Origin of the sequence: Maritimibacter alexandrii, from assembly GCF_005871115.1 — a bacterium.
Taxonomy (GTDB): domain Bacteria; phylum Pseudomonadota; class Alphaproteobacteria; order Rhodobacterales; family Rhodobacteraceae; genus Maritimibacter; species Maritimibacter alkaliphilus.
Map to the genome: position 1 here is coordinate 551,037 of NZ_SWKQ01000011.1, position 53,865 is coordinate 604,901.

At 64.8% G+C, this 53,865-nt stretch carries 61 protein-coding genes (1 of these 61 cut by a window edge); 13 read left to right on the top strand and 48 right to left on the bottom strand.

Annotated features, from left to right (window positions below):
* Positions 1 to 74: 74 nt before the first annotated feature.
* The 17 genes from FCT00_RS10820 to FCT00_RS10900 form a co-directional block, all read right to left on the bottom strand.
* On the bottom strand, positions 75 to 1,226 hold the full coding sequence (locus tag FCT00_RS10820; protein WP_138423032.1) for a M23 family metallopeptidase: 1,152 nt from the start codon (positions 1,224 to 1,226) through the stop codon (positions 75 to 77).
* Positions 1,227 to 1,278: 52 nt separating this feature from the next.
* Complete coding sequence (locus tag FCT00_RS10825; protein ID WP_008328326.1) at positions 1,279 to 1,932, bottom strand: protein-L-isoaspartate(D-aspartate) O-methyltransferase; 654 nt, start codon at positions 1,930 to 1,932, stop codon at positions 1,279 to 1,281.
* Entirely contained in the window at positions 1,929 to 2,714 is a 786-nt protein-coding gene (gene surE / locus FCT00_RS10830) for a 5'/3'-nucleotidase SurE (protein WP_138423033.1), read from the bottom strand. The genes FCT00_RS10825 and surE overlap by 4 nt, the downstream gene beginning before the upstream one ends.
* 71 nt (positions 2,715 to 2,785) lie before the next feature.
* Positions 2,786 to 3,436 carry an SDR family NAD(P)-dependent oxidoreductase gene (locus FCT00_RS10835; RefSeq protein ID WP_138423034.1) on the bottom strand — a complete coding sequence of 217 codons (651 nt, stop codon included), beginning with the start codon at positions 3,434 to 3,436 and terminating at the stop codon, positions 2,786 to 2,788.
* A 71-nt stretch (positions 3,437 to 3,507) separates the two neighbouring features.
* Positions 3,508 to 4,275: a hypothetical protein gene (locus FCT00_RS10840; RefSeq protein ID WP_138423035.1), complete on the bottom strand. Its 768-nt coding sequence runs from the start codon at positions 4,273 to 4,275 to the stop codon at positions 3,508 to 3,510.
* 18 nt (positions 4,276 to 4,293) lie between these two features.
* Entirely contained in the window at positions 4,294 to 4,659 is a 366-nt protein-coding gene (locus FCT00_RS10845; RefSeq protein WP_138423036.1) for an iron chaperone, read from the bottom strand.
* 38 nt (positions 4,660 to 4,697) lie between these two features.
* A complete protein-coding gene (locus FCT00_RS10850; RefSeq protein ID WP_138423037.1) occupies positions 4,698 to 4,985 on the bottom strand; it encodes a pilus assembly protein PilP in 288 nt (95 codons plus the stop codon).
* A gap of 190 nt (positions 4,986 to 5,175) precedes the next feature.
* Positions 5,176 to 6,657: an amidophosphoribosyltransferase gene (gene purF, locus FCT00_RS10855; RefSeq protein WP_138423299.1), complete on the bottom strand. Its 1,482-nt coding sequence runs from the start codon at positions 6,655 to 6,657 to the stop codon at positions 5,176 to 5,178.
* Between the two features lie 130 nt (positions 6,658 to 6,787).
* Entirely contained in the window at positions 6,788 to 7,369 is a 582-nt protein-coding gene (locus FCT00_RS10860) for a CvpA family protein (RefSeq protein ID WP_008328333.1), read from the bottom strand.
* 25 nt (positions 7,370 to 7,394) lie between these two features.
* The gene (gene radA, locus FCT00_RS10865) at positions 7,395 to 8,762 is read right to left on the bottom strand and encodes a DNA repair protein RadA (RefSeq protein WP_138423038.1); all 1,368 of its coding nucleotides are present in this window, start codon (positions 8,760 to 8,762) and stop codon (positions 7,395 to 7,397) included.
* A gap of 130 nt (positions 8,763 to 8,892) precedes the next feature.
* Entirely contained in the window at positions 8,893 to 9,330 is a 438-nt protein-coding gene (locus FCT00_RS10870) for a paraquat-inducible protein A (protein ID WP_008328335.1), read from the bottom strand.
* A 17-nt stretch (positions 9,331 to 9,347) separates the two neighbouring features.
* The gene (locus tag FCT00_RS10875) at positions 9,348 to 10,154 is read right to left on the bottom strand and encodes a DNA repair protein (protein ID WP_235888987.1); all 807 of its coding nucleotides are present in this window, start codon (positions 10,152 to 10,154) and stop codon (positions 9,348 to 9,350) included.
* Between the two features lie 160 nt (positions 10,155 to 10,314).
* On the bottom strand, positions 10,315 to 11,124 hold the full coding sequence (locus FCT00_RS10880; RefSeq protein WP_235888989.1) for a DNA repair protein: 810 nt from the start codon (positions 11,122 to 11,124) through the stop codon (positions 10,315 to 10,317).
* A gap of 116 nt (positions 11,125 to 11,240) precedes the next feature.
* A complete protein-coding gene (locus FCT00_RS10885; RefSeq protein WP_138423039.1) occupies positions 11,241 to 11,957 on the bottom strand; it encodes an ABC transporter ATP-binding protein in 717 nt (238 codons plus the stop codon).
* Positions 11,954 to 12,739 (bottom strand): MlaE family ABC transporter permease, encoded by a 786-nt coding sequence (locus FCT00_RS10890; RefSeq protein ID WP_235888991.1) that lies wholly within the window; start codon positions 12,737 to 12,739, stop codon positions 11,954 to 11,956. Before FCT00_RS10890 ends, FCT00_RS10885 begins: the two co-directional genes overlap by 4 nt.
* Positions 12,736 to 13,785 carry an alanine racemase gene (gene alr / locus FCT00_RS10895; RefSeq protein ID WP_138423040.1) on the bottom strand — a complete coding sequence of 350 codons (1,050 nt, stop codon included), beginning with the start codon at positions 13,783 to 13,785 and terminating at the stop codon, positions 12,736 to 12,738. Before alr ends, FCT00_RS10890 begins: the two co-directional genes overlap by 4 nt.
* 47 nt (positions 13,786 to 13,832) lie before the next feature.
* Positions 13,833 to 15,053 carry a bifunctional alpha/beta hydrolase/OsmC family protein gene (locus FCT00_RS10900; protein ID WP_138423041.1) on the bottom strand — a complete coding sequence of 407 codons (1,221 nt, stop codon included), beginning with the start codon at positions 15,051 to 15,053 and terminating at the stop codon, positions 13,833 to 13,835.
* A gap of 126 nt (positions 15,054 to 15,179) precedes the next feature.
* Between FCT00_RS10900 and FCT00_RS10905 the strand changes: the two genes are divergently transcribed.
* Complete coding sequence (locus tag FCT00_RS10905; RefSeq protein WP_138423042.1) at positions 15,180 to 16,079, top strand: endonuclease/exonuclease/phosphatase family protein; 900 nt, start codon at positions 15,180 to 15,182, stop codon at positions 16,077 to 16,079.
* Between the two features lie 287 nt (positions 16,080 to 16,366).
* Here the strand turns inward: FCT00_RS10905 and FCT00_RS21445 are convergent, their stop codons facing one another.
* The 3 genes from FCT00_RS21445 to FCT00_RS10915 all read right to left on the bottom strand — a co-directional run bounded on the left by FCT00_RS21445 (position 16,367) and on the right by FCT00_RS10915 (position 18,539).
* Entirely contained in the window at positions 16,367 to 16,534 is a 168-nt protein-coding gene (locus FCT00_RS21445; protein ID WP_171042962.1) for a hypothetical protein, read from the bottom strand.
* A gap of 199 nt (positions 16,535 to 16,733) precedes the next feature.
* Positions 16,734 to 18,140 carry a type I glutamate--ammonia ligase gene (glnA, locus tag FCT00_RS10910; protein ID WP_008328344.1) on the bottom strand — a complete coding sequence of 469 codons (1,407 nt, stop codon included), beginning with the start codon at positions 18,138 to 18,140 and terminating at the stop codon, positions 16,734 to 16,736.
* Positions 18,141 to 18,200: 60 nt separating this feature from the next.
* Entirely contained in the window at positions 18,201 to 18,539 is a 339-nt protein-coding gene (locus tag FCT00_RS10915; protein ID WP_008328352.1) for a P-II family nitrogen regulator, read from the bottom strand.
* Positions 18,540 to 18,712: 173 nt separating this feature from the next.
* On the opposite strand from FCT00_RS10915, the gene FCT00_RS10920 reads away from it, so the two are divergent.
* Complete coding sequence (locus tag FCT00_RS10920) at positions 18,713 to 20,353, top strand: NAD(P)H-hydrate dehydratase (protein WP_138423043.1); 1,641 nt, start codon at positions 18,713 to 18,715, stop codon at positions 20,351 to 20,353.
* A 123-nt stretch (positions 20,354 to 20,476) separates the two neighbouring features.
* On the opposite strand, the gene FCT00_RS10925 is transcribed toward FCT00_RS10920, so the two are convergent.
* The 5 genes from FCT00_RS10925 to FCT00_RS10945 form a co-directional block, all read right to left on the bottom strand.
* Positions 20,477 to 20,683: a YgaP family membrane protein gene (locus FCT00_RS10925; RefSeq protein ID WP_008328355.1), complete on the bottom strand. Its 207-nt coding sequence runs from the start codon at positions 20,681 to 20,683 to the stop codon at positions 20,477 to 20,479.
* 72 nt (positions 20,684 to 20,755) lie between these two features.
* Positions 20,756 to 21,415: a Crp/Fnr family transcriptional regulator gene (locus FCT00_RS10930; RefSeq protein WP_138423044.1), complete on the bottom strand. Its 660-nt coding sequence runs from the start codon at positions 21,413 to 21,415 to the stop codon at positions 20,756 to 20,758.
* A 1-nt stretch (position 21,416) separates the two neighbouring features.
* Entirely contained in the window at positions 21,417 to 22,289 is an 873-nt protein-coding gene (gene mmsB, locus FCT00_RS10935) for a 3-hydroxyisobutyrate dehydrogenase (RefSeq protein ID WP_138423045.1), read from the bottom strand.
* A gap of 11 nt (positions 22,290 to 22,300) precedes the next feature.
* On the bottom strand, positions 22,301 to 23,329 hold the full coding sequence (locus tag FCT00_RS10940; RefSeq protein ID WP_138423046.1) for an enoyl-CoA hydratase/isomerase family protein: 1,029 nt from the start codon (positions 23,327 to 23,329) through the stop codon (positions 22,301 to 22,303).
* Position 23,330: 1 nt separating this feature from the next.
* Positions 23,331 to 24,476 carry an acyl-CoA dehydrogenase family protein gene (locus tag FCT00_RS10945; protein WP_138423047.1) on the bottom strand — a complete coding sequence of 382 codons (1,146 nt, stop codon included), beginning with the start codon at positions 24,474 to 24,476 and terminating at the stop codon, positions 23,331 to 23,333.
* 195 nt (positions 24,477 to 24,671) lie between these two features.
* Here FCT00_RS10945 and FCT00_RS10950 point away from each other — a divergent pair, with 195 nt between their 5' ends.
* Complete coding sequence (locus tag FCT00_RS10950; protein ID WP_138423048.1) at positions 24,672 to 24,890, top strand: hypothetical protein; 219 nt, start codon at positions 24,672 to 24,674, stop codon at positions 24,888 to 24,890.
* A 674-nt stretch (positions 24,891 to 25,564) separates the two neighbouring features.
* Here the strand turns inward: FCT00_RS10950 and FCT00_RS10955 are convergent.
* The 7 genes from FCT00_RS10955 to FCT00_RS10985 form a co-directional block, all read right to left on the bottom strand.
* Positions 25,565 to 26,485 carry an IS1595 family transposase gene (locus FCT00_RS10955; RefSeq protein ID WP_138423049.1) on the bottom strand — a complete coding sequence of 307 codons (921 nt, stop codon included), beginning with the start codon at positions 26,483 to 26,485 and terminating at the stop codon, positions 25,565 to 25,567.
* 181 nt (positions 26,486 to 26,666) lie between these two features.
* Positions 26,667 to 27,800 (bottom strand): carboxylate-amine ligase, encoded by a 1,134-nt coding sequence (locus FCT00_RS10960; protein ID WP_138423050.1) that lies wholly within the window; start codon positions 27,798 to 27,800, stop codon positions 26,667 to 26,669.
* A 62-nt stretch (positions 27,801 to 27,862) separates the two neighbouring features.
* Positions 27,863 to 28,282: a hypothetical protein gene (locus FCT00_RS10965; RefSeq protein WP_008328364.1), complete on the bottom strand. Its 420-nt coding sequence runs from the start codon at positions 28,280 to 28,282 to the stop codon at positions 27,863 to 27,865.
* A gap of 98 nt (positions 28,283 to 28,380) precedes the next feature.
* Entirely contained in the window at positions 28,381 to 28,800 is a 420-nt protein-coding gene (locus FCT00_RS10970; RefSeq protein WP_040884314.1) for a hypothetical protein, read from the bottom strand.
* Between the two features lie 110 nt (positions 28,801 to 28,910).
* The gene (locus FCT00_RS10975; RefSeq protein WP_008328368.1) at positions 28,911 to 29,510 is read right to left on the bottom strand and encodes a L,D-transpeptidase; all 600 of its coding nucleotides are present in this window, start codon (positions 29,508 to 29,510) and stop codon (positions 28,911 to 28,913) included.
* A 111-nt stretch (positions 29,511 to 29,621) separates the two neighbouring features.
* A complete protein-coding gene (locus FCT00_RS10980) occupies positions 29,622 to 30,041 on the bottom strand; it encodes a hypothetical protein (RefSeq protein WP_138423051.1) in 420 nt (139 codons plus the stop codon).
* 108 nt (positions 30,042 to 30,149) lie between these two features.
* Positions 30,150 to 31,649 carry a CoA-acylating methylmalonate-semialdehyde dehydrogenase gene (locus tag FCT00_RS10985; protein WP_008328372.1) on the bottom strand — a complete coding sequence of 500 codons (1,500 nt, stop codon included), beginning with the start codon at positions 31,647 to 31,649 and terminating at the stop codon, positions 30,150 to 30,152.
* Positions 31,650 to 31,748: 99 nt separating this feature from the next.
* On the opposite strand from FCT00_RS10985, the gene FCT00_RS10990 reads away from it, so the two are divergent.
* From FCT00_RS10990 to coaD, 3 genes are all read left to right on the top strand, one after another.
* Positions 31,749 to 32,645 (top strand): LysR family transcriptional regulator, encoded by an 897-nt coding sequence (locus tag FCT00_RS10990; RefSeq protein ID WP_008328373.1) that lies wholly within the window; start codon positions 31,749 to 31,751, stop codon positions 32,643 to 32,645.
* 68 nt (positions 32,646 to 32,713) lie between these two features.
* Complete coding sequence (locus FCT00_RS10995; RefSeq protein ID WP_008328374.1) at positions 32,714 to 33,148, top strand: CBS domain-containing protein; 435 nt, start codon at positions 32,714 to 32,716, stop codon at positions 33,146 to 33,148.
* A gap of 151 nt (positions 33,149 to 33,299) precedes the next feature.
* Positions 33,300 to 33,797, top strand: coding sequence for a pantetheine-phosphate adenylyltransferase (gene coaD / locus FCT00_RS11000; protein ID WP_008328376.1), 498 nt, complete (start codon positions 33,300 to 33,302; stop codon positions 33,795 to 33,797).
* Here coaD and FCT00_RS21450 read toward each other — a convergent pair whose 3' ends face one another.
* The 7 genes from FCT00_RS21450 to gap (FCT00_RS11025) form a co-directional block, all read right to left on the bottom strand.
* The gene (locus FCT00_RS21450) at positions 33,798 to 33,959 is read right to left on the bottom strand and encodes a DUF1127 domain-containing protein (RefSeq protein ID WP_171042963.1); all 162 of its coding nucleotides are present in this window, start codon (positions 33,957 to 33,959) and stop codon (positions 33,798 to 33,800) included. It lies immediately after the preceding gene.
* 105 nt (positions 33,960 to 34,064) lie between these two features.
* The gene (locus tag FCT00_RS11005) at positions 34,065 to 35,024 is read right to left on the bottom strand and encodes an alpha/beta fold hydrolase (RefSeq protein WP_138423052.1); all 960 of its coding nucleotides are present in this window, start codon (positions 35,022 to 35,024) and stop codon (positions 34,065 to 34,067) included.
* Between the two features lie 78 nt (positions 35,025 to 35,102).
* The gene (locus tag FCT00_RS11010) at positions 35,103 to 35,729 is read right to left on the bottom strand and encodes a MarC family protein (protein WP_138423053.1); all 627 of its coding nucleotides are present in this window, start codon (positions 35,727 to 35,729) and stop codon (positions 35,103 to 35,105) included.
* Between the two features lie 84 nt (positions 35,730 to 35,813).
* Positions 35,814 to 36,812, bottom strand: coding sequence for a type I glyceraldehyde-3-phosphate dehydrogenase (gene gap / locus FCT00_RS11015; protein ID WP_138423054.1), 999 nt, complete (start codon positions 36,810 to 36,812; stop codon positions 35,814 to 35,816).
* Positions 36,813 to 36,952: 140 nt separating this feature from the next.
* A complete protein-coding gene (locus FCT00_RS11020) occupies positions 36,953 to 37,096 on the bottom strand; it encodes a hypothetical protein (protein ID WP_008328382.1) in 144 nt (47 codons plus the stop codon).
* A 53-nt stretch (positions 37,097 to 37,149) separates the two neighbouring features.
* Complete coding sequence (locus FCT00_RS21455; RefSeq protein ID WP_154653302.1) at positions 37,150 to 37,326, bottom strand: hypothetical protein; 177 nt, start codon at positions 37,324 to 37,326, stop codon at positions 37,150 to 37,152.
* Between the two features lie 189 nt (positions 37,327 to 37,515).
* Positions 37,516 to 38,511: a type I glyceraldehyde-3-phosphate dehydrogenase gene (gene gap / locus FCT00_RS11025; protein WP_008328383.1), complete on the bottom strand. Its 996-nt coding sequence runs from the start codon at positions 38,509 to 38,511 to the stop codon at positions 37,516 to 37,518.
* Positions 38,512 to 38,793: 282 nt separating this feature from the next.
* On the opposite strand from gap (FCT00_RS11025), the gene FCT00_RS11030 reads away from it, so the two are divergent.
* Positions 38,794 to 39,771: a DUF808 domain-containing protein gene (locus FCT00_RS11030; protein WP_138423055.1), complete on the top strand. Its 978-nt coding sequence runs from the start codon at positions 38,794 to 38,796 to the stop codon at positions 39,769 to 39,771.
* 9 nt (positions 39,772 to 39,780) lie between these two features.
* Here the strand turns inward: FCT00_RS11030 and FCT00_RS11035 are convergent, their stop codons facing one another.
* Complete coding sequence (locus FCT00_RS11035; RefSeq protein WP_138423056.1) at positions 39,781 to 40,329, bottom strand: hypothetical protein; 549 nt, start codon at positions 40,327 to 40,329, stop codon at positions 39,781 to 39,783.
* Between the two features lie 140 nt (positions 40,330 to 40,469).
* On the opposite strand from FCT00_RS11035, the gene FCT00_RS11040 reads away from it, so the two are divergent.
* Together FCT00_RS11040 and FCT00_RS11045 are read left to right on the top strand one after the other, a co-directional pair.
* A complete protein-coding gene (locus tag FCT00_RS11040; protein WP_138423057.1) occupies positions 40,470 to 40,811 on the top strand; it encodes a hypothetical protein in 342 nt (113 codons plus the stop codon).
* Positions 40,812 to 40,868: 57 nt separating this feature from the next.
* A complete protein-coding gene (locus FCT00_RS11045; protein ID WP_171042964.1) occupies positions 40,869 to 41,552 on the top strand; it encodes a L,D-transpeptidase in 684 nt (227 codons plus the stop codon).
* 59 nt (positions 41,553 to 41,611) lie between these two features.
* Here FCT00_RS11045 and tkt read toward each other — a convergent pair whose 3' ends face one another.
* Positions 41,612 to 43,633 carry a transketolase gene (tkt, locus tag FCT00_RS11050; RefSeq protein ID WP_138423058.1) on the bottom strand — a complete coding sequence of 674 codons (2,022 nt, stop codon included), beginning with the start codon at positions 43,631 to 43,633 and terminating at the stop codon, positions 41,612 to 41,614.
* Positions 43,634 to 43,857: 224 nt separating this feature from the next.
* Here tkt and FCT00_RS11055 point away from each other — a divergent pair, with 224 nt between their 5' ends.
* Together FCT00_RS11055 and FCT00_RS11060 are read left to right on the top strand one after the other, a co-directional pair.
* Positions 43,858 to 44,352, top strand: coding sequence for a hypothetical protein (locus tag FCT00_RS11055; protein ID WP_008328394.1), 495 nt, complete (start codon positions 43,858 to 43,860; stop codon positions 44,350 to 44,352).
* 1 nt (position 44,353) lies between these two features.
* Positions 44,354 to 44,719, top strand: coding sequence for a cell division protein ZapA (locus tag FCT00_RS11060; protein ID WP_008328396.1), 366 nt, complete (start codon positions 44,354 to 44,356; stop codon positions 44,717 to 44,719).
* A 288-nt stretch (positions 44,720 to 45,007) separates the two neighbouring features.
* On the opposite strand, the gene grxD is transcribed toward FCT00_RS11060, so the two are convergent.
* The 3 genes from grxD to FCT00_RS11075 form a co-directional block, all read right to left on the bottom strand.
* Positions 45,008 to 45,367, bottom strand: a complete 360-nt coding sequence (gene grxD, locus FCT00_RS11065; RefSeq protein ID WP_138423059.1) for a Grx4 family monothiol glutaredoxin — start codon at positions 45,365 to 45,367, stop codon at positions 45,008 to 45,010.
* Positions 45,368 to 45,390: 23 nt separating this feature from the next.
* On the bottom strand, positions 45,391 to 45,633 hold the full coding sequence (locus FCT00_RS11070) for a BolA/IbaG family iron-sulfur metabolism protein (RefSeq protein ID WP_008328399.1): 243 nt from the start codon (positions 45,631 to 45,633) through the stop codon (positions 45,391 to 45,393).
* Positions 45,634 to 45,730: 97 nt separating this feature from the next.
* Entirely contained in the window at positions 45,731 to 46,240 is a 510-nt protein-coding gene (locus FCT00_RS11075; protein ID WP_138423060.1) for a hypothetical protein, read from the bottom strand.
* A gap of 78 nt (positions 46,241 to 46,318) precedes the next feature.
* On the opposite strand from FCT00_RS11075, the gene FCT00_RS11080 reads away from it, so the two are divergent.
* Positions 46,319 to 47,074 (top strand): MerR family transcriptional regulator, encoded by a 756-nt coding sequence (locus FCT00_RS11080; protein WP_212748005.1) that lies wholly within the window; start codon positions 46,319 to 46,321, stop codon positions 47,072 to 47,074.
* On the opposite strand, the gene FCT00_RS11085 is transcribed toward FCT00_RS11080, so the two are convergent.
* From FCT00_RS11085 to FCT00_RS11100, 4 genes are all read right to left on the bottom strand, one after another.
* Positions 47,052 to 47,549, bottom strand: a complete 498-nt coding sequence (locus FCT00_RS11085) for a hypothetical protein (RefSeq protein WP_138423061.1) — start codon at positions 47,547 to 47,549, stop codon at positions 47,052 to 47,054. The two genes, FCT00_RS11080 and FCT00_RS11085, sit on opposite strands and share 23 nt — an antisense overlap.
* A 23-nt stretch (positions 47,550 to 47,572) precedes the next feature.
* Positions 47,573 to 49,738, bottom strand: a complete 2,166-nt coding sequence (purL, locus tag FCT00_RS11090; RefSeq protein WP_138423062.1) for a phosphoribosylformylglycinamidine synthase subunit PurL — start codon at positions 49,736 to 49,738, stop codon at positions 47,573 to 47,575.
* 243 nt (positions 49,739 to 49,981) lie between these two features.
* Entirely contained in the window at positions 49,982 to 51,079 is a 1,098-nt protein-coding gene (locus FCT00_RS11095) for a hypothetical protein (protein WP_138423063.1), read from the bottom strand.
* 31 nt (positions 51,080 to 51,110) lie between these two features.
* Complete coding sequence (locus tag FCT00_RS11100; RefSeq protein WP_008328406.1) at positions 51,111 to 52,016, bottom strand: LysR family transcriptional regulator; 906 nt, start codon at positions 52,014 to 52,016, stop codon at positions 51,111 to 51,113.
* A 159-nt stretch (positions 52,017 to 52,175) separates the two neighbouring features.
* On the opposite strand from FCT00_RS11100, the gene FCT00_RS11105 reads away from it, so the two are divergent.
* Positions 52,176 to 53,865 carry the start of an indolepyruvate ferredoxin oxidoreductase family protein gene (locus FCT00_RS11105; protein WP_138423064.1) on the top strand. Its footprint extends 1,733 nt past the window's final position, so the window shows 1,690 of its 3,423 coding nt (coding positions 1-1,690); its start codon is at positions 52,176 to 52,178; the stop codon falls past the right edge of the window.

A 53,865-nucleotide genomic window follows, 5' to 3' on the forward strand; every position in this document is an offset into this window, starting at 1 on the left:
CCCCCCCCCCCCCCCCCCCCCCCCCCCCCCCCCCCCCCCCCCCCTGGGTCGCCCGGCTTTGCCGGGCGAAACCGTTAATTCAGATATTGCATCGGATCGACGGACGACGTGCCCTGACGCACCTGGAAGTGGAGCGCGGGGCTGTCCGAAGCGCGGATCTGCGCGATGGTCTGCCCCCGGCTCACGGTCGCGCCCTTTGCGACCGAGATATTGTCGATCCCGGCATAGACCGTCAGCAGGTTACCCTCGTGCCGGATGACGAGGATCGGCACCTGATCGGTGTCACGGGTGATCGCCGCGACCGTCCCGCCCTGCGCGGCCTTCACCGGGCTGCCGGCGGCGGCGGCGATGTCGATCCCGTCCGACTTGCCCTTGACGTAGGCGCCCGTGATCCGGCCATCCGCAGGCATCGACATGGCCGCGCCCGAGGTGCGCTGCGCCCCGAGGTTGGGCGAGGCCGGGGTGTCGGCCGGCCCTTGCGATGCGGTGCGGTTCGATCCTTCCGGCAGGGGGTTGCTGGAGGACGGCGGCAAGGGTGTGGGCGTGCCCACACCGGGGGCCGAATTGGTGTTGGGCGCGGCGGTCTCGGCGGATTTGGGTGGGATCATCAGGTATTGGCCCTGACGCACAGACAGGTCGCCGCCCAGACCGTTCCATTCGGCCAGCGACCGCACCGACACGCCATAGAGGCGCGCGATGGAATAGGCGGTTTCGCCGCTCGCCACCTGATGCCGCAGGGGTTCCGCGCCCTGCTGGCTCGTGGCGCCCGCGTTGTTCGACGGCTGGTTCGGCCCGATCCGGTCGAGCGCCTGACCCGCCACGGCGGTCACGTCCACGCTGCCCGCATCGACGCGCCGGGGCAGGGCGACGACTTCGCCCGCGCGCAGGGTCGCGCCCGCGTTCAGGCCGTTGTAACGGGCGAGTTCGGCCTCGGGCAGACCGACACGGCTGGCGAGCGCCGAGAGCGTGTCGCCCTGCCGGGCCACGGCCACCTGATAGGTCGGGTATGAGATGATGCCGCGTGCGTCGGGCGTCGGGCGGGCTGCCGCGCGGGCCTCGCGCGCCGCATCCGCCGTGGTGAAGTTGTTGCCGCCGATGCCCCGCAGGTCGAAATCGAGGTTCAGGGGCCGCCCCATGCCGTCGGAGCAGGCCGCGACCGCCAGAAGGCTCCCGCCAAGCAATAGCCCCCGCACCGCGCGCGTCATCGTCGTGTTCGCCAAATCCATACTGCCGACCTCGTCTCTTTCACCCCTGTTCCCGGGGTTTGCCCTGGCCGCTCTAGTCTTGTCCCAGACCTTCCACAAGCGGCACGAAACGCACCGGCAGGATTTCTTCGTAGTCGAACCCGTCATCGCTCCGCGTCACTTTGATGAGGCTTTGCACATGGTCCGACTGGCCCACCGGTAGGACCATGATACCGCCAACGGCCAGTTGAGCCAAGAGCGGCCCGGGCGGATCCTCGGCGGCGGCGGTCACGATGATGCGTTCGAAGGGGGCCTGTTCGGGCAGGCCGAAGCTACCGTCGCCGGTGATCGCGGTGATCGTGTGCAGGCCCAGCTCGTCGAACACCTCGCGCGCGGCTTTGACAAGGCCCCGGTGGCGGTCGACGGTATAGACCCGGCGGGCGAGCTTGGCGAGGATCGCGGCCTGATAGCCGGAGCCTGTGCCGACCTCGAGCACCTTGTCGCGGGGCTGCACGTTCAGCGCCTGGGTCATGATCCCCACGACGGACGGCTGGCTGATCGTCTGGCCGCTGGCGATGGGCAGCGGCATGTCCTCATAAGCCCGGTCGGCAAAGACGCCGCGCACGAAAAGGCCCCGGTCGATGGCCTCCATCGCCTGCAAAACACGGGTATTCGTGACGCCCTTCGAACGCAGGTGAAACAGGAACTGCATCTTCCGCGCGGCGATGGGGTCGTTCGGGTCGCTCATGCCAGCGCGCGCTCCAACTCGGACAGGGCGTCATGCGCGGTCAGATCGGCGCGCATGGGCGTGACGGAAATATAGCCGTCGAGGTTCAGCGCGGCATCGGTGCCGGGGGCCGTCGGCTTGTGCTGCGGCCCGCCCTTGATCCAGATGAACCGGCGGCCCGAGGGCGAGGTGGTCGGCTCGGTGCCGAAAAACGTATCCTCGCGCCAGCCCTGTGCGCCGGCTCGCATCCCCCGAACGGCAGAGGCGGGAACGGGCGGAAAATTCACGTTGTAGAACAGCCGGTAGTCGGCGGTTTCCTGCCAAGGGGCGCGCTCGATCAGGGTGCGGACCGTGTCGGCGCCGTGTGCGGCGGCCGCTTCGAACAGGTTGTCGCGCGCGTAGTTCTCCGGCCCGATGAATTGCGAAAGCGCAATCGCGGGGAGGCCTTGAAGCGCGGCTTCCATCGCGCCGCCGATGGTGCCGGAATACAGCGCGTTCTCGGCGGCGTTGTTGCCCCGGTTCACGCCCGAAAGCACCAGATCCGGCGGCTCGGGCAGGATGTCCCCAATGCCTGCGAGCACGCAATCGGCCGGGCTTCCTTCGGCCGCGAACCGGCGCGGGCCAAGCTCGGCCACCATCATCGGGCGCGAGTAGCTGATGCAGTGGCCGACGCCGGATTGCTCGAAGGCAGGGGCGACCACCCAGACCTCGCCATCGGGGCCTGCGACCTCTGCGGCGATCGCCTCCAGCACCTTCAGCCCCGGTGCGTTGATGCCGTCGTCGTTGGTGACCAGAATGCGCATGTTTACCCCACAGCTTTCCCTTTCAATACGGGAGCCTGTGGGGGCTCACAAGCGGCCCGGACGGCCTGTGATCAGCCGAGGAGTTCGGGCAACAGCCGTTTCGCCTCATACCACGGGCTGACCAGCGTTTCGCGGTTCTCGCCGGGGTGGAAACGGGCGCGCATGGCGGTGGCGAGCGGCCGGGGCGTCACGATGCGCACCTTGGGTCCGATCTTGGCGGTCTCGGCCTGCCAGCTTTTCGCCAGCGCCATCTGCCCGGCCTTTGTCGCGCCGTAGGCGCCGAAGAACGCCTCGCCCGCGTGATCGTCGTGAAAGAACGCGGCGGTCCCGTCAGAGCCCAGAAGGGGGGCCACGTAGGCGATCAGGCGCGCCACGGCGTCGAGGTTGACGGCGACGGATTTGGCCCAGTCCTTTTCCGCCAGCGCGACGTGATCGGTGGGCATGAGTTGCTGCGCCTCGATCGCGGTATGCGCCCAGACGTCGACCTTGCCCCAGCGGTCGTGGATCGCGCGGCAAAGCTGTGCCATGGCGTCGGCGTTGGTGATGTCCATCGGGGCGAGCGTCGCCTCGCCGCCGACCGCCTTGATCCGGTCGTCGACCTCTTCCAACGCGCCGGTGGTGCGGGCCACGGCCACGATGTGATGCGTCGGGGCCAGTTCGACGGCCAGCGCCGCGCCAAGGCCGCGCGAGGCGCCGGTGATGAGGGCGATCTTGTCGGGCATGTTTCACTCCGCTTCGGGTCGGTCGCGGTATCTCAGACGTTGCGCGGCCTGTCCAGAGGCGCGGGGCCGGGTCAGAGCGGCGTGAAAACGAACGTCGTCATCGGTCCTGCCGGGCTGGGCATCTGGATCACGAGGATGTCGTGCGTGCTGTTAAGCGCATAGGGGTATTCGCCGGGGATGAAGCCGAACGGCGGACCGGCGGTGACGGTCGTGCTGGAGGCCGCGCCCGCGCAGGTCATCGTGGGTTTCTCCGCCGCCTCGCGGTCTGTGGACATCCTGAGGCGCAGGTTCACGCCAAGGATCGTGCCGATGTCGTCGACCACGTCGAGGTTCACGTCGCCGTCCTCGGTCATGGTCTCGGCTTCGGTCGGCGCGTATGTGTCAAGGTCCACGTCATAGGCGACCGACAGAAGGCCGGGGACACGACCGGCGAATTGTGCCTCGCCGGGGCAGCCATGCGGCAGCGAGAGGTCGGGCGGCGGGGCGATTTCGTGCTCCACGCCGTCCAGTTCCAGCAGCACGCTTTCGGTCATGGTGCCGTCGGGCAGGCGGGCGGGGGCGTAGTCCATCGCGAAGCTGCCATCGCTGCCGATGGTCAGTTGCGCATCGACGACCGGAACGACCAGCGTTCGCGCCCCGTCGGTCATGCCGACCCGGATCAGGCGCCACTGGCCGGGCAGCGCGTTGTCGATGGGGGTGATCGCGTCCGACTGGAGCACCTGCGAACCCCAGGGTGTCGGGGTCATCGAAATATCGACCTCTTGCGCGGCGGTCAGAGCGGGTGCGGCGAACGCGGCACAGAAAATGAGCGGGCGCAAATGCGATACCTGAAAAATCATGGCGCACCGTGCCACGGTTCAGCCGATTTCGTCCAGCCTGCGCCGGATGATCTCATCCAGAACCCAGTCGGGGGGCGGCGTGTCGGGGCGAAAGGTGATGCCGGATTTCGAATGCGCGATGCCCTCGGCGCGCAGGCGGTCAGCGATCTTCGGCACGACGGACCCGCAATGGGGATACAGGCCGATGTGTTTCGCGAACCCCGCCATCCCGGCGGCCATCTTGGTGCCCTTGGGGGCCTTCACGCGCCAGCCGGGCATGGCGTAGCTTATGACGCGCTCGGCATCGGCTGGCAGCCGCGCTTCGATCCGCTTCGCCAAATCGTCCAGCGCCGCGCGAAACTCGTCGGGCTGTTGGGCGAGGTAGGGCGCGAAAGGGTCCGTCATGGCCGGATCATGCGGCGGGGCACATGATCCGTCCAGCGTCATCCGACTGGGATCGGCGGAATGAAGATCGAATTGCCGTTCGACCGTGTGACCACGACGCCCGCCTCGGAAATCTCGTAGATGCGGCCGATCTGGCTCTGGTCGCCGGTCTTGACCCGCAGGATGTTGCCCCGCGTCATCCGAAACAGCGCAGTCATGTCGTCGGGCTTGCCCATGATCCCGACCAGCTGCACCTGATCGAGCCTGATTTCGTCACGCTTCGTCGCATTCTGCGAGACGATCGGACTTGTCCCGTTCCCCACCGGGAACGCGCCTGATTCTGCCATTTTGTCACCTCTGGTTTCGCGAGGGAGTGGGCCTCGCTCAAAACTAGCGGCTGGCGGTAAACAACAGGTTCATTTCCGGGGAAAGGGGGGTGGCCCGGCATGGGCCGGGAAGCGCCGAACGATATGCTGCAATGCGGCAAAAACACGCCGATCGCCTTGTTTTGCGAGCCTCGGCGGGCCTGTAGCGGCGTTATTCCGCCGCTGTCTTGAGCTCGAAACCCTTGGCGAGCATGTCGCGCGGGGCCACCGGGTATTCACCCGAGAAGCAGGCGTCGCAATAGGCGGGAGACTTGGGGTCGCGACCCGCGGCCACGCCCACGGCGCGATACAGCCCGTCGAGCGAGATGAACCTGAGGCTGTCCACCCCAAGGTGTTCGCACATCTCGTCTTCGCTCATGTTCGCGGCGAGCAGCTTGTCGCGCTCCGGCGTGTCGACACCGTAGAAGCAGGGCCATGCGGTCGGCGGGGAGGCGATGCGGAAATGCACCTCCTTCGCGCCCGCGTCGAGGATCATGTCCTTGATCTTGCGCGACGTCGTGCCGCGCACCACCGAGTCGTCCACGAGGATCACGCGTTTGCCCTCGATCAGCGCCCGGTTCACGTTCAGCTTCAGCCGCACGCCCATGTTGCGGATTTGCTCGGTCGGTTCGATGAAGGTCCGGCCCATGTATTGATTGCGGGTGATGCCCAGCCCGAACTCGATCCCGCTTTCGGCGGCGAAACCGATGGCCGCGGGCGTGCCCGAGTCCGGCACGGGACAGACGAGGTCGGCATCGACCGGGTTCTCACGCGCAAGCTCAACACCGATCTGGCGGCGGGTCTCATAGACCGAGCGGCCCCCGATGATCGAATCGGGACGCGAGAAATAGACGTGTTCGAAAATGCAGAAGCGCGACTTCTGCGGGCGGAACGGCTGGCGGCTTTCGACGCCCTTGTCGGTGATGACCACCATCTCGCCCGGCTCGATTTCGCGCACGAACTTGGCGCCGATGATGTCGAGCGCACAGGTCTCCGACGACAGCACCCAGCCGTCGCCCAATTGGCCGAGCACCAGAGGCCGCACGCCCAGCGGGTCACGCACGCCGATGAGCTTGGTGCGCGTCATGGCAACGACCGAGAACGCGCCTTCGACCCGGCGCAGCGCGTCTTCTAGCCGTTCGGCGGCCTGCTTCTGCAAGGACCGTGCCATCAGGTGAATGATGCATTCGGAATCGCTCGACGACTGGAAGATCGAACCGCGCTCGATCAGTTCGCGCCTCAGTTCTTCGGCGTTCGTGATGTTGCCGTTGTGCGCGATAGCCGCGCCGCCCATGGAAAACTCGCCGAAGAACGGCTGCACGTCGCGGATCGCCGCACCCTTGGACCCGGCGGTGGAATAGCGCACGTGCCCGATCGATAGCGGCCCCGGCAGCGTTTCCATCAGCGATTGTTTGGTGAAGTTGTCGCGCACGTAGCCGAAGCGGCGGGCCGAGTTGAACCCGTGTTCGGGGTGATAGGCGACGATACCGCCCGCTTCTTGCCCGCGATGTTGCAGGGCATGCAGCCCGAGGGCCACGAAGTTGGCCGCATCCGAGAGGCCGATGACGCCGAAAACGCCGCATTCCTCTTTCAGCTTGTCCTCGTCGCCGGAGGCGCGGATGGCGTCAAAGTCGAAGGGGTGCGCGGGCGGCATGGCGGGCTGGCGAGCAGCAGACATGAGCAGCTTGTCCGAATCCGGTGGCAGGATGGCCCCTGCATAGAGCAGGGGCTGGCCCGTGTCACGGGTCGCTGCGCGGTTTGTAACGATATTATGTAAGCGAGGCTTACTCGGTCGGCGTGGTCGAGGGCGTGCCCGAGGTGCAGGTGGACACCAGTTCTTCGTACCGGGCCACGATCCAGCCCGGCGCATCGTCCGGGATCTGCTCGTCGAGGTTGTCGGTCGTGCGCGCGAACACCTTGGCGGTGCGCGAATTGTCGACCGCGGCCACCGTGTCGGCGGTCACCACGTTGTCGTAGACGATCAGCGCGATCGCGACGAGGAGGATGCCGCGCAGAACCCCGAAGACGAAGCCAAGGGCCTGATCCGCGCCGCCCAGGGCCGACCGCTGGATGACGCTGGAAAACAACGGTGTGAACAGTGACACGACCACCAGCGCAAGCGCCAGAACGGCGGCGAAGGACGCGATTACGGACAGTTCGCAACTGTCGGCGATGAAGTCGCGCAGAACCGGGATTTCCTTGATGAGCGGCACGAAACGTGGCGCGAAGAGATAGGCGATGACGGCGGCGGCGACCCAGCCGACGATGGCCATGCCCTCGCGCACGAAGCCGCGGGAATAGGCGAGGATGGCCGAGACGAGAATGACCAGCGCGACGACACCGTCGACAATCGTGAACCCGTCCATCTATCCGTCCCTCTACAAGTGGCGCTCATCCGGCGCCGAACATATCCCCGACAAACCCGGCAAGGTCCGCGTAAGACTTGAGCGCCAGCCCCGGTTTTTCACCGGCCTTGGATCGTGCGGGCGCGATGGCCGTTGTGAAACCAAGTTTTTGCGCCTCTTTCAACCTGTTTTCGGTCTGGCCGACGGGGCGTAAGGCCCCGGACAGCGAGATTTCACCGAAAACGACGGTATCGCGCGGGATCGCCACATCCTCGCGCGCCGACAGCAGTGCGCAGGCGACGGCCAGATCGGCCGCGGGTTCGGACACGCGCATCCCGCCGGCCACGTTCAGATAGACGTCGAGCCCGGCGAAGGGGATGCCGCAGCGCGCCTCGAGCACGGCGAGGATCATGGCGAGTCGGCCGCCGTCCCAGCCCAGCACGCTCCGACGCGGCTGGCTGAGGGGCGAGGGCGCGACGAGGCACTGGAACTCGACCAGAACCGGCCGCGTGCCTTCGATGCCCGCGAACACGGTCGCGCCCGGCGCCGGGTCTTCACGATCCGACAGGAACAGGGCCGACGGGTTGGCGACCTCGGACAAGCCTCCCCCGGTCATTTCGAACACGCCGATCTCGTCCGCCGGGCCGAAGCGGTTCTTGACGGCGCGCAGGATGCGGAACTGATGCCCGCGCTCGCCCTCGAAATACAGCACGGTGTCCACCATGTGCTCCACCACGCGCGGTCCGGCGATCTGGCCTTCCTTGGTGACGTGGCCCACTAGGATGACCGCCATGCCGCGCCGCTTGGCGAAGGTGACCAGCTCATGCGCGGCGGCGCGCACCTGACTTACGCTGCCCGGCGCGCTGTCGACATTGTCGGCCCACATGGTCTGGATCGAATCGATGATCGCCAGACCGGGACGCTCCTCCTCCAGCGTGGTCAGGATGTCGCGCAGATTGGTCTCGGCGGCGAGCTTCACGGGCGCATCGGCCAGCCCAAGCCGCTGGGCGCGCATCCGCACCTGCGCGCTGGCTTCCTCGCCCGACACGTAAAGCGTCTTCAGCCCCTGGCGCGCGAAATGCGCGGCGGCCTGCAACAGAAGCGTCGATTTTCCGATCCCCGGATCGCCGCCGACCAGCACCGCACTCGCCGGCACCAGCCCGCCCCCCAGAACCCGGTCGAACTCCGCCACGCCCGAGACGGTGCGCGGCGGCGGGCTTTCGGTCGAGGCGAGATCGGTCAGCGCCACCGCCCGGCCGCGCGCGGCGCCGAGTGACTTGGACGCAGGCCCCGCCGACAACGGCTTTTCTTCGACGATGGTGTTCCACTCGCCGCAGGATTCGCAGCGCCCCGACCATTTGGACGTGGATGCACCACAGCTCTGACAGACGAAGGACGCGGAGGATTTTGCCATGACGCCTTGTGCCTCGCGCCGCCCCGCGAGGCAAGCGCCCCACCGTCCTCTTTCCGGTCCGAAATATCCCGGGGAGCGCGAGGGGCAGCGCCCCTCGCACGGGTCGTGGCGGCGTCAGCCGCCGCGAAACTCAGTCACGCTTGCGCTCCATCAGCGTGACGAGCAACGAGGCCAGCACGCAGAAGGTGAACAGATACAGCCCCCATCCCACCTCGACCCGCGTCATCGCCACGCCCTTGATGATGACCACGTAAAGCGCCATCAGGAAAATGTCGGCCATGGCGAGGCGGCCGAGAAACCCGAACACCGGTTTCGCGCGGTCCCCGATCCTGCCGAACTGGATCAACGCCATGCCGACCACTTTCACCGCCGGGGCCACGATCGCGAAGAGGAACACGATGAGCGCGAGAAACAGGTCCTCCTCGACAAGGGCCGCGAGACCCGAGATGACGCTCACCTCCTTCAACCCCAAGAGCGGCAGGTTCAGCCCGGCCCGCAACAGCGGGGCGACCCACGCGAGGGGGAAGAGCACGATCAGGGACAGGTTGAGATACCGAAGCCACGCCATCGGATTGATCTAGGCGCTCAGACCTCGGGTTTCGAGGGGCGGCGCGGGGTGATGGGCTGGCGAGCTTTCTGGGGCAGGGGGACGACGATCTGGTCGGGATCTTCGACCTTGTCGTCCACCTCGAAGCCCAGCTCGGGCAGGAGCGACATCAGGTCGGCCTCCAGCGCCGCCAGTTGCTTGTCCACGACCCGCTCTTCGGTTTCGATCTGCTGCATCCAGTGGCGCAGTTCTTCGGTCGTCTTCTTCGCCAGCGCGATGTTTTCGAGGAACCTGTCCACCTCCTCCTGCCGCTGACGCAGGAACGCGCGGGCGCGTTCGACGGAGGCGTCGGAATAGGAGCTGGCGAGATCGCGGGACGTGTGGCTCATCTGCGCGGCGAGGTCGAGGATATCTGGTTCCAGCGCGCCCAGATCTGGGTGGTCGCGCAGATGCCGGATGCGCTCGCGCACCGAATCGAACTCCCCGCCGATCCGGAACAGTTTCTTGCGGTCGGCCTCGTGGCTCGCGCTGTAGGCACGGGCAACGTCCTCCATCGAAATCGCGAAGTCCCGGTGGCTGTTTTCAAGCTGCATGATCCGGTGGTTGGCAGGCAGGTAGAACGCAAGTAGCACGAATAGCACCGTGAGGCCGATCTGAAGGTATTTCCCGGCTTCGGCCAGTTGCGTGCCGCCGAAACTCGCGTAGATCTCGACCCAGGGCAGTTGGCCCAGAAACGCCCCGGCCGTGGCGACGACAAGCGCCAGCGCGGCGACGGCGATCAGGACCATGACGATGACCTGCACCTGTCGCTGCGCGGCCGAAAATAGCCCCGTAACGGAATTCATACCTTTACCCCCAAGCGAAACGCCACCTAGCCCCCAAGGCAGGCTGCGCCGATAAAATTCAGCGTAAACAGAATGTTGGGGGATGATAAGCGGCTCAATGAAAAACAGTGGCGCCGAATGGACGCCACTGTTTCAGGTTTCTCGACAATTGTCGCCGGTGTCAGCGATCCGGCTTTTGCGGCACCACGGGCCGGCCCGAGGAAAGCTGCGACTTGTGCGTCATCGGCACCACGGTCGGTGCCGGGGTCGTGCGCGTGTCTTCGAGGTCCAGCCCGATCTCGGGGAGCAGCGCCTTGAGGTCTTTTTTCAGGGCCGACACCTGACCATCGACGATATGTTCCTCGGTCTCGATCTGCTGAAGCCACTGTTGCAGTTCCTCGGTCGTGCGCTTGGCCATCGCGACGTTTTCCTGAAACGCCTCGATCTCTTCCTGCCGCTGACGCAGGAAGGTGCGCGCGCGTTCGACCCGCTCGTTGGAGTAGACTTCGGCGATGTCGCGCGAGGTGTGGCTCATCTGTGCGGCCAGTTCGAGAACCTGAGGCTCCAGCGCGCCCAGATCGGGATGTTCGCGCATATGGTTGATCCGTTCCCGCACCGCGTCGAATTCGCCGCGCAGCTTGAACGCCCCGGCCCGGTCGGCTTCGTGGCTCGCACGGTAGGCGCGGATCACGTCATCCATCGATAGGTTGAACTGGCGATGGCTGGTTTCAAGCCGCATGATCCGGCGGTTGGCGGGAAGGTAGAGCGACAAGAGGACGAACAGCACCGTGACGGCGATCTGGGCGATCATACCGGCGTTTGCGACGGGCGCGCCGTTGAAGCCTGCGTAAAGTTCGAGCCACGGAAAAACGCCGAGCGCCGCGCCCGCTGTCGCGACGGTCAACCCGGCGGTGACGGCGCAGATCGCGCCCATGATAAGTGCCTGTGCCTGCGTCTGGGCAGCCGGAAAGAGCCCTGTGGAACGGGTCATGTCTTCACCCCTCGCTTGGTGTATGTCCGCGCACCGGCTTGATGCGCATTTCACCGTCAACGCGGGTCGTCGGCAAAAAGTTGCTTGGCGGTTTCGCGAATGACGAAAAACCGGACCTAGCGGGCGAGAAACCGGGCCAAAAGCGGGTCATCTGCGCTGGCAAGGTCGGATACCCTGCCGTGCCAGCGGGCGCGGGCGGCGTCGAGCAGCAGAACCTCGTCGGCGATGGTGCGGATCGACGCCATGTCATGCGTGATCGTGATCGCCGTCGCGCCCAGATCGGTGACGAGTTCGCGGATCAGCGCGTCGATGTCGGTCGAGGTCACCGGGTCGAGGCCGGAGTTCGGCTCGTCGAAAAAGAGGTATTTCGGCGTGCCGATGATCGCACGGGCGAGCCCCACACGCTTTTGCATGCCCCCCGACAGGTCGGAGGGGAAAAGGTCGGCCACCCGGGGTTCCAGCCCCACGCGCCCCAGCGCGACTTCGGCCCGTTCGCGCGCCTCGGTCCGGCCCACGCGGGCGCGCCCGTTGCGCAGGCGAAACGCCACGTTTTCCCACACCGTGAGGCTGTCGAAGAGGGCCGAGGCCTGAAACAGCACCCCGGTCTGTTCGAGGAAAGCGCGCCGCACGCGGCGGGTCATCGGCTGGCCTTCGATCAGGATCTGGCCCGCGTCCGGCGTGATGAGGCCCAGAATGATCCGTGTCAGCACCGATTTCCCGGTGCCCGAGCGTCCGAGGATCGCAAGGCTCGTGCCGCTGTCCAGCGCAAGCGAGATGTCGTCAAGCACCTCCTTGGTGCCGAAGGACTTGGAGATATGCTGAAGCTCGATCATTGGCCGAAGAACAGCCCGGTCAACGCGACATTGGCGGCGAGCACGAGGATCGCGGCGGCCTGCACGGCGGATTTGGTGGCAAGCCCCACGCCCTGCGCGCCGCGCCCGGCATTCAGCCCCGCATGACATGCGAGCGTCACGGCGATACCGCCGAAGACCGCGCCCTTGGTGAGCGACAGCACGATGTCCACGGGGTCGAGGAAGTTCCAGCTGGTCGTCACATAGGACGGTCCGTTGAAGCCCAGACCCTGCGTGGCGACCACGAAGCCGCCGAAGAGCCCCAGAATGTCGCCGAGGCCCACGAGGATCGGCACCGTGGCCAGCCCGGCCAGCACGCGCGGCGCGGTCAGGTAGGTCATCGGGTCGGTCGACAGCGTGGTGAGCGCGTCGACCTGCTCGGACACTTTCATGGTGGCCAGTTCGGCGGCGATGGACGAGGTCACGCGCGCCGCGATCATCAGGCCGACCATGATGGGGCCCAGTTCCCGGACGATTCCGATGGCGACGATCTGGGGCACCACGGCCTCGGCCGAGATGCGCGAGCCGCCCGCGTAGATCTGAAGCGCCAGCGCCGCGCCGGTGAACACCGCGGTGAGCCCGACGACAGGAAGCGAGAGCCAGCCGATTTGCAGGAACGCGCGGGCCAGTTCGCGGGGGTAGCGCAGCGTGGCGGGGAACCGGATCACGGCGTTCAGGAAGAACAGCGTGACCGAGCCGATGCGGCGCAGCAAACCAAGTGCTGCCCGGCCCAGAAGGGTCAGGGGCAGCAGGGCGCGTGTCACGACTGGCCTCGGGTGTAGTCGCGGGTGTAGCGGTGGCCGAGTTGCGTCAGGATTTCGTAGCCGATTGTGCCGGTGGTGTCGGCGATGTCATCGACGCTCTGATGCGGGCCGATCAGCGTCAGCCATTCGGGCACGATCTCCAGATGACCGATGTCGATGCCGATCGAATCCATCGAGACCCGGCCAAGGATCGGGCAGGGGGTCGCGCCGTCGAAGAGCACGCCTTTGTTCGACAGATGCCGGGTGATCCCGTCGGCGTAACCGCCCGACACGGTGGCCACGCGGGTCGGCGCGTCGGCGGTCCAGCTGTTGCCGTAGCCCACGGTCTCGCCCCGCCCGATCTCGCGCGTCTGGATGACGGGGAGGTCGAGGTGGACCACGGGCGTCGCCTCCTCGAAAGGCCTCGCGCCGTAAAGGCCGATGCCGGGGCGGGTGAGGTCGAAGTGGTAGTCGGGGCCAAGCAGGATGCCGCCGGTCGCGGCGAGCGAACGGGGCACGTCGCAGCCCTCGGTCATTTCGGTGAACATGCGAAGCTGCATAGCGTTCATCTCGTGCTCCGGCTCGTCGGCGCAGGCGAGGTGCGACATGATGAGCGTCGGCCCGGCAGTCAGCGCGATGTCACGCACGGCGGCCCATTCGGCGGGCTCCATTCCCAGCCGGTTCATGCCCGCGTCGAGCTGGATGCCGAAGCTCTGTCCGGGCAGGGTTTCGACATGGCGGGTCAGTTGTTCCACCGAACTCAGCAGCGGGATCAGATTCAGGTCGCGGATCATGTCCGCGTCACCCGCCATGTGCCCGTTCAACAGGAAGATCGCCGGGCCGGGGCCGAGAGCGGCGCGCACATCTGCGGCTTCCTCGGCGGCCGCGACGAAGAAGCGGCGCGCGCCGGCGGCGGCCAGCGTCTTGGCCACACGGTCCACGCCAAGGCCATATCCGTCGGCCTTGACCACCGCGCCGGTCTGCACGGTGGAGGCGGTTTTCGCGTCGAGCGCGCGCCAGTTGGCGGCGATCGCGTCGAGGTCGATCTGTAGACGTCCGGTTCCCATGCGGCGTGGTTTGTCCGCGCGCGCGGGCCGCGTCAAGCGCAAAGCCGTCAGGCCGCGTGGGTAAGCTCCGTCACGATCCGGTTGTCCTGATGCAGCGTCTTGTGGACGGGGCATTTGTCGGCGATTTCCAGCAGGCGCTGACGTTGTTCTGCGTCCAGATCGCCGGTGAGCGTGATCTTGCGGATGAACTCGTCGACCTTCTGCGGCGGGGTGTCGGGGTCGGCGTCCTTGGCGTGAACCTTGGCATGGGTCACGTCGACCTGAATGTCTTTCAGCGGCCAGCCCTTACGGCGCGCATACATCCGGATCGTCATCGAGGTGCAGGCCCCCAGACCCGCCGACAGAAAACCGTAGGGCGACAGTCCCCGGTTCGTCCCGCCGAAATCCACCGGCTCGTCGGCGTAAAGGTGATGCGGCCCTTGGTTCACGTCCTGCAAGAACCCCTCGGCATCGGCTTCTCGCACCCTGAGGACGCCTTCGGGCACCGCCTTGGTCGTTTCGGCGCTGCCCAGATCGAGATAGCGTTCCGCCCAAGCGGCGATGACCGATGCCGCGTATTCCGCATCTTCGCCGCGCGAAATCAGGTGGTCGGCGTCGTCCAGCGTCACGAAACTCTTCGGGTGTTTTGCGGCGCGGAAGATCGATTCCGCGTTGTCGATGCCCACCACGGCGTCGCGTGGTGCGTGCATGACAAGCAGCGCGGCGTGCAGGTCGCGGATCGCCGGTTTCAGGCTCTCGGCCCGGATATCCTCGACGAAGTCGCGCCCGATGGTGAAGGTGCGCCCGCCCAGATTGACCTCGGCCGACCCGTCTCGCGTGATCTCGTCCAGCTTGTCGGCGAAGTTGTGGGTGACGTGATCCGGCGCGAACGGCGCGCCCAAGGTGACGACCGCTTTGATCGCGCCGATCTGCCCGGCGGCTTTCAGCACCGCGGCACCCCCAAGCGAGTGTCCGATGAGCAGGGCGGGGGCAAGGTCGCGGGCGGCAAGGGCCTGTGCCGCCTTGGTCAGGTCTTCAACGTTCGAGGTGAAGGTGGTGTTCGAGAACTCCCCCTCGCTGTGCCCCAGCCCGGTGAAGTCGAACCGGAGCACCGCGATCCCGGCGGCATTCAGGCGTTGCGCGATGCGGCGCGCGGGCAGGATGTCTTTCGAGCAGGTGAAACAGTGCGCGAACAGGGCCGTCGCCCGCACGCGCCCCGGAGGAAGATCCAGCCGCGCGGCCAGCATCGACCCGTCATGGCCCTCGAACTCGAACTTCTCGGTCGTCATACCTGTCCCTCCGTCTTGATGGTTCAGAGATGGAGGCGCAGGCGAAGTTTGCCAATGCTTCACTTTCGCGCGGGCATCCGGGTGTTGGCGTTTTACCTCGTTCAGGCCAATGCGTATGGAAGGGGCATGAAGATGCTTTCACCCAAGGCCCTGCGGATCGTCGCGGGGGGATTGCTTGTCGCCGTACTCGCCGGGTTTCTCGGCGAACTTCACCCCGTGGGCGATACCTTCGCGGTCTTTCGGCTTTACGTCGCGGGGGCGCTGGCGCTTGTCGGTGCGCTCCAGCTTCAGGCGGGGGTGCGCAATCAGGGGCTCGTCAATCTGGGGCTAGGGCTGGGCGTGTTCGTCATGGCAGGGGTTCTGCCGTTCGGGCGGCAGTTTCCGCCGGGCGAGGGTGCTGGCGTGGTGCGGCACTACCAAAAGAACATGCTTTATCACAACGACGACCCGCGCCGGGTGCTGGACGATATTCTCGCCCGCGATCCTACGGTCGTGACCTTGCAGGAGGCTGCGGGTAGCAGCGCCCTGATCCTCGACGACCTCTTCGACCGCTATCCGGCGGGGGTGGCCTGCGACACGCCCGAATCCATCGGTCTCGCGGTCTTTGCCGATTACCCGCCGGTCGCCGACACCGCCTTTTGCGCCACACGTATGGCGGGCGTTCAGGTCGAAGGGCCGAACGGGCCGGTGTGGGTGATTTCGACCCACCTGCGCTGGGTGTGGCCCTATATGAACGCCTTCCACGCGGACCGCATGGTGCCCGAGCTTGCCGCGCTCGTCGGCCCCAAGATCATCGCGGGCGACTTCAACGTCGTGCCTTGGGCCGCGAGTGTCGAGCGGATCGCGCAGGCGGCCGGGGCCGAGCGCGTCGGGCGGGCCGTCGTCACTTATGCCGTGGCCGGGGTCTTGCGGGTCCAGATCGACAACATCCTCGCCACGGGTGGACGGGGCGTCACCCGCGCCTTGCCGAAACTCGGCTCGGACCACTGGGGCGTCTGGGCGGAATACACCTTGGGCGAGGGCTGAAAAAAAGGGGCGATCCAGCACGCCGGGTGCGGATCGCCCTAAGAATGAGGGTGCGCCAGCCACGGACCTGTGGGATTACCGTGGCGAGGTGCGTCGCCCTCCTGACCATGTTCTCTCGAACAGGTTGGTTATCCTCCAGCCATGTGGTCGTGCTTTGCCCGAAACCGGGCGGAAACGGATTGTTGCCGCCCCAGTTCCGTCACAGGTTGGGGAAACCCTACCGTCTAAAGGCGAAAAAACCGGGGCCGAGACCCCGGTTTTGTCACATTTGGAGGAACGGATGCAGGTCAGACGGGCACGGAAACGAATTTCCCGTCGATCCAGCGCCGAATATGCGTCCGGGTGGATTCGCCCGCTTCCCGCGTGCTGCGAAAGGCGAGCGCAAGGCGGCTCTCGTAGAACGCGCGCTGGAAATCCTGCGCGTCCAGGGTTTTGAAGAATGCGTTGCTCAACATGGTTCTGCTCTGTGGTTCGTTGGAATTATCCTTTCGGATGGTGGTTATCCTTACCCTTGGCCGCGGCGGCGTTGGGGAAACACTGGGGCCGATTTCGTATCATTTCATGCCGAACGCGACACAATTGAGGGCCGGTCAATAAAAAGGAAAGGGCGCCCCGACCGGGACGCCCTTGAATTTTCGCTGATCCCAGCGGGGATTAGCAGGAGTAGTACATCTTGTACTCGATCGGGTGCGGGGTGTGCTCGTATTCGTACACTTCTTCCCACTTCAGATCCATGTAGCCGTCGATCTGGTCCTTGGTGAACACGTCGCCGGCGGTCAGGAACTCGTAATCCTCGGCGAGGCTTTCGAGCGCTTCACGCAGGCTGCCGCAGACGGTCGGGATACCGGCCAGCTCTTCAGGCGGCAGATCGTAGAGGTTCTTGTCGGACGAGGGGCCCGGATCGATCTTGTTCTTGATGCCGTCGAGGCCGGCCATGAGCAGGGCCGCGAAGCACAGATACGGGTTCGACGCCGGATCGGGGAAGCGGGCTTCCACACGCTTGGCCTTCGGGCTTTCGGTCCACGGAATACGCACGCAGCCCGAACGGTTGCGGGCCGAGTAGGCGCGCAGCACGGGGGCTTCGAAGCCCGGGATCAGACGCTTGTAGGAGTTCGTGGACGGGTTGGTGAAGGCGTTGAGCGCTTTCGCGTGCTTCAGGATACCGCCGATGAACCACAGGGCCTCATCCGACAGGTCGGCATACTTGTCGCCCGCGAAAAGCGGCTTGCCGTCTTTCCAGATCGACATGTTCACGTGCATACCCGAGCCGTTGTCGCCCTTGATCGGCTTCGGCATGAAGGTCGCGGTGCGGCCATAGGCGTGGGCCACGTTGTGGATCACGTATTTGTACTTCTGAAGCTCGTCGGCCTGCTTGGTGAGCGAGCCGAAGATCAGGCCCAGCTCGTGCTGCGAAGTCGCGACCTCGTGGTGGTGCTTGTCCACCTTCATGCCGATCATCTTCATCGTGGTCAGCATTTCCGAGCGGATGTCCTGGCTGTCATCCGACGGGTTCACCGGGAAGTAGCCGCCCTTGTAGTCGGGGCGGTGGCCCAGGTTGCCCATCTCGAACTCGGTGTCGGTGTTCCAGGCGGCGCCGTCGGCGTCGACCTCATAGGCCACCTTGTTCGGGGTGACCGAATAGCGCACGTCGTCGAACAGGAAGAATTCCGCTTCCGGGCCGAAATAGGACGCGTCGCCGATGCCCGACGAGATCAGGTAGGCTTCGGCCTTTTGCGCCGTGCCGCGCGGGTCGCGCTCATAGGGTTCGCCGGTGTCGGGCTCGACGATCGAGCAATGCACGGCCAGAGTCTTTTCGGCGTAGAACGGGTCGATATAGACCGAGTCCGGATCGGGCATGAGTTTCATGTCCGAGGCTTCGATCGACTTCCAGCCGGCCACGGACGACCCGTCGAACATGAAGCCTTCTTCCAGGAAGTCTTCGTCGACCAGATCGGCCACCACCGTCACGTGCTGCATCTTGCCGCGCGGATCGGTGAAGCGAATGTCGACATAGGCGACATCTTCGTCCTTGATAAGCTTGAGAACGTCTTTGTTGCTCATTGTGCTTCTCTTTCCCCTAAGTTGATACGGTTGAGAATTTTCGGTCCGGCGAGGGCGACGTCAGATCGCGTCGTGACCCGTTTCGCCGGTGCGGATGCGGATGGTCTGCTCGACGGGCGAGACGAAGATCTTGCCGTCGCCGATCTTGTCGGTCTTGGCCGCGCCCACGATCGCCTCGATCGCCGCGTCGACCTGATCGGCGGGAAGCACGACCTCGATCTTCACCTTCGGCAGGAAATCGACGACGTATTCGGCGCCGCGATAAAGCTCGGTATGGCCTTTCTGCCGCCCGAACCCCTTCACTTCGATCACGGAAAGGCCCTGCACGCCGATTTCCTGGAGTGCTTCCTTCACCTCATCCAGCTTGAACGGCTTGATGATGGCTTCGATCTTTTTCATGGCTGTCCCCCCTCGGAAATCAGGTTCGAGGCCCACAGACCACTTCTCATCCGGGGCCACAATTGGATAGGGTTTCGGTAGCAGGGGCGCGGGCCGGATTCCAGACGCTTCGCACAATATTTATGCAATCTGATCGACTTTCGGGCGGTTTGCGAAAAATTGGGGCAGAAACCATGTCGGAACTCGTGACCGCCGCCCAAATGCGCGCCATCGAACAGGCTGCGATCTCGTCGGGCAAGGTCACCGGGCTCGCGCTGATGGAGCGGGCGGGGCAGGGCGTCGTCCAAGCGATTTGCGAGACATGGCCGGAGCTTACCGAAGGGGCCCACGGCGCCGTCGTGCTTTGCGGTCCGGGCAACAACGGCGGCGATGGTTACGTCGTCGCGCGGCTTCTGGCGGCGCGCGGCTGGTCGGTCGCGGTCTTCGCCTACGGCGATCCGGACAGATTGCCGCCCGATGCGCGGACGAATTACGAGCGGTGGTGCCGGATCGGCGGCTGCGCCCCGCTGTCCGCGCTGGACGATACCACCTTCAGGGACGCGGCCGTCACCGTCGATGCCCTGTTCGGAACGGGCCTGACCCGGCCCTTGCCGGTCGAGGTGCTGAACGCGCTGATGGTCGCAGCGACGCGCCCCAACGCGGCGGCGCCCCCACGCCCGCCCGTCGTGGCGGTCGACATCGCCTCGGGCGTGGATGCCGACAGCGGGCGGGTCATCGGCGGCGACGAGCAGGGGGACGAGCTGCCGTATTGGCCCGCTCTGACGGTCACCTTCGGCGCGGCGAAGGTCGGGCATATGCTCCTGCCTTATGCGGGAGACACGCGGCACAAGCTTGTGGTCGCCCCCATCGGGGTCGAGGACGACATCGCCCGCGCCTACCTGACATGGAACGTGGTCGAACACCTCGACCTCGCGGCAGTCCGGCATATCGACCTTTTGGGCAGGCCGGAGATCAGCCTTCAGGCGCTCCAGTTGGCCAAAGACGTGGCCTCCCACAAATTCGGCCACGGCCATGCGGTGATCCTGTCGGGGCCTGCCGGGCGCACCGGGGCCGCCAGACTCGCCGCCCGCGCTGCCCTGCGCGTGGGGGCCGGGCTGGTGACCGTCGCGGCGCCGCGTGACGCCATGGCCGAGAACGCGGCCCAGCTGACCGCGATCATGCTGCACGAGGCCGAGGGGGCCGCGGCGCTTGCGGACCTGCTGCATGACAAGCGCCTCAACGCGATCTGTTTGGGGCCGGGGTTAGGGCAGCCGCGCGCCCGTGATCTTGTCCCGGTGGCGCTGGACGCGACGCGGGATCGGGATGTGGGCGGCGTCGTGCTGGACGCCGATGCGCTCTCGGCCTTCGCGGACGATCCCGGCGGCCTGTTCACGATGCTCCACGACGGGTGCGTGCTCACGCCCCACGCAGGCGAATTCGCGCGGCTTTTCCCCGACCTCTCCGCCCGCCTGAACGCGCCTGCAACGACCGGCCCGGCCTATTCCAAGGTCGACGCGGCGCGCGACGCCGCCGAGCGCGCAGGCTGCACGGTGCTTCTCAAAGGCCCGGACACGGTGATCGCGGATGAAACGGGTGACGCGGCCATCAACGCGGCCTGCTACGACCGCGCCGCCCCATGGCTGGCGACGGCCGGGTCGGGCGATGTGCTCGCCGGTCTGGTCACGGGACTTCTGGCGCGCGGCTACGCCCCCGTGACGGCTGCCGAAACCGCCGCTTGGCTCCACACCGAAGCCGCCCTCAGCTTCGGCCCCGGTCTCATTGCCGAAGACCTCCCCGAAGAACTGCCGAAGGTGTTTCGCGCCCTCGGCGTCTGATCTTCTCTGGTCCGAAAATACTTCGGGGAGGTCGTCACTTCAGCGCCATTGGTGCGAGCGACAATGGCGACGGGGCAAGGCCCCTCGCGTCGGTCGCTCCGGCGCAAGCCGAAGCGAAGCCTCTCAGGTCTTCATCTTGCAGGTGTTGATCCCGAACACGGTGTACAGCGCGCACCAGCCCACGGCGGCGGTGAACAGGGCGAGCACCGCCACGACGAGCGCGACCCAGCCCAGCGTCGTGCCTTGGTTGAGAAAGAAAACCACCAGCGCGGCGATGCCGATCACGGCGCGAATGATGCGGTCCATGCCGCTTTCGTTGGTCTTGAACATGATGACCTCCAGTCCATGCGTGTCTGATGGAGTGAGTCTACTCTCACCTTCAGGACATTGCATGTGACGTGGTCACACAGCGGGGCTGTCGATCAGTTTTTCCAGCGCGGCGATATCCAGAACCCGCACGCGGCCCCGTTCGTGCGTGATGATCCCGGCGCGGGCCATCCGGTCGAGCCGACGCGACACGACCTCGCGCGCTGATCCGATCGCACGGGCCATGGCGGCCTGCGTCATCGCCACCTCGCCGTCCTCCGCCCGTTCGAGGAGCAGGGCGGCCAGCCGCGCTTCGACCCTGAGGAACGACATGGTTTCGATCAGTTGCATCATCGCCTGCATCCGCTCGGCGAAGGCGGCGAACACCACCTTGCGAAACGCGGGCGAGCTGTCGACCAGTTCGAGAAAGACCGGGCGCGGGATCAGGACGAGGCGCGTGGCATTCGTCGCGACCGCCTCGGCCGAGTAATCGTCGCCGCCCAAAAGGCCGAGCGTCGACTGGATGCAGCTTTCGCCGGGCTTGACCTCGTAAAGCAATATGTCGCGGCCGTTCGGGCCGACGAGGTGCACGCCCACATGGCCGGTCAGGACGACGACATAGCCTTTCACCGTTTCGCCCGGCGAGAAAAGGACGGCGCCCTCGGGCACCTCAAGCGGTTTCAGCCGGGCGAGCGCGGTCCGGGCCGGCGGCTCGAGCGCCGCAAGCTCCTGAGCCGCGTCGACCCAGCCGGACACGTCAGCCGCGTCCGCGCTCTTCGAACCGGGGCAGCATGGCCGAGAAATCGGTGCCTTCGCCGCCTTCGTTCTCGACGAATTGCGCGTAGAGTTTCATCGCGGCTTCGCCCATGGGGGTGTCGGCATCCGCTGCCTCGGCGGCCTGCATGGCAAGGCGCAGGTCCTTGAGCATCAGTTCGCTCGCGAAGCCGGGCTTGTAGCCGTTGTCGGCCGGGCTGGTCGCGCCGATGCCGGGGGCAGGGGTGTAGGCGTTCATCGTCCAGCTGTAACCCGACGAAGTCGAGACGACGTCATACATCGCCTGCCGGTCGAGGCCCAGCTTGTCGGCCAGCGCAAAAGCCTCGCAAGTGACGATCATGGTCGCGCCGAGGATCATGTTGTTACAGATCTTGGCGGCCTGACCGTTGCCCGCCGGGCCGCAATGCACGGCTTTCTGCCCCATGATGTCGAGCAGGGGTTTCACCTTGTCGAAGGCTTCCTCAGATCCGCCCGCCATGAAGGTGAGCGTGCCGTTCGCCGCGCCCGTGATGCCGCCCGAAACCGGCGCGTCGATCGCCAGAAGCCCGGCTTCCATCGCCTGATCGGCCACGGCGCGCGCGCTTTCCACGTCGACGGTGGAGCAGTCGGCAAAAAGCGCACCCTTGTCCATCGCCGGCACGATCTCGTCCGCCACGGCGCGCAGGATCTTGCCGTTGGGCAGCATGGTGATGACCACTTCGGCGCCCTTCGCGGCCTCTGCCGCGGTGTCGGCCTTGGTCACGCCTTCGGGCATCGGGGCGGCGAGGTCGAAGCCCGTCACCTCATGCCCGGCGGCGACGAGGTTGGCGGCCATCGGTCCGCCCATGTTGCCGAGGCCAATAAATCCGATCTTCATGTCATCCTCCCTCAGATGCTCAAAGCTTCGTCACCCAGCGGCGCGCGCATACGGGCGATGTCCTCTTCGGGCACCTCCTCGATGCTGGCGTGGCGCCATGTGGGGTTGCGGTCCTTGTCGATGATCTGCGCCCGGACGCCTTCGAGGAAATCCCCGTGCTCCATTGCGCGATAGGTGAATTCGAATTCGTAGGCCAGCACCTGCCGCACGCTTTCGGCGTTGCGCGCGCGGGTGATGTTGGCAAGCGTGCAGCAGACCGACAGGGGCGAGGCGCGCCGGATCGCCTTGGTCGAGGCCCGAGCGATTTCGCTGTCGCCCGCGTCGCATTTCGCGGCGATGTCGGCGGGGGTTCCGTCGAACAGGTTGTCGATCTCGGTCTGGGCGAGGGCCAACGGGCTTTCGGGCGGCGTCGCGGCCATCGTGGCCACAAGGCCCGCGTTTCCGGTTTCTTCCAGCTCCGACACGAGGTCGAGCCAGTATTCCCGTTCGATATAATGATCGGCAAAGCCCGCATGGATCGCGTCGCCCGCGTTCATGCGCAGAGACGTGGCGCCGAGGTATTCGCCCAGCTTTCCCGGTGCGCGCGACAGCAGGTAAGTGCCGCCCACGTCCGGGGCGAGGCCGATGCCGGTTTCGGGCATGGCGACCTGCGAGGTTTCGCAGACCACGCGGATGCTGGCATGACCGCCCACGCCGACGCCGCCCCCCATGACGAAGCCCTGCATCAGCGCGACGATGGGTTTGGGGTATTCCGCGATCTTGGCGTTCATCCGGTATTCGTCGCGCCAGAAGGTGCGGCCGTAGTCGTAATCGCCCTTCAGCCCGTGCTCATACATCGCCTGAATGTCGCCGCCTGCGCAGAACGCCTTATCGCCCTCGGCGTCGATCACCACGATCTCGACCGTGTCGTCGTCGCGCCAGGCATCCAGCGCCGCCTCGATGTCGAGGCACATCTGGTAGCTTAGGGCATTGAGGGCCTTAGGGCGGGTCAGCGTGATGCGACCGGCCTTGCCGATGATGCGGGTCGAGACTTCGCTCATCTCAGCCCCGATCCGCCAGCATCTGACGGCTTACGATCAGGCGCATGATCTCGTTCGTGCCTTCGAGGATCTGGTGCACGCGCAGGTCGCGCACGATCTTTTCGATCCCGTAGTCGGCGAGGTAGCCGTAGCCGCCATGCAGTTGCAGACAGTCGTTGGCCACGTCGAAGGCCACGTCGGTGACGAACATCTTGGCCATGGCGCAGAACTTGGTCGCGTCATGCGCCTTGTTGTCGAGCTTCCATGCCGCCTGCCGCAAGAAAGTGCGCGCGGCCTGAAGCTTGATCTCGTTGTCCGCGAGGCGGAACTGGAGCGCCTGAAACTGGTCGATGGTTTTACCGAACGCTTTGCGCTCGCCCATGTAGGCCAATGTCAGGTTCAACGCGTTCTGGGCGCCGCCCAGCGCACTGGCGGCGATGTTGAGGCGCCCGCCGTCGAGACCGGCCATCGCATAGACGAAGCCGCGCCCCTCTTCCCCCATCAGGTTCTCGTGCGGCACGGTGCAATCGTCGAACTGCACCTGCGCAGTGGGTTGGGCTTTCCACCCCATCTTGTCCTCGAGACCGCCGAAGGACAGCCCCGTCGCGCCGTCTTCGATCACCATCGCCGAGATGCCCTTGGGGCCGTCGTCGCCGGTGCGCACCATGGTCAGATAGGCGTCGGAGTAGGAGCCGCCCGAGATGAAGGCCTTGGTCCCGTTCAGCTTCCAGCCCTCGTTGGTCTTTTCCGCCTTCGTACGCAGCGCGGCGGCGTCCGAGCCGGAGCCGGGTTCGGTCAGGCAGTAGGAAAACACCTTTTCCATGCTGGTGACAGCGGGCAGCCAACGCGCCTTGTCCTCGTCCGTGCCGAACTTGTCGATCATGCCGCCGCACATGTTGTGGATCGACAGGAACGACCCGACGGCGGGGCAGGACATGGCGAGCGCCTCGAACACGAGGGTCGCGTCAAGTCGGCTCAGACCGGAGCCGCCGTATTCCTCGGAGACGTAGATACCGCCCAGACCAAGCTCGGCCACCTTGGGCCAGAGGTCTTTCGGGATCGTGCCCTGACGTTCCCAGTCCTGTGCGTATGGTGCGATATGTTCCTGGCCGAAACCGTGGGACATATCGAAGATGGCTTCCTGTTCCTCTGAAAGCGCGAAATCCATTCTCTCCTCCCGAGCAGAAATGAACGCTGGTTCATTTAACAGAGTGGCGCAGCATGGGTGCAAAGCACAAGGGGGAATTGGCCAAAGGGGGTTTGTGTTTCTGCAAAGCCAAGGCGTGGGGTGAGGGGCGTCTGGTGGCCTTGTTGGCATTGTCCCGCGCGATACCAGAATACTAGGATTCTGGGAATTATATACATGACAAAGCACGACCCAGAACTAGACGAAATGGAAATTAGTCCCACCATGCTCTCGGCGGGGGAGAAGGTGTTAGAGGACTGGAAGGAAATTGATACGCTCGCTTCTTTAGCGAGGAAGGTTTATACCGCCATGGCGGAAGCTGCACAGGATTGTCAGGTGGGTCGCCTCGCCGATGGTGCATCCCGAGCGCAAAGGGAAGCCTGCGGCAAATCGTAAAAAGATCTGCCGTTGCCGCTTCCAGCGTTTCAATCTGGAAGAGAATTTCCTCAGTCTTTTCGAGGTCGTTGACCGTGTACCTGTTTAGTGCGCGAAAGTAGATTAACTGTCTTTCAGCCAAAATTTGAACGCCATAATGCGCAGTCCTATCGCGCAAAAACCTTACTTGCCCAAGGTGAGACAAGAGGTCGTCAACTTCTTGCTCAACTTCGCTAGCGTATGGTCGCCCTGACTTGCTCCAGGACTTCATACAAAGTTTAAACGCTGTGGAGAGGTCTCCCGTTCTTCTGCTGCCGATCAAGACGCGCAACACATCAAGCTTCAGGTCATCGTGGTTGTTGCCTCGACCTCCGCCGATCAGTCCATAGGCGTACTGCTCCAGATGAAAGGATAACGTAGTCTCAGTTTGCCCGAACTGGTTGATGAACTCTCCAAATGCTAAGTAATATGCAGGCCAAAGTTCTTTAGTGCGGTATGGGTCCGGCACATGAGGATTTTCCCCGACCAATGTCGGTGGTTTAGGAGTGGGCATGGCTGGTCAGACGTTTGAAGACACGGTAAAGAACCTCTTGAAGATGAAGCCGAAGCCCCACAAAGAGGACTCCGGCTCATCCAAGAGTCAATCCTCGGAGGACGACCAATCGTCCAACAAGCGGCCCACCAAGTCGCGGAACTCAGGCGACGACTGAGTTAATCCGCCGATAGGTCAGACGCTTACCGTCCGCGTTCTTGAGGATCATGTTCGCGCGGGTGGTGTCGTCAATCTCCTTGGCCGCACGGTTCGAGTAGCGGAAATCGAACTCGGCAAGGTAGCGGTGCAGATGCTGTTTTCCGCAGTGCTGATAGACACCCTTCATGCCGCGCTTGAAGATCGAAAAGTAGCCTTCAACCGTGTTGGTGGTCACGTCGCCACGGGCGTATTCGTCCTTGGAATGGTCAACGTGCTCATGCCCCGCAAAGTCCGCGCGAAGCTGGCGATACCAAGGGGCTTGGTCCGTCATGAGGCGGCTTTCGCGGTCAATGTTCTCTTTCAGGATCGGCACAAGGTCATGCTGGCTCAGGCGGTCCACTACGAACGAACGGGCCTTGCCCGTGTCGCGATCCACAAGCGACAGAACCTTCATCTTGTGATGATACACGCGGCGCGAACCCTTGTAGGTCGGATCGGTGCCGATGAAGGTTTCGTCGCTTTCCACGGTGCCGCCACCGCCGCCCATAGGAGCAAGTTCACCGTCGCGCATGGCTTCGCGGATGCGGTGAAACATGAACCAAGCGGTTTTGTAGGTAACGCCGATGGTGCGGTGAAGCTGATGGGCGCTCATGCCCTTCTTGGACGATGCCATGAGGAACGTCGCCAGAAGCCACTTGTTGAGCGGCACCTTGGAACGTTCAAACACGGTCCCGACCGTCACCGTGAATTGCTTCCGACAATCGCCGCACTGGTAGAGGCCGGGGCGGTGCGATTTGCCTTCCAGTTTCTTGCACTTGTCCACGCCGCCACAGTGCGGGCAGTAGACGCCATCAGCCCAACGCTGGCGCTCCAGATACTCGCGGGCGCGGTCTTTATCGGTGAAGATCGGGTCAGTCAGGTTCATTTCACTATCTCCTTGAAAGAGATATGGGAATCCTGATCTGCTTTTTCAAGTATATAATCGCCAGGATTCTAGTATTCTGGTTCTCGTGAAAGCGTTTCATATCAATGCCATAAGTGGTCATCCGACCCTCAAAAGGTTAACGCACGCACGATCCCCTCGCGCGCAACGCCCTTGGCGCCCCTCACAGACCTTCGTGAAATTCGGCGATCAAAGACCTCACGACTTCCCGCAACGCTTCGTCCCGTGACAGGTCCGCTTCGACCGCGTCGGTGAAGACCCGGCGCTGCCGTTCGGCGGATGTTCCGCCGAGAATGATGTCACGCGCGCCTTCCAGTTCCGCCGTGCATCCGAGCGCCTCGGCGTCCTCCGCCAGCAGGTCGATCAGTTCCTCGACCAGATGCGCGACCGGAATGATCTCGCGCTGCCCGAAGTCGATCAGGCCCCGCGTCGCGCCATAGCGTTGCGCCATCCAGCGGTTCTCGGAGATCAGGAAGTTGTCGTAGATCCGCCAGCGTTGATTGCGCCCCTTCATCCGCCACAGGAACCGGGCGAGGCACTGGACGAGGGCGGCGATCGTCAGCGCCGTTTCCACCTTGGGCGACACATCGCAGATGCGGGCCTCGATAGTTGGAAACTTGGCGGACGGGCGCAGATCCCACCAGATCTTCGACGCGTCCTCGATCAGGCCGAGGTCCACGATGGCATCGACCGAACGCTGGAATTCGGCCCAGCTCCACAGTTGCGGCGGGAGACCCGTTCGGGGGAGGTTGTCGAACACCGTCAGCCGGTAGGAGGCAAGCCCGGTATCCTCGCCCTGCCAGAACGGGGACGACGCCGACAGCGCCAGAAGATGCGGCAGGAAGTAGGACAGCTGGTTCATCACGTCGATCCGATCTTCCTGATCGGGGATACCCACGTGAACGTGCATCCCGCAGATCAGCAGCCTGCGGGCGACGCCGCCCAGATCGCGGCGCAGGTCGTTGTAGCGGTCCTTGTCGGTGTGGTGCTGTTCCTTCCAGTCGGAAAAGGGATGACAGGCCGCCGCGATGGGGGCCAGACCGTGTTCGGCGGCATGGCGGGCGACCGCGCTTCGCAGGCGTATCAGGTCTTCGCGGGCCTGCCCGACATCGGCGCAGACATTCGTGCCGATCTCGATCTGGCATTGCAGGAATTCGGGGCTGACCTGTTCGTCGAGGTCGGCCTTGCAGGCCTCCATCAACGCCTCGGGCGCTTCGGCCAGGTCGCCGGTCTCGCGGTCGACGAGCAGGTATTCCTCTTCGATCCCGATGCTGAAGCTGGGGTTTTCCTTGACCATCGCGCGCCCTCCGCCTGTGCGGGTTCAGCCTGCGCAAAACCCGCGTGGGGCGCAAGCGCGGCTCAGGCGACGGAATGAAGCAGTTCGGCGATGCTTTCTTCGCGCAGGCCGAGGATCGACAGGGCCGCAGCCTCGTCGGTCTGAAGCGTGACGACCATGCCCGCGACATCGCTCCACGCGTCGACGAAATGCCGGGCCAGTTTCATCGACGGGCCGGGGGCCGCGTGAATGACCATCATCATGGACTGTTCCTCGACATAGATGCCGGCGGCGGCGTCGGCCTGAAACTGCATCAGTCCGACCAGATCCCGCTCCCAGTCGTCGATACGGGCGAGGTTGATGAGTTGCTTCTGCTCCGGCCTGCGCTCCGGGTCGGCCATATAGGCGCCATACAGCCCGCGCGCATCGGCCAGCGTGGCGAACCCTTCGTATTCTACGTAGACAAGCCCATGTGCGGGCAGGATCCTGTATCCACCGGGCATCGCCCGTCCCCTCGCTTTACCTCGTCGGACGGGTTCGACCCGTCTTGACCAAATGGTAAACTAATATGCGGGTTTCAGGAAGGCCGTCTTTGGACGGGTCACACGGTGGAGCGCAGCATGTCCGCGATCGAGGTTTCAGGCTGCCCCAGAATGGCCAGCGCGCCCGCCTCGTCATACTGCATGGAGGTGACGACGCCGTTCACACCCTTCCACGGGGCGACGAGGATGCGCCCCATCGCCTGCGCCTTTTCGGTGGGCGCGACGAAGACCATGAAGAACTGGTGACCCTTGGACAGAAACGTGTCCGCCTTTTCGGCCTGCATGGCCATCAGGGTCGGAAAGTCCCGTTCGAAATCCTCGACATGGGTGAGGTCGACCAGTTGCTTCTGGCCGGGGTGGGCGTCGGGCTTGGTCTGATAGTCCGCGAACAGGTCTTGGGCTTCCTGAAGACGCACGAAACCCTCGTAGCGCACGTAGACGAGCCCGCGTTCAGGCAAGATCTGGTAACTTCCCGGCATATGCGCGTCGATCCTCGGTCCGGTCCCGGCGGTCAACTGATCCGCCGGGCCTCACCTTAACTTGCCTGACGCGTGAGGGAAGGTGCCAAAAGGTCACCGCGCCGAAAAGGTCACACCAGCCGGACCTGCGTCCCGATCTCGGTCAACTCGTAAAGCTCCGCGATCTTCTCGTTGTAAAGGCCGATGCAGCCGTCGGACGAACGGCGCCCGATCTTGCGCGTGTCGTGGGTGCCGTGGATGAGATAGGCGGGCCAGTCCAGATACATGGCATGCGTGCCCAGCGGGTTGGCCGGGTCGCCCGCACCGATCGGTTCCCAATCCGGGAAGCGTTCCATCTGCGACGCCGTCGGCGTCCAGGTCGGGCCGACTTTCTTGCGCACGATCTCGGAATACCCGCGTTTGGTCAGTTCGTCCGTGCGCGGCACCGAGGTCGGATAGAGCCGGTAGATCGAGCCGTCGGCGTTCCAGTAATGCAGCGCCTTCGAGGTCGTGTCGCAGACGATCGCGCCTTTGCCGAGGCTGTCGAAATGATCGCGCCACTCCATCGTGCGGAAGGACGAGGCGTTGCGGCGCGAAAACTCCTGCACCGTCTCGTCATCCGCGCCCATCACCTGCGGCGGAGCGGACTGGGCGCGCAGCAGCGCAGGGGTGCAGAGCGGAAGGGCGGAGGCTGCGGCGAGAAGGCCGCGGCGCGTCATCTTGGAAGCCATGAGATACCTGTATGTCTGTCTCGTGTTTCCCCGAGAGCTAGCAACATATTCAGCCGACGCAATTCACGCGTTTGAGAGCCGGCGGAGTTTCACCGCAACGTGAGGTGGAATTCAGTAAAGATGCATCTGGACGGAACCCGTCAGGTTCTGGGTATCGACGTTCGCCGCCTCGATGGCTGCGGCGACGGTTCCGTAAGCCGACACTTTCACCGGCCGGTCCTGCGGTGCGAAAAGCGCGTAAAGGCGGATGAAATTCGACGTGATCGTGCCTCGGGCGGCGATGTAGAGGTCGAGCGGAAGGCCGCGCTCGCGGATGGTGGCCTTCATGAAGCCCACGCAGTCGCGGAATTCGCGCACCGAAAGATCGACTTCGCGCACCGAAAGGGCATCGACGACGACCTTCTGGCTCGACCGGAACTCCGTGCTCGCCAGCATCGCCGTGTTGGCCAGAACCTGTTCGACCGTCACTGACTCGGCGCAGCGCGCGAAGATGACGTCCGACCCCGAAAAGTGGTCCAGCGATATGCTCATTCAGATTGGGGTGTCCCGGTTGGGTTCGTTCGGGGAAACGGATGCACTGGAAATAAGTAAACAATAAGGAAGGGGAGGCCGCGAAGCCTCCCCCACTGTCGTATCAGATCAGTCCATCGCCTTGAAGGCGAATTCGCCGCCTTCCTTGATGCCCGAGAACCAACGCTCGGTCACCGTCTTGGTCCGGGTGTAGAACCGGAAGGCATCGGGGCCGTACTGGTTCAGGTCACCGAAGGCCGATTTCTTCCAGCCGCCGAAGGTGAAGTAGGACAGCGGCACCGGGATCGGGAAGTTGATGCCGACCATGCCGACGTTCACGCGGCTTGCGAAATCGCGCGCCGTGTCGCCGTCGGAGGTGAAGATCGCCGTGCCGTTGCCGTACTGGTTCTTCATCACCAGATCGAGCGCCTCTTCGTAGCTGTCCTTGCGGACGGTCGAAAGCACCGGGCCAAAGATCTCTTCCTTGTAGATGTCCATGTCCTCGGTGACGTTGTCGAACAGCGTCGGGCCGACATAGAAGCCGTCCTCATAGCCTTGCAGGCTGAAGTCGCGGCCATCGGTGACGAGCGTCGCGCCATCGTTCACGCCCGAGTCGATCAGGCTTTCGATCCGCTGTTTCGCCTGCGCGGTGATGACGGGGCCGTAGTCCACATCCTTGTCCGAGGTGTAGGGGCCGACTTTCAGCGCCTCGACCTTGGGGGTGAGCTTTTCGATCAGCTTGTCGGCGGTGTCCTTGCCGACCGGCACCGCGACCGAGATCGCCATGCAGCGTTCGCCCGCCGCGCCGAAACCGGCCCCCACCAGCGCGTCGGCGGCTTTGTCGAGGTCCGCGTCGGGCATAATGATCATGTGGTTCTTGGCACCGCCGAAGCACTGGGCGCGCTTGCCGTTTGTGGCGGCGCGGCCATAGATGTATTGTGCGATCGGGGTCGAGCCCACGAAGCCCACGGCCTGAATGGTCTCGTTGTCGAGGATCGCGTCCACCACTTCCTTGTCGCCGTTCACGACCTGAAGCACGCCATCGGGAAGCCCGGCTTCCTTGAGCAGTTCGGCCAGCATCATCGACGTGGTCGGGCAACGCTCGGACGGTTTCAGGATCATCGCGTTGCCGGAGACGAGCGCGGGGCCCATCTTCCACAGCGGGATCATGGCCGGGAAGTTGAACGGGGTGATGCCCGCGACCACGCCCAGGGGCTGACGCATGGAGTAAAGGTCGATGCCGGGGCCGCCGGAATCCATGAACTCGCCCTTGAGCAGGTTGGGCGCGCCCATGCAGACCTCGATCACCTCAAGGCCGCGCTGCACGTCGCCGGCGCCATCGGGCAGGGTCTTGCCGTGTTCGCGGCTGACGCTTTCGGCCAGCTTGTCCATGTCGCGGTTGATGAGTTCGGCGAACTTCATCATCACGCGGGCGCGGCGCTGCGGGTTGGTCGCGGCCCAGGCTTTCTGCGCTTCGGCGGCTTTCGCCACGGCGGCGTCCAGCTCGGCCGCCGTCGACAGCTTCACTTTGCCCTGAATTTCACCCGTGGCGGGGTTGTAGATATCGCTGGTGCGCGAAGAGGACGACGCCTCGTTCTGACCGTTGATCCAGTTTCCGACTTCGTACATGAGAGTCCTCCTCTAAAGCTGGCGCGAGAATATCCTTGCAATTTTGCGGCGCAAAGCGGCAACATTTCAAAACGTATTGCAATTCTGCAAGGGGTGGGCATGGATCTCGACTGGGACGATCTTCGCATCTTTCTGGCGGTGGCGCGCGGGGAAAGTCTGTCAGCGGCGGGCAGGGTGCTGAAACGCGACCCGGCCACCGTCGGACGGCGCGTTTCGCGGCTGGAAGAAGTGGTGGGCGCACCGCTTTTCGCCCGGTCGCCGCAGGGATACGGCCTGACCGACGCGGGTCAACGGCTGCTCGCCCATGCCGAAGAGGCCGAACAGGCGGTGACGCGCGGGGCCGAGGCGCTTGCGGGCACCACCGGGGGGCTGTCCGGTCAGGTGCGGATCGGCGCGCCGGATGGGTGCGCGAACTTCCTTCTGCCGCAGGTCTGCGCCCAGATCGCCGCCGAGCATCCCGAGATCGAATTGCAGATCGTCGCGCTGCCCCGCGTCATCAACCTGTCGAAGCGCGAGGCCGATCTGGCCATCGCGGTTTCGCCCCCCGCTACGGGCCGGCTGACGGTGCAGAAGATCACCGACTATCACCTGCACCTCGTCGCCGCGCGGCTGTATCTCAAGGAACACGGGCCGGTCGAAACGCTGGCCGACCTCGAAGGGCGGCCCATCGTCGGCTATATCCCCGACATGATCTTCGACAAGGAACTCGACTACCTGTCCGAGATCGGGGCCGACCGGGTGACGCTCGGTTCCAACTCGGTCTCGGTGCAGCTTGGAATGCTGCGCGAAGGCGGCGGGTTGGGCATCGCGCACGATTTCGCACTGCCGTTCGCCCGCAACCTGCGCAAGGTTCTGACCGACGAGGTGTCGTTGACCCGAAGCTTCTATCTCGTGCGTCACGCCGGGGACGCGCGGATCGAACGGATGAGCCGCGTGGCCGACATGCTCATGAGCGGTCTCAAGGCGGAAGTGGCGCGGCTCGAAGGTCTGACTTGACAAGCTGACGTGGCGGTAGGACCCTGAAATCAGGGAGTTAGCGCCAACACCGCAGCACGGAGGAAATCATGCTCGTCAGCCAGATTCTCAAGGACAAGGCCAATCAGGGTGTTCTGACGGTGACCAAGGATACGTCCGTTGCGGATGCCTCCGCGATCCTGTCGCGGGAAAAGGTGGGTGCGGTGATCGTGTCCGAGGATGGCGTGCATCCGCAGGGCATCGTCTCAGAACGTGACATCGTGCGGGAACTCGGTGCGCGGGGGACCGGCTGCCTGACCGATCCCGTGTCGGCGATCATGACCGAGAAACTCATCGGCTGCGTGCCGGGCGACCGGGCCATCGCTGTGCTTCAGAAGATGACCGAGGGGCGCTTTCGGCACATGCCGGTGATGGATGGCGACGAAATGGTCGGCCTCGTGTCCATCGGTGACGTGGTCAAGGCCCGACTCGAGGAATTGGGCCAGCAGGCCGAAAGCCTCAAATCGATGATTATGGGCTACTGACCGGGCGATTTCCGGGGCAGGAGCGGCGTTTCGTCGGCGCGTTTGAAAAGGATCGGGTCGCTTCGCGGCGACCCGCGCCGGATTGGCCCGCTTCCGGCTTGCATTCCCCAGCGCAATATTGTTGCGTGCCACCGGGACAGGGAGGCCGATCATGCGTGTTGCACTTTACCCCGGGACGTTCGACCCGATCACCATCGGGCATATCGACATCATCAAGCGGGCCTGCGCGCTCGTCGACCGCCTGGTGATCGGCGTCGCGATCAACCGCGACAAGGGGCCGATGTTCACGCTGGAAGAACGGGTCGAGATGGTCGAGGCCGAATGCGCGGCCCTGTCCGAGCAGACCGGGACCGAGATCGTGGCCCACCCGTTCGAGAACCTGCTCATCAACTGCGCCTATGACGTCGGCGCTTCGATCATCGTGCGCGGCCTGCGCGCCGTGACCGATTTCGAATACGAATACCAGATGGTCGGCATGAACCGCGCGCTCGACGCCAGCATCGAGACCGTGTTCCTGATGGCCGACCTCAAGCATCAGGCGATCGCCTCGAAGCTGGTCAAGGAAATCGCCCGGCTCGACGGCGACGTGTCGAAATTCGTCACGCCGGACGTGAAGCAGCGGCTTTACCAGAAGCTCGGCCGGAGCTGATCAGCCGTAAACCGCACGCCGTGCGATGCTTTTGGCGTCGTAGGGGTTCAGCCCGAGATCTTCGATGGCGAGTTCCGGCGGCAGCGCGGCGATGGCGCGGCGCGTGCGGCGGCAGTTGGCGTGCTGGCTGAGGGCGGTCTTGAGTTTGGTATAGGCGGTCATCGGTGCCTCCTGTTCGCGTGTTTCGTTCACCCGAAAGATAGGCATGCTGCGCTGCAGCACAAATGACGGTTAGCGATAACCGCCATGATCCACGTGCAACCCGGATCAGATCGCGCGATCGACCGCCCGGATCGTCTCGACCGTCCTGTCCACCTGCGTGAGCGGCAGCATATGGCCCGCGCCCTCGATCAGGTCGAGTTGGAAATGCGGATAGCGGTCCGCCATTTCCACACCCTGCTTGCGATAGTCGAGGATGCGGTCCTCGGTGCCATAAAGCACGCGCACGGGGCAGGTGATCTCGTCATACCGTTTCCACTGTTTGACGATGACCTCGCCCACGGCGCAATAGTCGCGCGACGTGTTGATGAAGCTCTTGGGTCTCAGCGACAGCAGCCCGCCCCCCTTGACGGTGTAGCCGTCGGGAATCGGGTCGGGGCCGAAGATCTCGGTCCGGGTCAGGTCGGCGTTCTTGGCGCTCGTCGGCACCGCGACCGTATGCGCCACGAGGCGCCGCATCCTTGGATTGGTGATCCCCAAGGCCGCGAAGCTTTTCGCCTGCATTTCGGACGGGCGCAGCAGCGGCGCGATCAGGGCCAACCCGCCGATCTTGTCGGGCGCGCGAAGCGCCGTGGCGCAGGAAATCGCGCCGCCCAACGAATGACCCATGAGGATCGGCTTCTCCAGACCCAGCGCGTCGATCAGTTCCTCGACATAGCCCGCCTGATCGTCGATCCGGGCCGAGGCGCTTTCGGGCCTGTCGGAATAGCCCATGCCGGGGCGATCCAGCGCGATCACCCGGAAGTCGTGTGAAAGCGGTTCGGCAAGCGTCATGGTCAGCGAGCGCAACTGCCCGCCCAGACCATGTATCAGGATTACGGGGCGCCCGTCGCCCCCGGTGTCGGTATAGTGCAGCCGCCCGGTCGACATGGTCAGGAATTTCCCCACGGGCGGCACCGCGGCCTCGGCCTGTGCCGCAAGCACGCGGGTGCGTTTCATCTGGCCCAGCAGCCACAGGCCGATGGCGGCCCCGATGAGCGCGAGGATGATGACGACGACTTGAACCATGGCGGTCCTCCCTCAGGCCAGCCTAGCGGGCGGTGCCGTTCTGCGGAACGCCGTTTCGCGGGTGTGACGCCACGTCGCCTAGAACGCATCGATGACGCCGATCCCGACCAGACCGTTCAGCACCGCGTCCACGGCAACAGCGGCAAGGATCATGCCCATGACACGGCTGATGACGGCGGCGCCGGTCTGGCCGATCACGCGCATGATCGGACCGGCGGCCAGAAGGATCACCAGCGTCACCGCGAGCACCAGCGCCATGAGCGCCGAGGTCATGACCTGATGGGCGACCGAAAAGCGGTCGTTGTCGGTCAGGATCACCACCGCCAGCATCGCGCCCGGCGACGCGATGGAGGGCATGGCGACCGGAAACACGGCCACGTTGCGCGCCAGATCGGCCCCCTCCATTTCCGCTTCCGGCTTGCCGGGACCGAAAATCATGGTCAGCGCGAACAAGAACAGCACGATGCCGCCCGCGATCTGGAACGATTGCAGGTCCAGCCCCAGACCTTCGAGCACCAGTTGTCCGACGATGATGAAAGCGAGCAGGACGACGAACGCCACCAGCACCGCGCGCAGCGCCACGCCGCGCCGTTTGGCTGCCGGAATGGCGGCGGTCGCCGCGATGAACACGGGCAGGGTGCCGATGGGGTCGATGACGACCCACAACGTGATGAATTCCTGAAGGATGACGGAAAAGTCGGGCAAGGTCGGTCCTGATGTTCGCGGGTTTCCGACCGGATAGCAGGTTCGGCCCGGACGTCCAGCACCCGAGCCGAAACTTCGTGTGAATTACAGCCGTTTGCCGATTTCCGCGGCGGTGTCGAGCATCCGGTTCGAGAACCCCCACTCGTTGTCGTACCAGGTCAGGATGCGGATGAAGTTGCCGTCCATCACCTTGGTCTGATCCAGCGCGAAGGTGGAGCTGTTGGGGTTGTGGTTGAAATCGACCGACACCAGCGGCTTGTCGGTGTAACCCAGCACGCCCTTCAGCGGGCCGTCCGCCGCCGCCATGATCGCGGCGTTGATGTCGTCCACGCTCACGTCGCGGTCCAGTTCCGCCGTCAGATCGACGCAGGAGACGTTCGGGGTCGGAACCCGGATCGCCACGCCGTCGAGCTTGCCGTTGAGTTCGGGCAGGACGAGACCCACCGCCTTGGCCGCACCCGTGGAGGTCGGGATCATACTCATCGCGGCGGCGCGGGCGCGGTAGAGATCCTTGTGCATCGTGTCCAGCGTCGGCTGGTCGCCGGTGTAGCTGTGGATCGTGGTCATGAACCCGCGCTTGATGCCGAAACTGTCATTCAGCACCTTGGCCACCGGGGCAAGGCAGTTCGTCGTGCAGGACGCGTTCGAGACATGCAGGTCGTCCTTGGTCAGCGTGTCATGGTTCACGCCGTAGACGATGGTCTTGTCGGCACCCGACGAAGGGGCCGAGACCAGCACACGCGATGCGCCGTTCTCCAGATGCACCTTGGCCTTGTCGCCGGTGAAGATGCCCGTGCATTCCAGCACCACGTCCACGTCGCCCCACGGAAGCTCCTTCGGGTCGCGGATCGCGGTCACCTCGATCGGGCCGGCGCCCGCGTCGATGGTGTTGCCCGCGACCTTGACCTCGTTCGGGAACTTGCCGTGCACGCTATCGAACTGAAGCAGGTGAGCGTTGGTTTCGACCGGGCCGAGGTCGTTGATCGCGACGCATTCGATATCGGTGCGGCCCTGTTCGTAGAGCGCGCGCAGGACATTGCGGCCGATGCGGCCGAAACCGTTGATGGCGACTTTGACGGTCATGGAATTCTCCCGATTTTGGCGGTCCGAAACGAAGGACTAAGGGGTCAGGCACAGTGACGCGAACGCTATCGCGCCGTTACCGCTAACATCAACATCTGAATCCAAAGGTCAAGGGCGGGGCAGGCGACCTGCCTGAAAATTCACCGCCAGAAGGCGATCCAGTCGAGAAATTCGAACATTTCCTTGCCGAGGAACAGGGTCGCGTCACCGTCGTTCAGCGTGAAATCGGCGACGATGCAGCCGACGATCAGCAGGAACAGGATCAGGGCAAGGCGGTTCGTCATCGCTGTGGTTGTTGCCGAAAGGGCGTGGCGCGGCAAGAAAAAACCGACGTCGGTCAGCCGAGCGGCGACAGGTACAGCACCGCGAGGGCGACGAGCGCGACCGGGAGCACGGGGAACCAGATCCTGTTGCGCCACGGTGTCGGGGAAAAGCAGTACGAACAGGTCGACGTGCCATAGCGCAACGCGTGGTTGCACTTGCACCGGAACAATCGCAGCTTTTTCTTCGCCATCTCGGCCCCCGATCCCTCTGGGTTCCCGCCCCCCGGAATGCGCGGTCTATCGCAGCATTATCGACGAGACCATCGGATTTTCCAAGAGCAGGCGAGATGAGAGGTGGTCGAGCGTCCCACTTGAGGGCGGACAACGAAAAAGCCCCGGCGCAGGACCGGGGCTTCTTCGTCAGTTGGAGAGGCGTCAGATCAGAGCTGGCCCATCGTCGCGGCCACGTCGGCCATACGCGCCGAGAAGCCCCATTCGTTGTCGTACCATGCCAGCACGCGGACCGTGCGGCCCACGACGCGGGTCTGGTCGGGTGCGAAGATCGAGCTGAACTCGGTGTGGTTGAAATCGACCGACACTTTCGGCTCGGGATCGTAGGCCAGAACCTTTTTCATGTTGCCTTCGGCTGCGGCGCGCACGACTTCGTTCACGTCCTCGACGGTCACGTCCTTACCGGCCTCGAAGGTCAGGTCGATGCAGGAGACGTTGGGCGTCGGAACCCGCAGCGCGGTTCCGTCCAGCTTGCCGGCGAGTTCGGGGAGGACTTCGCCAAGCGCCTTGGCGGCACCCGTGGTGGTCGGGATCATCGCCATCGCCGCCGCGCGGGCGCGGTAGAGGTCGGAATGGCGGCGGTCCAGCGTCGGCTGGTCGCCGGTATAGCTGTGGATCGTGGTCATCACGCCGCGTTCGATACCGATCGCATCGTTCAGGACCTTGGCGAGCGGGGCGAGACCGTTGGTGGTGCACGACCCGTTCGAAATCATGTAGTCGCTCGATGCCAGCGTTTCGTCGTTCACGCCGAAGACGATGGTTTTCTGCACGTTCTTGGCGGGGGCGGAGATCAGGACCTTCTTCGCGCCGCGTTCGATGTGCTTCTTGGCCTTCTCGCCGTCGTTGAAGTTGCCGGTGCACTCCAGCACGACGTCGCAGCCGGACCAGTCGAGCTCGTCCATGTCGTAGGTCGACATCATTTCCATCGGGCCACGGCCGATGTCCATCGTCGTGCCGTTCATGCGGATCTCGTCCGGGTAGCGGCCATGGACGCTGTCGTATTTCAGAAGATGCGCGGCGGTCTCGAGCGGGCCGGTCGCGTTGACCTTCACCACCTGAATGTCGTTGCGGCCCGACTGGGCGATATGAGAGAGCGTGCAGCGCCCGATGCGCCCGAAGCCGTTGATGCCGACGGTGACGGTCATGTCTGATCCCCTTTGCACTCGATCCTGATCCTTCGCGCCCGAAGGGGCCCGTTGCCTGCGGTTGATATAGGCGAGGGGGGCGGTTCCGGCCACCTAAATTCGTGTTATCCGCCAGCGTGTTAGCGAAAACATATGTCTCAGATAGGGCGTTAGCGGAACCGTTAACGCAAACGCGGCATGCAATTGTATGCGGATCGCTCGGGAACCCGGAGGGGGATTCGCGACTTGCGGTTTCGGGTCCGGGCGCTACGTTTTCCGGGCAATGACAACGGGCGAGGCGGTATGAGCGGACTTCTGGCACTCTTGGACGACGTCGCGGGGATCGCGAAGATCGCGGCCTCGTCGGTGGACGATGTGGCATCGCAGGCCTTCAAGGCGGGGTCCAAGGCCGCGGGCGCGGTGATCGACGATGCCGCGGTGACGCCCAAGTATCTGACCGGCTTCGACGCGAGCCGCGAATTGCCCATCGTCGGGAAGATCGCGTTGGGGTCGATCCGCAACAAGCTCCTGATCCTTCTGCCCGTGGGGCTACTGCTCGCGAACTTCGCCCCGTGGGCGATCCCGCCGCTTCTGATGCTGGGCGGGGCCTATCTGTGTTTCGAGGGGGCCGAGAAGATCTGGCACGCGCTTTTTCCCGGCGAACACATTGTCCACGACCCGAAACAGCACGAAAACCCGGACCCGGCGCATCTGGAACAGCAAAAGGTGCAAGGCGCGATCAAGACCGACTTCATCCTGTCGGCCGAGATCATGACCATCGCACTCTCTGCTCTGCCCGAGTCGAACGTGTGGATGGAGGCCGCCGCGCTTGCCGTCGTCGCCATTGGGATCACCGTGGCGGTCTATGGCTCGGTCGCGCTGATCGTGAAGGCCGACGACCTTGGCCTGACCATGGCGTCGAACGGCCGTCTGGGGCTGACCCGTGCGCTGGGGCGCGGGCTGGTCAAGGGGATGCCCAAGTTCATGAAGGCACTGACCGTCGTCGGCACCGCCGCGATGCTCTGGGTCGGTGGCAACATCATCGTCCACGGGCTGCACGAGATGGGCTGGCATGTGCCGTACGACTTCGTTCATCACAATGCCGTCGCGGTGGGCGCGATGGTGTCGGAGGGCTGGCGCGGCGCGGTCGAATGGATCGCCACGGCAGCGCAGGACGGGGTGATCGGGTTCCTTCTCGGTCTGATCCTGATCCCGGTCGGCACGCGCATCGTCGGCCCGCTGATCGGGGCCGTGACGGGCAACAACGCCGAAGCGCACTAAGGCATCACGTCACTTGTAGTGCCGCTTCAGCTCTTCGGCGAAGAACTCGTCGAACGCGGTCGGTGTGATCCATCCGATGGGCGCATCGTCGAGGTCTTGGCCCAGAAACAGCTTCACCGCCGCCACCGCGTGCCAGTTCTGGCCGCCCGCCGCGTGGTAGGGGCGCATCGGAACGCGGGTGCCGTCCTTGAGGATCAGGTTGGGCCGCGCGGTGCCCGTGTCGGTCCCCTGCGCGCCGACGGTGCTGATCTGCGCCGTCTCGACGTCGCTGAGGGGCCAATGCCAGTTTTTCGTCCCGGTGCGGTCCGTGACCACCAGATCGACGCTGTCGGCCTCCCGGTCCAGCGTGAAGGTCGAGGTCATGCGCGTCCGCCGCCAGTAGATGTAGGCCGCGACGATAAGCGCGGCGACCACCGCGAGCGGCTCCCAAAACCCCTCCCACGCCATGACCAGCGCGCCGCCAGCAAGCACGACACTCGCCGCGATCAGCCCGACCTTTTTGTCGCGCTGATCGTCATAGAGGACGAGCTTGGTCTCGGTCTTGTCGGCAATGCGCATCGTGGTCCCCGCTGCGGTGTCTCTCGCCGAGCATAGCACAGGATGGGGCCTTGCGCGGGGGCAGGGCAAAAAGCCGTGAACAGAGGGAAAAACGCGCGCGGACGGGTGGACAGGCATGGACTGAAGCGAAAGGAAGGGGCATGACGTTCGCCCGCCATATCGCATTGATGCTCATGGTCGTGCTCGTCCTTCCGTGGGGGGCGGCGCTGCGGCTGGCCGAGGCGCGTGGGGCGGGCGAGGTCGCGACCGTTCAGGCGGTCGCGGTAAGTCACCAGCAAAGCACCATCGCCCGCGCGAGCGGGGTGACCCACAAATGCCGGACGGCGACCCTGCCGGGTGCGCCCTGTTTCCACGCCACGCTGCCTGACGAGACCGACATTTCCACGCCGGAAGGCCAGCGGGGCCTGATCCGTCCCGACACAGCGCGCATCGCCGCCCGGCCCACGGACGCCCCCGATACCGGCCCTCCACGCTTCGTCTGATTGCCGAGCCGACGTGCGCCTGCACGTCTTCTGACCCAATCTTACGGAGTTCCTTTCATGCTGACCCGACGCATGTTCCTTACGGGGAGCGCGGCGCTTGGCCTTGCCGCCTGCACGCGACCCGAAACCGTCCTCGAGGCACCCGAGCCCGTCATCCCGCCCTTGCCGGACTTCTACGGGCCGATCACCGACGAACCCTATCCGATCCCAGCCGTGGAGGAGGGCGTCGTTCACCCGTCGCTCTGGCGGCAGGAGGTCGCGAACCCGTGGCCCGACCGCCCGCGCGGGACCATCGTGGTCGACCCGAACGAGGCGCGGCTCTACTTCGTCGACGCGCCGGAGACCGCCACGCGCTATGGCGTCAGTGTCGGCGCGGCGGGGTTCGCGTGGGCGGGCACCGCGCGGCTTCAATTCTGGCGCGACTGGCCGCGTTGGAAGGTGCCCGACGCAATGATCGAGCGGCAACCGGAACTTGCCCAATATTCATGGCGCAAGGGCGGTATGGACCCGGGGCCGGGCAACCCGATGGGGGCGCGGGCGCTTTACCTGTTCGATGACGGGGTCGATACGCTCTACCGCATCCACGGCGACGCCTCGGCGCGCGAGTTGGGGCAGGCGGTGTCGTCCGGCTGCATCCGAATGCTCGATCAGGACGTGATTCACTTGCAGGAAAAGGCCGTTCACGGCGCGGATGTCGTGGTCCTGCCATCGCGTGAGCCTGCGGGCGTGCGCGTGCTGTGAACGAAAACGCCCCCGCAGCGGACTGCGGGGGCGTTGAATGTCTCGGAAACGGGGCCGGATCAGGCGATGAGCGCCTTGACCTTCTCGACCACGTTCTCGGCGGTGATGCCCATTTCCGTGTAGATCGTGGGGGCGGGGGCGGAAGCGCCGAAGCCCTCCATCCCCACGAAGGCCTGACGGTTTTCACGCCCGCGCTCGCCCAGAAGCCAGCGGTCCCAGCCGCAATCGCGCAGCGCGGCTTCGATGCCCACACGAACGGGACCGGCAGGCAGCACCTTGCGACGATAGCTTTCGTCCTGCGCTGCGAAGAGTTCCATGCAAGGCATTGAAACCACACGGGTTCCGATCCCGGCTTCTTGCAGCAGATCCCGCGCTTTCATCGCGATCTCGACTTCCGAACCCGTGGCCATCAGGATCGCCTGACGCTTGCCCTCGGCCTCGGCCAGCACATAGGCGCCCTTGGCGGTGAGGTTGGAGTTCTTGTGCTCGGTGCGCAGCGTCGGCAGGCCCTGACGCGAAAGCGCCATGCAGGACGGCGTGTTCTGCGAGGTCAGCGCCAGTTCCCAGGCCTCAGCGGTCTCGACCGTGTCGCAGGGCCGGAAGGTCCAGGTGTTCGGCGTCGCACGCCAGATCGCCAGGTGTTCGACCGGCTGGTGGGTCGGGCCGTCTTCGCCCAGACCGATCGAGTCGTGGGTCATGACGTAGGTCACCGGAATGCCCATCAGCGACGACAGGCGGATCGCACCGCGCGCGTAATCGGTGAAGGCCATGAAGGTGCCGCCATAGGGGCGGATGCCGCCGTGCAGGACCAGACCGTTCATCGCGGCGGCCATGCCGTGTTCACGGATGCCGTAATGCACGTAGCGGCCCTTGCGGTTCTTCTCGTCGAAGATGCCCAGATCGGCGGTGAGCGTGTTGTTCGAGCCCGTCAGGTCCGCCGAGCCGCCGATGTTTTCCGGCATGATCGGGTTCACGACCTCAAGCACCATCTCGGACGACTTGCGGGTCGCGACCTTCGGCGCCTCCTCGGAAATCTGCTTTTTCAGCGCCTTGATGCGGGCCGAAAGCTTCTTCGGCGCTTCCAGCGCGAAGACGCGGGCGATTTCCTTTTGGCGCTGCTCGGACAGTTCGGCCACCCGGCTTTCCCAGTCGCGCCGATCCGCCGCGCCGCGCTCGCCGATGGCTTTCCACTGGTCGGCCACGTCGTTCGGGATGACGAAGGCCGCGTGCGGCCAGCCGTAGGTGTCGCGCAGCTTCGCGATTTCTTCATCCCCCAGCGGCGAGCCATGCGCCTTGGCGCTGTCCTGCTTGGACGAGCCGAAACCGATGTGGGTCTTGCAGTCGATCAGCGTGGGCTTCTTCGACTTCTTCGCTTCGGTCAGCGCGCGGTCGATGTCTTCGGGATCATGGCCGTCGCAGGCGAGAACCTGCCAGCCCGACGCCTTGAAGCGGCCCTTCTGGTCGGTGATGTCCGACATCGAAATCTCGCCGTCGATCGAGATGTTGTTGTTGTCCCAAAGCACGATCAACTTCGACAGCTTCTGACGGCCCGCAAGCCCGATGGCTTCCTGGCTGATGCCTTCCATGAGGCAGCCGTCACCGGCGATGACGTAGGTGTAGTGATCCTGCACCTTGCGGCCGAAGCGCGCGCGCAGCATTTCTTCGGCCATGGCCATGCCCACGGCGGTCGAAAGACCCTGACCCAGCGGGCCGGTCGTCGTCTCGATGCCCTTGGCGTGGCCGTATTCCGGGTGGCCGGCGGTCTTGGCGCCCCACTGGCGGAAATTCTTGATCTCGTCGATCGTCATGTCGGCATAGCCGGTCAGGTGCAGAAGACCGTAGATCAGCATCGAGCCGTGGCCTGCCGAGAGGACGAACCGGTCACGGTCGGGCCAGTCGGGGCGCGAGGGATCGAATTTCAGGTGCTTTTCGAACAGCACGGTCGCCACGTCGGCCATGCCCATCGGCATGCCGGGGTGACCGGAGTTCGCCGCCTGGACGGCATCCACGGCAAGCATCCGCAGGGCGGCGGCTTTCATCCAGTGGTCAGGGTGTTTTTCGCGAAGGGCGGGAATGTCCACGTCGGCCATCCTTTGCTGGTCGTTAGCGCTGTCCGGCTCTCTTAGCAGCCCTCGGGGCAAGATCAAGCGCGCATCCCAAGTGGTTGACGCCAAAGGGGGCGCAATCGGCCAATCGTTGCGATAGGATCGAGGCGAGGCTGGGCCATACGCGATTCGCGGCACGGTTGCGTGACAGGACGCGGGCAGGCAAAGTCTCCAACAGGACAAACAAGGACAGGCGGAGCATGAGCGATATTTCCGAGCTTCAATCCCGCATCGCCAATGCGCTCGACCGGATCGGGTCGGGGCTCGACTATCTCGGGCAGGCGGCGCCGGAAAGCGAAGGGGACACGGCCGAGGTGTTGGCCCTGCGCGCGCAACTGGACGAGGAACGCACGGCGAATGCGCAACTCGAAGACCGCGTGCGGTCGATCCGGGAGAAACAGGATTCGACGGTCGAGACGCTGGCGGGCGAGGTGGAGCGCCTGACGCGCCTTCTCGCCACGCAGGAAGAGACGGTCGCGCGGCTGGCGCGGGTCAATGCCGAACTCAGGTCGAACAACGCGGCCCTGCGCGAGGCGATTTCGGCGGGCGTGGCGGAGCCGCATCTGGTGAACAAGTCGATGATGGCGGAACTCGACGCGCTGCGGGCCGCGCAGTCGGCGGATCGGGCCGAACTCGACTCGGTTCTGGGTGAGCTGGACGCGATGATCGACGCAGCCGAGACGGGAGGGGCCTGAGATGCCTGACGTGAACATCACCGTGGGCGGTCGCGAATTCGAAGTGGCCTGTGCCGAGGGCGAAGAGCACTTCCTGAAGTCCGCCGCCGCCATGCTGGACAACGAAGCGCAGGTCATGGTGAGCCAGATCCGCCACCTGACCGAAAGCCGGATGCTTCTGATGGCCGGGCTTCTGCTCGCCGACAAGACCGCCGGGTTCGAGGACAATCTGCGGCTGGCGGAAAAGAAGATCGCGGCGCTCGAGGCGGAACTCATCGAAGCGCGGGCCGCTGCGGGCGAGGGCCCGGCCTCGGTGCGCGACACGCTGGCCGAACTCGCAGCGCGGGCCGAGGCCATCGCGGCGCAGGTCGACGAAAAGATCGGCTGAACACGGTTACCTGATCGGATGAAGCAAGCTGTGCGCGGGCAGGCCCGCGCGCAGGTTTTGCGCGTCTCCGCCTTCGGCAGAGACGCGCGGTGGGCGCTCTTGCCCCCCGCGTTCCGCGTGCGGATGTGTCGTGGATTTTGCTGGGGAAGCGCTTGAGGAGCAAATCTGCCCCTCAAGGCGCGATGTCGAGTGTGGTGCGAGTCGCCGCCGCGTCAAGGACAAGCCGCGCCAGGGCGCGGTGCCTGCGGCATCCTTGACCCGTCATCGACTCACGGGTCTCGTCTTCGGTCAGCCGTTCGCTTCGCGGATCTTTTCGGCGGCTTCTTTCGAGTAGGTGATGCCTTCGTCGTCGAAAAGCTTGTCCAACTCGCCCGACAGCGTCATCTCGGTGATGATGTCGCAGCCGCCGACGAATTCGCCCTTTACGTAGAGCTGCGGGATCGTCGGCCAGTCCGAGTAATCCTTGATGCCCTGACGGATCTGGTCGTCGGCCAGCACGTTGACGTCGGTGAATTCGACGCCCATGAAGTTCAGCACCCCGGCCACGCGGGACGAGAACCCGCATTGCGGCATTTCCTTGGTGCCCTTCATGTAGAGCACCACGTCGTTCGAGGTGACGGTGGATTTGATGGTGTCTTCTGCGGTCATGATGTCTGTCCTTGTCGCGCGTCTCAGGCGGGAGCCTTGGTGGTGAGCGCAAGCGCGTGGAGGTCGCCGTTCGGCCCGTCCATCTTGCCCTTGAGCGAGGCATAGACGGCCCGCTGCTGCTGCACCCGGTTCATGCCCTTGAAGCTTTCGTCGATCACTTCCGCCGCCCAGTGATTGCCGTCGCCGGCAAGGTCGGTGATCGTGATCTTTGCGTTCGGAAAGGTCTCACGGATGAGCGCCTCGATTTCCGATCCTTCCATGGCCATGAAGTTCTGTCTCCCAGCGGTGTTTCTCCTCCATGATGTAGATTGCGTGCGCGGGCGCTGCAAGGGTGGAGGTCCGGCGGGGGCTGTGCGCTGGCGCTCAGACGAAGTCGCGAAGCCTTGGCAGGAAGGCCTTGAGCCGGGCTGGCGCCTCAGAGGCCGCGAAGGCCGAGAGCTGTTCCTCGGTCCAGCCCTCGTCCGGGGCGTAGAGGTCGAGCAAGGCCTCGCGCTCGGCCTCGTAGCTGTCGGGCAGGTCGAGCCTTTCCGCGACCAGCAAAAGCTCGATCCCGTCATGGATCTGGCGCATCGTGGCGAAGGCCGCGAGCATCGGTTGCGTGATGTCCGGCGTCTTGGCCCATGTGTCGCCCTTGAACACCTCCTGCGTGACGCGCTGACCGGCACCACGGCATTCATAGGCGACGCAGCCGGGAAAGCCCGCGTCTTCGAGGTGGTTGTAGAGCGAGCAGCCCAGTTTCCCGTTGAGGTTGGGGCAGGGCAGCCCCGCCGGTTTGTCGATCGCGAAATCTTCGCCTGCGTCGAAGGCGAGCGCGATGCAGCACAGCGCCGAACAATTGGCGCAGTCGGAGGTCATATCGGGGATCAGGGCCATGGGCGATATGTGACGCGGGCCGCGCGCCCGTGCAAGGGGTGTTGACCCTCACGCGGGGTGAGGCCCCATGAAAGCGCCATGACTGAGCGAATCGACGAGATGACGGTGGGCGAACTGGCTAGGGTCGCGGGTGTGACGGTGCGGCTTCTGCACCATTACGACGAGATCGGACTGTTGCGCCCGGCCCATGTGGCCGCCAACGGATACCGCTACTACCGGCGGGCCGAGGCCGAGCGGTTGCAGGAAATCCTCGCGCTGAAGGCGGGCGGCGTGCCGCTGGACGAGATCGGCGCGATGCTGGACGGTCAAGACCGGCTGGCGCGGCTGATCGCGCACCGGGCGCGATTGGAGGCCGAGGCGGCGCGGGTCACCGGCATGATCGAGACGCTCGATGCGACGATCGAAACCGAGAGGAAAGGACGCAGAATGGCGCTCGAAAACCTATACTGGCCGCCCGCGCCGGAAGAGCAGGCCGTGCTCGAGGCACGGCTGGTCGAAACCTACGGCGACTGGATGGCCGAGGCGATCGCGGCGTCGAAGGCGCATCTGGCCCACGCGCCGATGGGGATGGACGGCAAGATGGACGCCTTGCGCGCGATCGAGGGGGCGCTGGTCGCGGATTATGAGGGCGGGGTGCCCCCCGGCCGCGCCGATGTGGCCGCGCACCGCGACTGGATCGAAGGCATGTGGGGCAGGCCCTGTTCGCCCGAGGCCCATGCCGGGCTGGCCGAGATGTATCTGTCGCACCCGGACTTCATCGCCCGATACGAGGCGCTGTCGCCCGGGTTCAGCCAGTGGTTGCCTGCCGCGATCAAGGCCGCAGCAGCGCGGTGATCCCGGTCAGGGACGGCGCGCCCTCCAATGCCTCGGGGTCCGGGTCATAGGCGAGGATCTGGACTTCGGTCAGATCCTGTTCGAGGGTCCGGGCGTAGACCCAGATCAGCCCGGCATCCGGACCGTCCACCGTGAAATAGCTTGCCCGCCACGGGCTGTGGGTCTGAACCCGCTGGGCATCCGGGTCGGGCAGGCCCTGCACCTCGCGGCGCGGGTCGTGTCTGTGGACGTGGTTCAGGTCTTGGGCGAGGCGGGTGTAGGCCGCGTCGGGCAGGACCATCATGACGCGGACGAGGGGCCTGTCCTCGCGGATGAGCAACACGCGGGTCCGGGTCGGATCGCCGGCCAGCGTCACGCCGAGGAACGCTTCGGTCGCGGCGATGGCGGCCTCGGGCGCCGAAGTCTCTGGGTTTTCCGGCGTGAGCGCGACATATCCAGCGCCGCAGAGCACGAGCAACGAGGCCGTGGCCGCCACGGCGCGGGGTCCGAGACGCCGGATCAGGTGGCTTTCTCGGCGAAGCTGGAGCGGTAGAGTGCGGCGAGGTCCGAGAGCGGGGCTTCCGAGCCGCCGAATTTTACAGTGTCGCCCACGAATTTGCCGACGGATGAGATCGTGACGCCCGCTTTGCCCGCTTCGGTCATCAGTGCCTCGGCCTGATCGAAGTTGCAGGCGACGAGGTAGCGCGCCTGATCTTCACCGAAAAGTGCCGGGGTCTCGTCTGTATCGATCTGCACGCCCACGCCGGCCGCCTCCGCCATTTCGAAGGCCGCAAGCGCGAGGCCGCCGTCGGAGATGTCGGTGCAGGCGCGGATATAGGCGCGGTTGGCGCGGATGAAGTCGCCGTTCTTCTTCTCGGCGGTGAGGTCCACATGCGGCGCGTCGCCGTCTTCGCGGTTGAACACTTCGTAAAGCAGCGCGGACTGACCCAGATGCGTGCCGGTCTCGCCCACGAGCAGCAGCACGTGACCCTCGCGGGCTTCGCCGCCGATCAGGTCTTCTTCGAGGTTCTTCAGAAGGCCCACGGCGCCGATGGTCGGGGTGGGCAGGATGCCTGTCCCGTCGGTTTCGTTGTAAAGCGACACGTTGCCCGACACGATGGGCATGTCCAACGCCTTGACCGCTTCGCCGATGCCTTGGATGGCACCCACGAATTGCCCCATGATCTCGGGCTTTTCCGGGTTGCCGAAGTTCATGTTGTCGGTGGTGGCCAGCGGCGTGGCACCCACGGCGGTCAGGTTGCGAAAGGCTTCGGCCACCGCCTGCTTGCCGCCTTCGACCGGGTTCGCCTTCACGTAGCGCGGCGTGACGTCCGAGGTGAATGCGACCGCTTTCTCGGTGCCGTGGACACGCACGATGCCCGCGCCCAGACCGGGGCGGCGCACGGTGTCGGCCATGACCATGTGGTCGTATTGCTCATAGACCCATTGCTTTGCGCCGTAGTTGGGGGATGAGAGCAGGCCCTTCAGCCCGTCGATGGGGTCGATCTGCGGCACGTCTGCCAGCGGCGCGGCCTCGGGCGTCGGCACCCAAGGGCGGTCGTATTCCGGCGCGTTGCCGGAGAGGGCGCGCAGCGGCAGGTCGGCGCGGCATTCGCCCTGATGCATGATGAGGAAGCGGTCCTCGGGGATCGTCTCGCCCACGATGGCGAAGTCGAGATCCCATTTCTCGAACACCGCGCGCGCCTCGGCCTCTTTCTCCGGGTTCAGGACCATGAGCATCCGTTCTTGGGACTCGGACAGCATCATCTCATAGGCGGTCATGTTCTCTTCGCGCTGCGGCACGTCGTCGAGGTTGAGCTTGATGCCAAGCTCGCCCTTGTCGCCCATCTCGACGGCGGAGCAGGTGAGGCCCGCGGCCCCCATGTCTTGGATCGAGATCACCGCGCCGGTGGCCATCAGCTCCAGCGTGGCCTCCATCAGGCGCTTTTCGGTGAACGGGTCGCCCACCTGCACCGTGGGGCGCTTTTCTTCGATGGTGTCGTCGAATTCGGCGGACGCCATGGTGGCCCCGCCCACGCCGTCACGGCCCGTTTTGGCACCCAAATAGACGACGGGCATCCCGACGCCCGAGGCGGCCGAGTAGAAAATCTTGTCGGTGTCGGCAAGGCCAGCGGCAAAGGCGTTCACAAGGCAGTTGCCGTTATAGGCCGGGTGGAAGCGCACCTCGCCGCCAACAGTCGGCACGCCGAAACAGTTGCCGTAACCCCCGATCCCTTCGACCACGCCATGCACCAGACGCTTGGTCTTGGGATGCGTGACTTCGCCGAAGGACAGCGAGTTCATTGCGGCGATGGGCCGCGCGCCCATGGTGAAGACGTCACGCAGGATGCCGCCCACGCCGGTCGCCGCGCCCTGATACGGTTCGATGTAGGACGGGTGGTTGTGGCTTTCCATCTTGAAGACGATGCACTGACCGTCGCCGATGTCGACGATGCCTGCGTTCTCACCCGGTCCGCAGATGACCTGCGGGCCTTCGGTGGGCAGGGTGCGCAACCATTTCTTCGACGACTTGTAAGAGCAATGCTCGTTCCACATGGCCGAGAAGATGCCGAGTTCGGTGAAATTCGGATCGCGATTCAGAATGCGCAGAATGTTCGCGTATTCGTCCGGTTTGATCCCGTGCGCTGCAATGATCTCTTCGGTGATCTCAGGCTCGGTGGTCATGCGCGGGTCCCCTTCAAGGCAATTGCCTGCCTCATAAGGGAAGGCGCGGGCGGGGGGAAGGGAGGGAGCGGTCTACGGCGGACAAAAAAAGACCGGGCACGAGGCCCGGCCTAAGTCCAACAGGGAGGTGAAACCGGCCAGAGAAGTCTCGATGACCAGCTTCGAGGGGGGATTTATGGGCGCAGCGCCCATTGAGCAAGCAGAGTGTGAACAATGCTGCTATGCGTTTGGTGCATAGCTTGTTCAGGCTTCGCGCATCTGTCGTTTGACATGGGCGTGGCGCAGGCGTGCTGGCCAGAGGCTGTGGCGCGATTGCGCCTCGGCGAACATCTGCGCCATCGCCTCCAGCATCGCGATTTCATCCGGGTTCAGCCAGTCCTCGGGTTCGACCGACATCGGCGCGTCTATGGCGGCCTCGCGTTCGCGCTCCAGCGCCTCGGCCAAATAGGGCGTGCCGCCGAACCATGCCGCGTCGAAACGGGCGGCGTCTTTCGCATAGACCTCGGCCATCCGGTCGGCGAGGGCGCGGTGCATCCGCAGCTTCGGACCGCCGTCGGCGCCGCCGCGCGCCACGACATCGGCGAGCGGCCAGGCGATCTGGTTCGAGCCGTCGAACCCGATGGCCTTGAATTTCCTGTGCCAGACCTTGAGCCGCATGAGGTCGCGAACGCCCAAGGCCGCGTTCTTGCGGTCCGACGCGCCGCCGTCGACCTGTGCATCCTGACCCGGAAACACCGTCGCGGCGAAATCCGTGACGGTAGAGCCGCCGATCAGGGCGGACGGGACGAAGGGGCGCAGCGTGACCTTCACCGACGGCGACAGGTTCTTTTTCCAGCCCGTGTATTTTCGCATGTAGATGAACTGCCGATGCGCGTCGGCGGCGAAGGCATCGAAAGTCGATTGCGTGCTGCCCTGTTTGATCAACTCGACGAACAGCGAGGTCAGCGCGCCCAGATGCGGGCGGATATAGACCACGATCTCGCAGGTTCCGAACGTGCGGCGCGCGCGATCCACCGCCTTGGCCAGCACGTCGGGGGGCAGGTTCGCGAAGTGCTCTGCCGACAGGATGACCGTGTCGGCGCGGGTGAGGGCGAGCAGGTTGGACAGGGCGTCGATGACCCAGCGGTCCCGCCGTTTCCCCTCGCGGTAGGCGCGGCGCAGGATCGGGTCGAGCGAGACGTGATCCAGAAAGCCGGGCAGGCGGGGATAGGCCCATGTATGGCCGGGCACGACGAGGCCGCCCCGCGCCAGTGCCGTCTGGATCGAGGTGCTGCCGGTCTTGATCTGGCCGGCATGGATGACGAGGCGCCGGGATTGTCTGGTCGTTCGGGTCGGGGGCATTGCGGGGATATGGTCGCGGCAGGCTATGCCATCAAACGTTCCCGCTTTCGAGGGCCTGCTTGCGGTGTTCGAAAATCTCTTCCGTCACGAAATCGCGGAAGGCCGCGATCCGCTTGGAATGCCGCAGCTCTTCGGGATAGGCGAGGAACACCGGAATCTCGCGGCTTTCCTCTTCGGGAAGCACACGCTCGATCTCGGGAAAGTCCTGAAGGATGTAATCGGGCAGAATGCCGATGCCCAACCCGTTCAGGACCGCCTGGAGCACGCCGAAATAGTTGTTCACGGTGAGCAGCGAATCCACGTTATGCGTCAGGATTTCCTGCGTGAACGTGGCCCCCGCGCTGACCTGCGCCGAGTTGGTGTTCTGGCAGATGATCCGGTGCTTCGACAGATCCTCCATCCGCTCCGGGCGGCCGTGGGCATCGAGATAGGCATGGGTGGCATAGAGCCGCATGTTCACGCCCATCAGCTTCTTGCGGATGAGATCGGCCTGCGACGGCTCCTTGAGCCGGATCGCCACGTCGGCCTCGCGCATGGGAAGGTCGAGAACGCGCTCTTCGAGCATCAGGTCGATCTTGAGATCGGGGTATTGCTCGTAGAGTTTCGCAAGACGCGGGGCGAGCCAGAGCGACCCGAACCCCGTGGTCGTCGTCACCCGCAGTTCCCCGAACACCTCTTCCTTGGAATCGCGGATGCGCGCCACGGCGGCGTCGAGCCGCTGGACCATCGCGCGGGTCGCGTCGAACAGAAGTTCGCCCTGTTCGGTGAGAATCAGGCCGCGGGCATGACGGTGGAAAAGCGTCGCGTTCAGGCTCTCTTCGAGCCCGCGAATCTGGCGCGATACCGCCGATTGCGACAGGTTGAGCGCATCGCCCGCATGGGTGAGGCTTCCGGCGTCGGCAACCGCGTGAAATATTCTTAGCTTGTCCCAGTCCATCGGTGTCGCTTGTTGCTCTGCAAACCTGAATTTTGTGGGCTTCTTATCATCATCAAACCGTGAAATGCCAAGGCCCTGATAAACAACATAAGACTTTTACAGGTCAAAACAATTGACCTAGCCTGACCTTGCCCAAGAGCTAGCCGGAGGAGCGCGCCAATGCGGCAAGATGTATCACTTCACGACCGTTTCGACCTGGAAAAAAGCCCGGTCCTGTTGAACGGCACGCAGGCCATGGTGCGCCTGATGCTGATTCAGGCCGCGCGCGACAAGGCGGCGGGTCTGAACACCGCCGGTCTCGTCACCGGCTACCGCGGCTCGCCTCTGGGCGGCGTCGATAGCTGGATGATGAAGGCGGGGCGCGATCTGGCCGATGCGGGCGTGGTGTTCCAGCCGGGGCTGAACGAGGATCTCGCGGCCACTGCGCTGTGGGGTTCGCAACAGGCCGAACTGCGCGGCGAGGGCACCCATGACGGCGTGTTCGGCCTTTGGTATGGCAAGGGTCCGGGGGTGGACCGCACCGGCGACGTGATGCGCCATGCCAACATGGCGGGATCGTCGAAACACGGCGGCGTTCTGATGGCGATGGGCGACGACCACACCGGCGAAAGCTCGACCGTGCTGCACCAGTCCGACTGGGCGATGGTCGATGCCTATATGCCTGTGCTGTCGCCTGCCGGTGTTCAGGAAATTCTGGATCTCGGCGTCTATGGCTATGCACTCAGTCGGTTTTCGGGGCTGTGGGCCGGGCTGAAACTGATGAAGGACACGGTCGAGGCGACGTCGGTCGTGGACGGTCGCCCGGACCGGATGAACCTTGTCACCCCCGAGAATTTCGTGATGCCCGATGGCGGCCTGAACATCCGGCTGGTCGATGACCGCATCGTGCAGGAAGCGCGGATGATCGACTACAAGCGCTTCGCGGCCGAGGCATTCGCCCGCGCGAACCGCATCGACAGCCGTGTCTGGGGCCATCCCGGCGCCAAGATCGGTTTCGTCGCCGCCGGCAAGAACTGGCTCGACCTCGTGCACGCGCTGTCGCTTTTGGGGATCGGTGAGGCCGAGGCGGAGCGGCTCGGCATCACCACCTACAAGGTCGCGCAGACCTGGCCGCTGGACATGGACAGCTTCCACGAATTCGCCGAAGGGCTCGATCTGATCGTCGTCGTCGAGGAAAAGCGCAAACTGATCGAAGTGCAGATCAAGGAAGCGATCTTCGACGACCGGCGCGGGCGCCGTGTCTATGGCTGGCATAAGGGCGACACGTGGGAGCATGGGCGTCGGCTGGAGCTTTTCCCCACCCGCTACGCGCTCGACCCGGTGATGATCGCGGAAAAGCTGGGCGACATCCTGATCGAAGAGGGGCGCGAGACCGAATACATCAAGGCGGGCCTCGCGAAGATCGCCGAGGCACGCAAGGCGGACAATGCCGAGCAGATCGCGGCACGCCTGCCGTATTATTGCGCGGGCTGCCCGCACAACACCTCGACCAAGGTGCCCGAAGGGTCGCGCGCCTATGCGGGGATCGGCTGTCACTACATGGTGCAGTGGATGGACCGTTCGACGCTGGGTTTCACGCATATGGGCGGGGAAGGCGCGAACTGGATCGGGGAAGCGCCGTTCTCGACCCGCGAGCATGTGTTTCAGAACCTTGGCGACGGCACCTATAACCATTCAGGCATCCAAGCGGTGCGCGCGGCCATCGCGGCGGGCACGAACATCACTTACAAGATCCTCTACAACGACGCGGTCGCCATGACCGGCGGGCAGGCGAACGAGGGCGGGCTGGACCCCTACCGGATCGCCGCCGAAATGACCGCCGCCGGTGTGAAACGGCTGGTCGTCGTGC

Excerpts from the sequence above, each read along its gene's own strand:
- FCT00_RS10820 (WP_138423032.1), bottom strand. The coding sequence starts at position 1,226 with ATGGATTTGGCGAACACGACGATGACGCGCGCGGTGCGGGGGCTATTG.
- FCT00_RS10825 (WP_008328326.1), bottom strand. The coding sequence starts at position 1,932 with ATGAGCGACCCGAACGACCCCATCGCCGCGCGGAAGATGCAGTTCCTG.
- surE (WP_138423033.1), bottom strand. The coding sequence starts at position 2,714 with ATGCGCATTCTGGTCACCAACGACGACGGCATCAACGCACCGGGGCTG.
- FCT00_RS10835 (WP_138423034.1), bottom strand. The coding sequence starts at position 3,436 with ATGCCCGACAAGATCGCCCTCATCACCGGCGCCTCGCGCGGCCTTGGC.
- FCT00_RS10840 (WP_138423035.1), bottom strand. The coding sequence starts at position 4,275 with ATGATTTTTCAGGTATCGCATTTGCGCCCGCTCATTTTCTGTGCCGCG.
- FCT00_RS10845 (WP_138423036.1), bottom strand. The coding sequence starts at position 4,659 with ATGACGGACCCTTTCGCGCCCTACCTCGCCCAACAGCCCGACGAGTTT.
- FCT00_RS10850 (WP_138423037.1), bottom strand. The coding sequence starts at position 4,985 with ATGGCAGAATCAGGCGCGTTCCCGGTGGGGAACGGGACAAGTCCGATC.
- purF (WP_138423299.1), bottom strand. The coding sequence starts at position 6,657 with ATGCCGCCCGCGCACCCCTTCGACTTTGACGCCATCCGCGCCTCCGGC.
- FCT00_RS10860 (WP_008328333.1), bottom strand. The coding sequence starts at position 7,369 with ATGGACGGGTTCACGATTGTCGACGGTGTCGTCGCGCTGGTCATTCTC.
- radA (WP_138423038.1), bottom strand. The coding sequence starts at position 8,762 with ATGGCAAAATCCTCCGCGTCCTTCGTCTGTCAGAGCTGTGGTGCATCC.
- FCT00_RS10870 (WP_008328335.1), bottom strand. The coding sequence starts at position 9,330 with ATGGCGTGGCTTCGGTATCTCAACCTGTCCCTGATCGTGCTCTTCCCC.
- FCT00_RS10875 (WP_235888987.1), bottom strand. The coding sequence starts at position 10,154 with ATGAATTCCGTTACGGGGCTATTTTCGGCCGCGCAGCGACAGGTGCAG.
- FCT00_RS10880 (WP_235888989.1), bottom strand. The coding sequence starts at position 11,124 with ATGACCCGTTCCACAGGGCTCTTTCCGGCTGCCCAGACGCAGGCACAG.
- FCT00_RS10885 (WP_138423039.1), bottom strand. The coding sequence starts at position 11,957 with ATGATCGAGCTTCAGCATATCTCCAAGTCCTTCGGCACCAAGGAGGTG.
- alr (WP_138423040.1), bottom strand. The coding sequence starts at position 13,785 with ATGGGAACCGGACGTCTACAGATCGACCTCGACGCGATCGCCGCCAAC.
- FCT00_RS10900 (WP_138423041.1), bottom strand. The coding sequence starts at position 15,053 with ATGACGACCGAGAAGTTCGAGTTCGAGGGCCATGACGGGTCGATGCTG.
- FCT00_RS10905 (WP_138423042.1), top strand. The coding sequence starts at position 15,180 with ATGAAGATGCTTTCACCCAAGGCCCTGCGGATCGTCGCGGGGGGATTG.
- FCT00_RS21445 (WP_171042962.1), bottom strand. The coding sequence starts at position 16,534 with ATGTTGAGCAACGCATTCTTCAAAACCCTGGACGCGCAGGATTTCCAG.
- glnA (WP_008328344.1), bottom strand. The coding sequence starts at position 18,140 with ATGAGCAACAAAGACGTTCTCAAGCTTATCAAGGACGAAGATGTCGCC.
- FCT00_RS10915 (WP_008328352.1), bottom strand. The coding sequence starts at position 18,539 with ATGAAAAAGATCGAAGCCATCATCAAGCCGTTCAAGCTGGATGAGGTG.
- FCT00_RS10920 (WP_138423043.1), top strand. The coding sequence starts at position 18,713 with ATGTCGGAACTCGTGACCGCCGCCCAAATGCGCGCCATCGAACAGGCT.
- FCT00_RS10925 (WP_008328355.1), bottom strand. The coding sequence starts at position 20,683 with ATGTTCAAGACCAACGAAAGCGGCATGGACCGCATCATTCGCGCCGTG.
- mmsB (WP_138423045.1), bottom strand. The coding sequence starts at position 22,289 with ATGAAGATCGGATTTATTGGCCTCGGCAACATGGGCGGACCGATGGCC.
- FCT00_RS10940 (WP_138423046.1), bottom strand. The coding sequence starts at position 23,329 with ATGAGCGAAGTCTCGACCCGCATCATCGGCAAGGCCGGTCGCATCACG.
- FCT00_RS10945 (WP_138423047.1), bottom strand. The coding sequence starts at position 24,476 with ATGGATTTCGCGCTTTCAGAGGAACAGGAAGCCATCTTCGATATGTCC.
- FCT00_RS10950 (WP_138423048.1), top strand. The coding sequence starts at position 24,672 with ATGACAAAGCACGACCCAGAACTAGACGAAATGGAAATTAGTCCCACC.
- FCT00_RS10955 (WP_138423049.1), bottom strand. The coding sequence starts at position 26,485 with ATGAACCTGACTGACCCGATCTTCACCGATAAAGACCGCGCCCGCGAG.
- FCT00_RS10960 (WP_138423050.1), bottom strand. The coding sequence starts at position 27,800 with ATGGTCAAGGAAAACCCCAGCTTCAGCATCGGGATCGAAGAGGAATAC.
- FCT00_RS10965 (WP_008328364.1), bottom strand. The coding sequence starts at position 28,282 with ATGCCCGGTGGATACAGGATCCTGCCCGCACATGGGCTTGTCTACGTA.
- FCT00_RS10970 (WP_040884314.1), bottom strand. The coding sequence starts at position 28,800 with ATGCCGGGAAGTTACCAGATCTTGCCTGAACGCGGGCTCGTCTACGTG.
- FCT00_RS10975 (WP_008328368.1), bottom strand. The coding sequence starts at position 29,510 with ATGGCTTCCAAGATGACGCGCCGCGGCCTTCTCGCCGCAGCCTCCGCC.
- FCT00_RS10980 (WP_138423051.1), bottom strand. The coding sequence starts at position 30,041 with ATGAGCATATCGCTGGACCACTTTTCGGGGTCGGACGTCATCTTCGCG.
- FCT00_RS10985 (WP_008328372.1), bottom strand. The coding sequence starts at position 31,649 with ATGTACGAAGTCGGAAACTGGATCAACGGTCAGAACGAGGCGTCGTCC.
- FCT00_RS10990 (WP_008328373.1), top strand. The coding sequence starts at position 31,749 with ATGGATCTCGACTGGGACGATCTTCGCATCTTTCTGGCGGTGGCGCGC.
- FCT00_RS10995 (WP_008328374.1), top strand. The coding sequence starts at position 32,714 with ATGCTCGTCAGCCAGATTCTCAAGGACAAGGCCAATCAGGGTGTTCTG.
- coaD (WP_008328376.1), top strand. The coding sequence starts at position 33,300 with ATGCGTGTTGCACTTTACCCCGGGACGTTCGACCCGATCACCATCGGG.
- FCT00_RS21450 (WP_171042963.1), bottom strand. The coding sequence starts at position 33,959 with ATGACCGCCTATACCAAACTCAAGACCGCCCTCAGCCAGCACGCCAAC.
- FCT00_RS11005 (WP_138423052.1), bottom strand. The coding sequence starts at position 35,024 with ATGGTTCAAGTCGTCGTCATCATCCTCGCGCTCATCGGGGCCGCCATC.
- gap (WP_138423054.1), bottom strand. The coding sequence starts at position 36,812 with ATGACCGTCAAAGTCGCCATCAACGGTTTCGGCCGCATCGGCCGCAAT.
- FCT00_RS11020 (WP_008328382.1), bottom strand. The coding sequence starts at position 37,096 with ATGACGAACCGCCTTGCCCTGATCCTGTTCCTGCTGATCGTCGGCTGC.
- FCT00_RS21455 (WP_154653302.1), bottom strand. The coding sequence starts at position 37,326 with ATGGCGAAGAAAAAGCTGCGATTGTTCCGGTGCAAGTGCAACCACGCG.
- gap (WP_008328383.1), bottom strand. The coding sequence starts at position 38,511 with ATGACCGTCACCGTCGGCATCAACGGCTTCGGGCGCATCGGGCGCTGC.
- FCT00_RS11030 (WP_138423055.1), top strand. The coding sequence starts at position 38,794 with ATGAGCGGACTTCTGGCACTCTTGGACGACGTCGCGGGGATCGCGAAG.
- FCT00_RS11035 (WP_138423056.1), bottom strand. The coding sequence starts at position 40,329 with ATGCGCATTGCCGACAAGACCGAGACCAAGCTCGTCCTCTATGACGAT.
- FCT00_RS11040 (WP_138423057.1), top strand. The coding sequence starts at position 40,470 with ATGACGTTCGCCCGCCATATCGCATTGATGCTCATGGTCGTGCTCGTC.
- FCT00_RS11045 (WP_171042964.1), top strand. The coding sequence starts at position 40,869 with ATGCTGACCCGACGCATGTTCCTTACGGGGAGCGCGGCGCTTGGCCTT.
- FCT00_RS11055 (WP_008328394.1), top strand. The coding sequence starts at position 43,858 with ATGAGCGATATTTCCGAGCTTCAATCCCGCATCGCCAATGCGCTCGAC.
- FCT00_RS11060 (WP_008328396.1), top strand. The coding sequence starts at position 44,354 with ATGCCTGACGTGAACATCACCGTGGGCGGTCGCGAATTCGAAGTGGCC.
- grxD (WP_138423059.1), bottom strand. The coding sequence starts at position 45,367 with ATGACCGCAGAAGACACCATCAAATCCACCGTCACCTCGAACGACGTG.
- FCT00_RS11070 (WP_008328399.1), bottom strand. The coding sequence starts at position 45,633 with ATGGCCATGGAAGGATCGGAAATCGAGGCGCTCATCCGTGAGACCTTT.
- FCT00_RS11075 (WP_138423060.1), bottom strand. The coding sequence starts at position 46,240 with ATGGCCCTGATCCCCGATATGACCTCCGACTGCGCCAATTGTTCGGCG.
- FCT00_RS11080 (WP_212748005.1), top strand. The coding sequence starts at position 46,319 with ATGACTGAGCGAATCGACGAGATGACGGTGGGCGAACTGGCTAGGGTC.
- purL (WP_138423062.1), bottom strand. The coding sequence starts at position 49,738 with ATGACCACCGAGCCTGAGATCACCGAAGAGATCATTGCAGCGCACGGG.
- FCT00_RS11095 (WP_138423063.1), bottom strand. The coding sequence starts at position 51,079 with ATGCCCCCGACCCGAACGACCAGACAATCCCGGCGCCTCGTCATCCAT.
- FCT00_RS11100 (WP_008328406.1), bottom strand. The coding sequence starts at position 52,016 with ATGGACTGGGACAAGCTAAGAATATTTCACGCGGTTGCCGACGCCGGA.